The 57,671-nt window shown below is 40.6% G+C and carries 45 protein-coding genes (1 of these 45 running past the window's edge); 27 read left to right on the top strand and 18 right to left on the bottom strand.

Translation table 11 applies throughout. From position 1 onward, the window contains the following. Positions 1-91 carry the final stretch of a DMT family transporter gene (locus tag AN391_RS08535; protein WP_055015017.1) on the top strand. Its footprint begins 773 nt before the window's first position, so only the last 91 of its 864 coding nucleotides appear in the window; the start codon falls outside the window, past its left edge; the stop codon is at positions 89-91. Between the two features lie 6 nt (positions 92-97). Here the strand turns inward: AN391_RS08535 and AN391_RS08530 are convergent, their stop codons facing one another. The 7 genes from AN391_RS08530 to AN391_RS08500 all read right to left on the bottom strand — a co-directional run bounded on the left by AN391_RS08530 (position 98) and on the right by AN391_RS08500 (position 6,753). Next, complete coding sequence (locus AN391_RS08530) at positions 98-784, bottom strand: M15 family metallopeptidase (RefSeq protein WP_055015016.1); 687 nt, start codon at positions 782-784, stop codon at positions 98-100. Then, positions 784-1,914, bottom strand: coding sequence for a succinyl-diaminopimelate desuccinylase (gene dapE, locus AN391_RS08525; protein ID WP_055015015.1), 1,131 nt, complete (start codon positions 1,912-1,914; stop codon positions 784-786). The genes AN391_RS08530 and dapE overlap by 1 nt, the downstream gene beginning before the upstream one ends. Beyond that, on the bottom strand, positions 1,914-2,258 hold the full coding sequence (locus AN391_RS08520; RefSeq protein ID WP_055015014.1) for an ArsC family reductase: 345 nt from the start codon (positions 2,256-2,258) through the stop codon (positions 1,914-1,916). The genes dapE and AN391_RS08520 overlap by 1 nt, the downstream gene beginning before the upstream one ends. 4 nt (positions 2,259-2,262) lie before the next feature. Continuing rightward, a complete protein-coding gene (locus tag AN391_RS08515) occupies positions 2,263-2,760 on the bottom strand; it encodes a PTS glucose transporter subunit IIA (RefSeq protein WP_055015013.1) in 498 nt (165 codons plus the stop codon). Continuing rightward, positions 2,761-3,150, bottom strand: a complete 390-nt coding sequence (locus AN391_RS08510) for an ACT domain-containing protein (RefSeq protein ID WP_055015012.1) — start codon at positions 3,148-3,150, stop codon at positions 2,761-2,763. A 226-nt stretch (positions 3,151-3,376) separates the two neighbouring features. After that, entirely contained in the window at positions 3,377-5,536 is a 2,160-nt protein-coding gene (gene pta, locus AN391_RS08505) for a phosphate acetyltransferase (RefSeq protein ID WP_055015011.1), read from the bottom strand. A gap of 2 nt (positions 5,537-5,538) precedes the next feature. Next, the gene (locus AN391_RS08500) at positions 5,539-6,753 is read right to left on the bottom strand and encodes an acetate kinase (protein WP_055015071.1); all 1,215 of its coding nucleotides are present in this window, start codon (positions 6,751-6,753) and stop codon (positions 5,539-5,541) included. Between the two features lie 299 nt (positions 6,754-7,052). Here AN391_RS08500 and yfbV point away from each other — a divergent pair, with 299 nt between their 5' ends. Further along, positions 7,053-7,499 carry a terminus macrodomain insulation protein YfbV gene (gene yfbV / locus AN391_RS08495; RefSeq protein ID WP_055015010.1) on the top strand — a complete coding sequence of 149 codons (447 nt, stop codon included), beginning with the start codon at positions 7,053-7,055 and terminating at the stop codon, positions 7,497-7,499. Here yfbV and AN391_RS08490 read toward each other — a convergent pair. Genes AN391_RS08490 through xthA form a run of 3 tightly spaced genes read right to left on the bottom strand, consistent with a single transcriptional unit; the run spans position 7,483 to position 9,742 of the window. Continuing rightward, positions 7,483-8,286, bottom strand: coding sequence for a putative RNA methyltransferase (locus tag AN391_RS08490; RefSeq protein WP_055015009.1), 804 nt, complete (start codon positions 8,284-8,286; stop codon positions 7,483-7,485). The genes yfbV and AN391_RS08490 overlap by 17 nt on opposite strands. After that, entirely contained in the window at positions 8,283-8,930 is a 648-nt protein-coding gene (locus AN391_RS08485; RefSeq protein WP_055015008.1) for an energy-coupling factor ABC transporter permease, read from the bottom strand. The genes AN391_RS08490 and AN391_RS08485 overlap by 4 nt, the downstream gene beginning before the upstream one ends. Positions 8,931-8,935: 5 nt before the next feature. After that, complete coding sequence (xthA, locus tag AN391_RS08480; protein WP_055015007.1) at positions 8,936-9,742, bottom strand: exodeoxyribonuclease III; 807 nt, start codon at positions 9,740-9,742, stop codon at positions 8,936-8,938. A 241-nt stretch (positions 9,743-9,983) separates the two neighbouring features. On the opposite strand from xthA, the gene AN391_RS08475 reads away from it, so the two are divergent. From AN391_RS08475 to rluB, 4 genes are all read left to right on the top strand, one after another. After that, positions 9,984-10,415: a hypothetical protein gene (locus tag AN391_RS08475; protein WP_055015006.1), complete on the top strand. Its 432-nt coding sequence runs from the start codon at positions 9,984-9,986 to the stop codon at positions 10,413-10,415. Positions 10,416-10,636: 221 nt separating this feature from the next. Continuing rightward, the gene (locus AN391_RS08470) at positions 10,637-11,158 is read left to right on the top strand and encodes an EF-hand domain-containing protein (protein WP_055015005.1); all 522 of its coding nucleotides are present in this window, start codon (positions 10,637-10,639) and stop codon (positions 11,156-11,158) included. 152 nt (positions 11,159-11,310) lie between these two features. Further along, on the top strand, positions 11,311-11,901 hold the full coding sequence (gene scpB / locus AN391_RS08465; protein ID WP_055015004.1) for an SMC-Scp complex subunit ScpB: 591 nt from the start codon (positions 11,311-11,313) through the stop codon (positions 11,899-11,901). Next, a complete protein-coding gene (gene rluB / locus AN391_RS08460) occupies positions 11,898-12,767 on the top strand; it encodes a 23S rRNA pseudouridine(2605) synthase RluB (RefSeq protein ID WP_055015003.1) in 870 nt (289 codons plus the stop codon). Before scpB ends, rluB begins: the two co-directional genes overlap by 4 nt. Before the next feature lie 73 nt (positions 12,768-12,840). Here rluB and AN391_RS08455 read toward each other — a convergent pair whose 3' ends face one another. Next, positions 12,841-13,587, bottom strand: a complete 747-nt coding sequence (locus AN391_RS08455) for a YciK family oxidoreductase (protein WP_055015002.1) — start codon at positions 13,585-13,587, stop codon at positions 12,841-12,843. A gap of 227 nt (positions 13,588-13,814) precedes the next feature. On the opposite strand from AN391_RS08455, the gene AN391_RS08450 reads away from it, so the two are divergent. Both AN391_RS08450 and sohB read left to right on the top strand, forming a co-directional pair. Next, positions 13,815-16,244, top strand: a complete 2,430-nt coding sequence (locus tag AN391_RS08450; protein WP_055015001.1) for a VolA/Pla-1 family phospholipase — start codon at positions 13,815-13,817, stop codon at positions 16,242-16,244. Positions 16,245-16,344: 100 nt separating this feature from the next. Beyond that, the gene (gene sohB, locus AN391_RS08445; protein WP_055015000.1) at positions 16,345-17,361 is read left to right on the top strand and encodes a protease SohB; all 1,017 of its coding nucleotides are present in this window, start codon (positions 16,345-16,347) and stop codon (positions 17,359-17,361) included. Between the two features lie 60 nt (positions 17,362-17,421). Here the strand turns inward: sohB and AN391_RS08440 are convergent, their stop codons facing one another. Continuing rightward, entirely contained in the window at positions 17,422-18,753 is a 1,332-nt protein-coding gene (locus AN391_RS08440; protein ID WP_055014999.1) for a dicarboxylate/amino acid:cation symporter, read from the bottom strand. 189 nt (positions 18,754-18,942) lie between these two features. Here AN391_RS08440 and AN391_RS08435 point away from each other — a divergent pair, with 189 nt between their 5' ends. After that, positions 18,943-22,368 (top strand): hypothetical protein, encoded by a 3,426-nt coding sequence (locus AN391_RS08435; protein WP_055014998.1) that lies wholly within the window; start codon positions 18,943-18,945, stop codon positions 22,366-22,368. Between the two features lie 259 nt (positions 22,369-22,627). Beyond that, a complete protein-coding gene (gene topA, locus AN391_RS08430; protein WP_055014997.1) occupies positions 22,628-25,327 on the top strand; it encodes a type I DNA topoisomerase in 2,700 nt (899 codons plus the stop codon). 121 nt (positions 25,328-25,448) lie between these two features. On the opposite strand, the gene AN391_RS08425 is transcribed toward topA, so the two are convergent. Continuing rightward, entirely contained in the window at positions 25,449-25,691 is a 243-nt protein-coding gene (locus AN391_RS08425) for a hypothetical protein (RefSeq protein ID WP_055014996.1), read from the bottom strand. A 235-nt stretch (positions 25,692-25,926) separates the two neighbouring features. Between AN391_RS08425 and AN391_RS08420 the strand changes: the two genes are divergently transcribed. Next, positions 25,927-26,478, top strand: coding sequence for a TIGR00645 family protein (locus AN391_RS08420; protein WP_055014995.1), 552 nt, complete (start codon positions 25,927-25,929; stop codon positions 26,476-26,478). A 121-nt stretch (positions 26,479-26,599) separates the two neighbouring features. Here AN391_RS08420 and AN391_RS08415 read toward each other — a convergent pair whose 3' ends face one another. Beyond that, entirely contained in the window at positions 26,600-28,225 is a 1,626-nt protein-coding gene (locus tag AN391_RS08415; protein ID WP_055014994.1) for an alpha-glucosidase family protein, read from the bottom strand. Positions 28,226-28,879: 654 nt separating this feature from the next. Between AN391_RS08415 and AN391_RS08410 the strand changes: the two genes are divergently transcribed. The 6 genes from AN391_RS08410 (at position 28,880) to AN391_RS08385 (ending at position 40,996) form a co-directional block, all read left to right on the top strand. Next, positions 28,880-31,666: a TonB-dependent receptor gene (locus tag AN391_RS08410; protein WP_055015070.1), complete on the top strand. Its 2,787-nt coding sequence runs from the start codon at positions 28,880-28,882 to the stop codon at positions 31,664-31,666. 121 nt (positions 31,667-31,787) lie between these two features. After that, positions 31,788-33,281 (top strand): tryptophan halogenase family protein, encoded by a 1,494-nt coding sequence (locus AN391_RS08405; RefSeq protein ID WP_055014993.1) that lies wholly within the window; start codon positions 31,788-31,790, stop codon positions 33,279-33,281. Continuing rightward, positions 33,281-35,137 carry a glycoside hydrolase family 13 protein gene (locus tag AN391_RS08400; RefSeq protein WP_055014992.1) on the top strand — a complete coding sequence of 619 codons (1,857 nt, stop codon included), beginning with the start codon at positions 33,281-33,283 and terminating at the stop codon, positions 35,135-35,137. Before AN391_RS08405 ends, AN391_RS08400 begins: the two co-directional genes overlap by 1 nt. An 86-nt stretch (positions 35,138-35,223) precedes the next feature. Continuing rightward, the gene (locus AN391_RS08395; RefSeq protein WP_055014991.1) at positions 35,224-37,083 is read left to right on the top strand and encodes an alpha-amylase family glycosyl hydrolase; all 1,860 of its coding nucleotides are present in this window, start codon (positions 35,224-35,226) and stop codon (positions 37,081-37,083) included. Continuing rightward, on the top strand, positions 37,076-38,575 hold the full coding sequence (locus AN391_RS08390; RefSeq protein WP_055014990.1) for an MFS transporter: 1,500 nt from the start codon (positions 37,076-37,078) through the stop codon (positions 38,573-38,575). The genes AN391_RS08395 and AN391_RS08390 overlap by 8 nt, the downstream gene beginning before the upstream one ends. 9 nt (positions 38,576-38,584) lie before the next feature. After that, entirely contained in the window at positions 38,585-40,996 is a 2,412-nt protein-coding gene (locus tag AN391_RS08385) for a glycoside hydrolase family 15 protein (RefSeq protein WP_055014989.1), read from the top strand. Positions 40,997-41,101: 105 nt separating this feature from the next. Here AN391_RS08385 and AN391_RS08380 read toward each other — a convergent pair whose 3' ends face one another. Beyond that, positions 41,102-42,118 (bottom strand): LacI family DNA-binding transcriptional regulator, encoded by a 1,017-nt coding sequence (locus AN391_RS08380; RefSeq protein WP_055014988.1) that lies wholly within the window; start codon positions 42,116-42,118, stop codon positions 41,102-41,104. A 279-nt stretch (positions 42,119-42,397) separates the two neighbouring features. Between AN391_RS08380 and glk the strand changes: the two genes are divergently transcribed. The 5 genes from glk (at position 42,398) to gap (ending at position 48,286) form a co-directional block, all read left to right on the top strand. After that, entirely contained in the window at positions 42,398-43,390 is a 993-nt protein-coding gene (gene glk / locus AN391_RS08375) for a glucokinase (protein ID WP_055014987.1), read from the top strand. 36 nt (positions 43,391-43,426) lie between these two features. After that, a complete protein-coding gene (locus tag AN391_RS08370) occupies positions 43,427-44,440 on the top strand; it encodes a LacI family DNA-binding transcriptional regulator (RefSeq protein ID WP_055014986.1) in 1,014 nt (337 codons plus the stop codon). Positions 44,441-44,765: 325 nt separating this feature from the next. Beyond that, positions 44,766-46,616, top strand: coding sequence for a phosphogluconate dehydratase (gene edd, locus AN391_RS08365; RefSeq protein WP_055014985.1), 1,851 nt, complete (start codon positions 44,766-44,768; stop codon positions 46,614-46,616). A 34-nt stretch (positions 46,617-46,650) separates the two neighbouring features. After that, on the top strand, positions 46,651-47,271 hold the full coding sequence (gene eda / locus AN391_RS08360) for a bifunctional 4-hydroxy-2-oxoglutarate aldolase/2-dehydro-3-deoxy-phosphogluconate aldolase (RefSeq protein WP_055014984.1): 621 nt from the start codon (positions 46,651-46,653) through the stop codon (positions 47,269-47,271). A gap of 10 nt (positions 47,272-47,281) precedes the next feature. Continuing rightward, the gene (gap, locus tag AN391_RS08355; RefSeq protein WP_055014983.1) at positions 47,282-48,286 is read left to right on the top strand and encodes a type I glyceraldehyde-3-phosphate dehydrogenase; all 1,005 of its coding nucleotides are present in this window, start codon (positions 47,282-47,284) and stop codon (positions 48,284-48,286) included. Between the two features lie 69 nt (positions 48,287-48,355). Here gap and AN391_RS08350 read toward each other — a convergent pair whose 3' ends face one another. The 3 genes from AN391_RS08350 to AN391_RS08340 form a co-directional block, all read right to left on the bottom strand. Continuing rightward, a complete protein-coding gene (locus AN391_RS08350) occupies positions 48,356-49,651 on the bottom strand; it encodes a leucine-rich repeat domain-containing protein (protein ID WP_055014982.1) in 1,296 nt (431 codons plus the stop codon). Between the two features lie 73 nt (positions 49,652-49,724). Continuing rightward, positions 49,725-50,438 (bottom strand): YebC/PmpR family DNA-binding transcriptional regulator, encoded by a 714-nt coding sequence (locus AN391_RS08345; RefSeq protein WP_055014981.1) that lies wholly within the window; start codon positions 50,436-50,438, stop codon positions 49,725-49,727. A gap of 105 nt (positions 50,439-50,543) precedes the next feature. Beyond that, positions 50,544-52,334, bottom strand: a complete 1,791-nt coding sequence (locus AN391_RS08340) for an ABC transporter ATP-binding protein/permease (RefSeq protein WP_055014980.1) — start codon at positions 52,332-52,334, stop codon at positions 50,544-50,546. Between the two features lie 98 nt (positions 52,335-52,432). Here AN391_RS08340 and AN391_RS08335 point away from each other — a divergent pair, with 98 nt between their 5' ends. From AN391_RS08335 to AN391_RS08315, 5 genes are all read left to right on the top strand, one after another. After that, on the top strand, positions 52,433-52,894 hold the full coding sequence (locus AN391_RS08335) for a hypothetical protein (protein ID WP_055014979.1): 462 nt from the start codon (positions 52,433-52,435) through the stop codon (positions 52,892-52,894). A 109-nt stretch (positions 52,895-53,003) separates the two neighbouring features. Then, positions 53,004-54,842 carry a protein translocase subunit SecD gene (secD, locus tag AN391_RS08330; RefSeq protein ID WP_055014978.1) on the top strand — a complete coding sequence of 613 codons (1,839 nt, stop codon included), beginning with the start codon at positions 53,004-53,006 and terminating at the stop codon, positions 54,840-54,842. Beyond that, on the top strand, positions 54,835-55,767 hold the full coding sequence (gene secF / locus AN391_RS08325) for a protein translocase subunit SecF (RefSeq protein ID WP_055015069.1): 933 nt from the start codon (positions 54,835-54,837) through the stop codon (positions 55,765-55,767). The genes secD and secF overlap by 8 nt, the downstream gene beginning before the upstream one ends. Positions 55,768-55,881: 114 nt before the next feature. Next, the gene (locus AN391_RS08320; RefSeq protein WP_055014977.1) at positions 55,882-56,358 is read left to right on the top strand and encodes a GreA/GreB family elongation factor; all 477 of its coding nucleotides are present in this window, start codon (positions 55,882-55,884) and stop codon (positions 56,356-56,358) included. Positions 56,359-56,601: 243 nt separating this feature from the next. Beyond that, positions 56,602-57,432, top strand: a complete 831-nt coding sequence (locus AN391_RS08315; protein WP_152967893.1) for a DUF6236 family protein — start codon at positions 56,602-56,604, stop codon at positions 57,430-57,432. Positions 57,433-57,671: the final 239 nt, after the last annotated feature.

Genomic DNA, 57,671 nt, shown 5'->3' with positions numbered 1-57,671 from the left:
ATTTTTATCTGAGCAACTTACTTTTGAGTTTTTAATAGCAAGCTCGCTGATTTTAGGTGCTGTTTTGGTCTTTATTTTAAACAAAAAATAAGCCCTATTAAGGCGGGCTTACATTTGTTATGAAGCGTTTATAGAGTGCGGGCAAATTATTTAAAATAGCTGACTTACCCTCTAAATCGCTGTTGCTTATACATTCGTAAAGCATCGCTTCGCTCAATGCACTTACTAACGTTTGAGATTGCTTAATATGGCTAATATGCCAAAGCTCAGGTGCTACACCGCCTAAGTCCTGTTTGTAGGGGCGATAAAAACCATATTTTGCTAAGTTATTATCAAGCCACTGACTCAGTGGTGAAAAGGGTCCTTCATGTTGGTATTCATTAGGGGTAAGTTGCAGCTTATAGTCATCGTCAATTGCGGCGCTATCATACACATCAAGGTCAGTGCCTAAATGATGCCGACTAGCACCTGGCAAAGCAGAATAGAGCATAATAGCCGTGCACTTTTCCAGCTCATTTAGTTGGCTTAAATCAATTTCCTGCTGCTGTTTATTAAAGACAGGGCGTAGTCCTAAATACTTGTTATTCCAAATCATGGCCTGGCGATTGAAATCGCGAAAACTTGAGGCAATAGTCAGCTTAAAACCAGCATTTGTAGCTGCATTTTGCAGGGCTAAAAAGTCATCAATAATATCAGTATGTAACCGATGCGACTGAATCTCAGTGAGGTGTGTATCACTTTGTCCAGTGATACACATTGCTAATGTATTTGTATCGAGTGCCATTAGGTTAACAGTTGCTCTAAAATTTGCTCGTAAATATCGGCTAAGGCGATTAAATCATCGGTGCTTACACATTCATCTACTTTATGAATAGTGGCATTGCGCGGGCCTAGTTCAATCACTTTGGCGCCTGTTTGCGCTATAAAGCGCCCATCTGATGTACCCCCAGTGGTTTCGAGGTTGGTGGTTAACCCCGTGACAGATTTAATCGCATTTACGGTGGCATCAACTAACGGACCATGCTCTGTTATAAACGGCAAGCCGTTTACTATCCAGCTTAATTCGTAGTTTAAGGCATGCGTTTGTAAAATAGCATTAACCCGTTCTTGTAATTGCTGATGAGTTACTTCGGTACTAAATCTAAAATTAAATTGCACCTCAAGCTCGCCCGGTATGACATTACCGGCACCTGTACCACCATTTATATTTGATACTTGGAAGCTGGTTGCAGGGAAAAATTCATTGCCGTTGTCCCACACTGTCTGGCTAAGTTCAGTAATGGCGGGAGCAGCCAAATGAATTGGGTTTTGTGCTAAGTGTGGGTAAGCTACATGGCCTTGAACACCTTTTACTTTTAAAAAGCCAGTAAGGGAGCCTCGACGGCCATTCTTTACTACATCACCGAGTATATCTCGCGATGAAGGCTCACCCACTAAGCACATATCAATTTTTTCGCCGCGTGCTTCAAGTGTATCTATTACTTTGGTTGTGCCGTTGATAAAGGGGCCTTCTTCATCAGAGGTAATTAAAAATGAAATAGAGCCTTTATGATCTGGGTTTTTAGTTACAAAACGCTCAGTCGCAACAAGCATTGCCGCCAAAGAGCCCTTCATATCAGCTGCGCCTCGGCCATGTAGTAAACCATCTTTAATTAAGCCTGAGAAAGGCGGGTGCTGCCAGTTTGATGCGGGGCCGGTGGGGACTACATCGGTATGGCCTGCAAAGCAAAAATGCGGTGACTCACTTCCTTTTCGGGCCCAAGTGTTGAGCGTATCAGTAAAAAATAACGACTCAATATTAAAGCCTAGAGCTTTTAAACGCTCGTTCATCATTGGCTGGCAACCCGCGTCCTCAGGGGTGACCGATTCGCGCTGAATAAGCGCTTGGGCAAGTGCAATTACATCATTTGTCATTATTTAAATATCTCATCGTATTGCGCAGCTTTAAAGCCTAAGTGGTAGCTATTGTCATTAACAAGCACAGGGCGCTTGATCATAGCGGGCTGCTCTGTAAGTAATGTAATAGCAGTGTCTTTAGTTAGGTTTTGTTTTTGCTCATCAGAGAGCGCGCGATAGGTTGTACCGCGTTTATTAACTAATTGCTCCCAATCAATATGCTCTGCGAATTCGCTTACTAACTGCTCGTTTATGCCGTCTTTTCGATAATCATGAAAGGTAAAGTCTATGTTGTTGTCGCTAAGGTATTTTTTGGCTTTTTTAATGGTATCGCAATTGCTAATGCCGTAAAGAGTGATCATAGGTTTAATTCTTCTTAATAATAGTTAAAAGGGGGTCTACACCCGCATTTACTTGCGTGTGCGAATAATGAAACGTGCCTAAGTTATGGCCATTTAAAAGCACTAAGCTGGCCAGTAAGGGCGATTTAAGCTCCCGTAAGTCAAAGTAAGCTAAGCGCTGTCCTTTGCTTATTTTGCTGCCATTGAGCTGTGCAATATGTGTATGGGTTATAGGTTGCTGCGTGGGTAGTGACAAATTAATAAGCACCTTTAAGCCATTTTTTGCTTGGAGAATAAATTCACCCCCTGCATTTTTGACCTGAATTAAAGTGCCATCAAAGGGGGCTAAAATTTTATGGCTACTTAACTCAACCAATACGGTTGGCCCAAGGATTGAGAACCTAAAAAAAGGCTCAGGGTGTTGGTTTAAATCAATGACTTTGCCGCTAAAGGGGCTCGTGATTTTTAAAGCGCTGGCAGGGAGCTTATTTTGCGCTAAAAACGCGATAGAGGCCGCTCTCATTTATTGATCTACTACTAAATTGTAGCCATCGTTTTTAAGTGCAGTGATGGCTTGCTGCGCGGTGTGTTTTTTTACCAAAATATAATCTGTATCGTAGGTTGAGATAGAAAAAATAGAAATATTAGCCTTTGCAAGTACGCCTGATATATTGGCCATAATGCCTGTTAAAGAAAACCCTAACGGGCCAACGACTTCAAGTGCTTGCCAATCGGGCTCTGTGTCTAAACAGTCAATAGCGAAGTGACTAGGGCAAACAATAGAAAGTTCATCGTGGGTTTTTGAAATAAAAAATAGGGGTAACTTTAATAGCGCTACAGGAATGTCAGCATCCACTTCTAAACTATGAATTGACAACAGCGTGCTGTGTAATTGTAATGTTTGTTTTGACATTAATAACCTGCATACAGCGTATAGTGTCAGTTAATAGTATAGATTATTGGCTTTAAATTAAAGGTGTAACAGTTACTAAAATTAAGACTGTGTAGCTGTGGATAATAAGGATTTAAAACTTACCCACAATTTCTGTGGATAAGTATGGGAATTGGCAGGTATAAATAGCCTAACTAACTAATTAATAAGTAAATACTAGCTAGGCTATAAAAAGCACTAGTGTGATTTACGCGTTGTCGAGCGCTTCAACTTGTGCTGCTTGAATAGCCGTAAGTGCGATGGTGTACACTATATCATCGACTAGGGCGCCACGACTTAAATCATTCACGGGCTTTCGCATACCTTGTAGCATTGGCCCTATGCTGATCAAATCGGCACTACGCTGTACGGCTTTATAGGTGGTGTTACCGGTATTTAAATCGGGGAATATAAATACCGTAGCTTTACCGGCTACTGGACTATTTGGTGCCTTTTTAAGCGCAACATTTTCCATAATTGCAGCATCGTATTGTAGTGGTCCATCAATAATTAAATCTGGACGTTTTTGTTGAGCAATTTGCGTGGCTTCACGCACTTTTTCTACATCGGCGCCAGAGCCTGATGTACCTGTACTGTAGCTTATCATGGCAACACGTGGCTCTATGCCAAACGCGGCTGCAGAGTCGGCTGACTGAATAGCGATATCTGCTAATTGTTCCGCATTAGGGTCGGGGTTAATTGCACAGTCGCCGTATACCAGTACTTGGTCAGGAAGCAGCATAAAAAACACAGACGATACAAGTGATGACCCTGGTGCGGTTTTAATCAGCTGTAACGGTGGACGAATTGTATTGGCTGTTGTGTTAACCGCGCCAGATACTAAGCCATCAACTTTACCTTGCTCAAGCATCATAGTGCCAAGGACAACATTATCTTGTAATTGCTCTTGTGCTACAACTTCTGTTAAGCCTTTGCCTTTACGGATCTCGACCATAGGTGCAACGTAGTCGTTGATCACCGATTTTGGCTCAATAATACTTACATGCTCATTAAGCTCAATACCTTGTTGCTCGGCAATACGCATTATTTCATCGCGGTCGCCAAGTAATACGGTTTTTGCGATACCACGTTGTCCACAAATAGCGGCGGCTTTAATAGTACGTGGCTCATTTCCTTCAGGAAGTACCACTGTTTTAGCCGCTTTACGGGCTTTATCAGTCAGTAAATAACGAAACGCAGGCGGAGAGAGTTTACGTGTTTTGCCAACATTTTTTGCAAGCGTATCAAGCCAATCAGAATCGATATATTCTGCGTTGTGATCTTTTACTTTTTCAATACGTTGGTCATCATCGCTTGGTACTTCCATATTAAAATTATGTAGCAGTAATGAGGTACGCCAAGTATCGGCCTCTGTGGCTAATATAGGCAAGCCTGTTTGCATGGCTTGTTCACACAGCGCCATGATCCGCGGCTCTGGTTCAAAACCACCGGTAAGTAAAATTGCACCAATTTTAGTGCCGTTCATAGCCGATAAACACGCAGCGACAAGTATGTCGGAGCGATCGCCCGGGGTTACTAATAAAGCACCCGGTGTAAAGTGGTTTAAAATGTTTGATACGGTACGCGCACAAAACGTAATGCGACGCAGGCGACGGTGTAGCATGTCGCCTTCGTTAATAATGGTGGCTTTTAAATAGGCACTTAAGTCTTTAACGCGCGGCGCGACTAAATCAAAATCCCATGGGATGGCGCCTAACAGCATAAACGGGTTTTTTCTGAAAATAGGTAAAGATGCTAAACGGTTTAATTCGTTATCGAGCTCTTCTGCTTTGTATGAATCGACCAAGTCAGCGCGGGCGCGGCCTTCTTCATCAAGCGGGGCGTTCACTTTATTAAAAATACAGCCTAAAACGCGAGGGTGATCAATCCCACCATAATACCCAGCAGCAATTTCTAAACGGTCTTCAATTTGCGTAATGTTATAATTACCAGGTGTTAATACAAATACAATATCGGCACCGAGTGTTTGGGCTATTTCGCGGTTTACACGCCCTGCATAAGGTTGACGGCGAGTAGGCACCATACCTTCAATAATAGCGACTTCGTCATCATTAATTTTACTTTCAAAGCGCTCAACTATTTCTTCAAGTAAATCATCGCCTTTACCATCACCAATCATTTGCTCAGCATAGCTTAATGCAAAAGGGGTGGGCGGGGTAATTGATGAGCCTTGCATTATAATTTGAGTCGACTTTTCAGGGCCTGTTTCACCTGTGCGAGGCTGGGCTATTGGCTTGAAAAAGTTCACTTTTACGGTTTTTTGCTCAAGCGCACGCACTAACCCGACAGAAACAGATGTTAACCCAACACCAGTAGAAACCGGAATTAACATAATACGACGTGCCATAATTAAAGCTCCTTCACAATGTTAGCGGCATCAAGGGCAATCACCCATTCTTCATTAGTTGGCATTACAACGGCTTTCGTTGCTGCCTTTTCAGAGCTGATAATGCCTTCATTACCAAAGCGTGCATCTAAATTGGCTTGTTTATCGCAATCTAAGCCTAAAAACGCCAATTGTGCGATCACTTTTTCACGAATAATATCTGAGTTTTCCCCTATACCGCCGGTAAAAATAAGCGCATCTAATTGCTGTAATGGCACCATGTAGGCGGCAATCTGTTTCGCAAGGCGGTAGCAAAAAATATCAAGTGCAAGGGCGGCTTGTTCATGGCCTGCTAAAGCGGCTTCTTCAATGGTTCTGCAGTCGTTAGACAGTTCACTAATACCTAACAAACCACTTTCTTTATTAAGTAAGTTGTCGATTTGTTTTGCATCGTAATTAAGCTGTGTCGTTAAAAAGTTAAACAAACCTGGGTCGATATCACCACTGCGGGTGCCCATAACTAACCCAGCAAGCGGCGTTAAGCCCATGCTCGTATCTACACTCTTACCGCCTTTAATTGCACACACAGAACAACCATTACCTAAATGCGCACTAATAAAGTTACTTTTCTCAACAGGTTTATTGATTAATTTTGAGGTTTGTCCAGCTACATAATAGTGGCTTGTACCGTGCATACCGTAACGGCGAACACCGTGTTCTGTATAAAGTTTATAAGGAAGTGCATATAAGTAGGCCACTTTATCCATTGTTTGATGAAACGCAGTGTCAAAAACAGCAACCTGTGGCAAGCCAGCAAACGACGCTTGCGCTGATGAAATTCCCAGTAAGTTTGCATGACCATGTAAAGGGGCAAGGCTTGAAGCATCTGAAATACCTGCAATGACTTTTTCATCCACTAATGCAGATTGAGTAAAGTGCTCACCACCGTGAACAACACGATGGCCTACGGCAATTAAATGCTCATCTAAATGGTGATCTTTTATTAAGCTTACCAACGTATTAATTGCTTCGCCATGCGCTTGATTAGCAGCTAAGGTAATAACGGTTTTATTACCTTGGTATTTATATTTTATAGATGGATTTTCTGAACCTAGGCGTTCAGCTAAGCCCGAAATAATTTCATTTCCGTTATCAGCATCAATAATGGCAAATTTTAAACTCGAGCTACCACAGTTTAATACTAAAACGTGTTGTGACTTTGAGGGCGTAGTTGGCATAGAGGCAGTTTCCATAAACAATAAATTTGGTAAGTGTATATTAAGCTATAAACAATACACTTAAGATGAAAATTAAAGGTAAACTTAGCCACTATAAAGGTAATAAAAAAGCGACTAAAGTCTAATTTTTAAGGTGACTATTTTAACCCAGTTAGTAAATTTAGTTTAGTGTTTAGTTGCTTATATATACAAAAACAATAACTTTTAATGCTAAAGTGTGAAGCTGTTTATTTGTGTTACACTTATAATCAGTGGCAAGCTGGCGCTACGGGTTAAAAGTTTAGATGTGAGGAGTCATGATGCAAAAAAGTGTGATGTCACAGTTACAAGCGGGTAGAGAATATGCAAAAAAATGGCCTATGCGTAAAGAGTTAGCACCGTTGTTTAACGAATTTAAAGTGATTAAAGCTACTGAGCTTGCAATTACTGTTATGCCGATATTAGCTATGCTTACACTCTTTTTTCAGCTAAATTATTTAGGTCCTGATTTTTTACCGCAAGCGATTGCCAGTGCTTTGTTTTTCTTATCACTTCCTTTACAAGGTCTTTTTTGGCTAGGAAAGCGCTCTCAAACAGAGTTAGAACCAAGTATGCAAAAATGGTACAACGAGTTGTATTCTAAAATGGTTGCAAACGGATATCAGGCTCAATTAAGCGAAAACAAGCCCCGTTATATGGAGCTTGCTCACTTGCTAAAAGACATGTTTGATAAAATGGATAAAGCGTTTACTAAAGATCAGTTTTAGTAAATTGAGTTATGTAAAATGATAAGGTGACAGTATGCTCACCTTTTTCCTCTAGTGCGCTCCAGTGCTCTGGCCTAAACTTCCACGCAAACGGTGTCATCATTATTAAATTTTTAATATCTGAAAAATTAAGCGTAACCTGCTCTGTAATGAGCTTTTGATCAGCTTTTGTAAAGCCGCTCGGCGTGTCAATTTCTGTGTGTTGTGCTACATCTGCATATATATATTCTTTAAGCTCTTTCAAATGCCATGGCCCAGGGCTTGCAACTACTAATATGCCATTAGGCGCTGCTAAACGGGCCAGCTCTTGATCAAATAAAGGCGCAAAAACACTCAGCAATACGTCAGCAGTGCCTGATTTAAAGGGGGCTTGGCTAATGGATGCAACACTAAAATGACACTGCGAGTAGCGCTTTGCTGCATATTTTACGGCTGATTTAGAAATATCGACACCGTAAACCTGCGCCTCTACTTTATCGGCAATGGCATGAGTATAAAATCCTTCGCCACACCCAAGATCTATAAGTACTTTTGGTTTGCGCTCACTAATTATATTACTTAATGCGTTCTGTAAGAATGCATAAAAGCCGCGTTCTAAAAAAGCACGTCTAGCTTGTACCATTTCGAGTGAATCACCCGGTTGTTTAGAGTTTTTGTGCTGCACGGGTAGCAAATTTACATACCCTTCTTTTGCAAAGTCGAAGGTGTGATTATTGTCACATCGAAGTGATGAATTATGTTTTAAAAGTGCGTGGTTACATAAAGGGCAATGGTATTGCAGACTCATGAGTCTAAGTAATCCTTATCATAAAAAGTTTTAACCCAGTGTGGTCGATAAGTGATCAAAAGCGTAATGGCCATACCGTTAAGCATTGCCTCAGGAAACCAAATGATAGCACTTAGGTATACGTAATTATCCGCCAATTCTTGCCAATTATATTGCCCTATAAGTAAATAAAATAAAGCCCCTAAGCTTATTTTTAGGCATGCAATAAAGCCTGCTAACATAAAAGAGCACACAAAAATATAAACAAAAAAATGACGTGGTAAATACTGATAACTTATTATAAAGCCAAGGTAGCTTAATAATGTAGGAATAAATGCGCCAAACAGTATTTGCATGGGCAAAAGATTAAGATCAACGTTTGTAAAAGCCGCTAATAAAGCACTGGCAAGCAGGCTACTTAAAATAGTAAGGCGCCACCCTAATATAAGCGTTACTGCAGTCACACCTAAAATGTGTAAATCAAGACCACTTAAAATCCCCGCTTTAATTTGCCATAACATTGCAAATACTAATGCGCACGCCAATACCCCTATCTGCCGCGCTGGGGTAATATAAAGTACTTTATAGGTAGTTTTTTCTACACTTATAAAGGTAACAATGATTACAAGGGCCCAAAGTAGCCCTTGTATTTCAAGCGATAACATATCAATTAGTTAAAGGTTGACCAAATAGGCGCATGGTCAGAAGGCTTTTCTATACCGCGTAATTCGTAATCTATACCGGTATCAATACAGCGCTCGGCAAGAGCGTGGGTAGCAAGGACAACATCAATGCGAAGACCCCGATTGTCTAAAAATCCTTTAGAGCGATAATCAAACCATGAGTATTTGTCGTTTGTTTCAGGGTTTTGCTCTCTGAAGGTATCTTTAAAACCCCAATCTAATAATTTTGCAAGCCATTCGCGCTCTTCTGGTTGAAATGAGCACTTACCTGTTTTAAGCCAGCGTTTAGCATTCACTTCACCAATACCAATATCTAAGTCAGTGGGGGAAATATTGATATCGCCCATAACAATAACGTCTTCACCTGGCGTGTGGTTTGTATCTAGATGGGTCATTAAGTCTTTGTAAAACTGACGCTTATAAGGGAATTTTGTTTCATGATTTATATTATCGCCTTGCGGGAAATAACCATTCATTACCGTTAGGTCGCGGCCATTTTCTTGTTCAACTGTTACACTTATCATACGCTTTTGTGCTTCTTCGGTGTCGGTAGCAAACCCTTTTAAGACCGATTTAGGCTCATTTTTGCATAACATTGCCACACCGTAGTGTGCCTTTTGACCATGAAAATAAACGTGGTAACCCATTTTTTGTACGTCCTCAAGAGGGAACGCCTCATCATGAACTTTTATTTCTTGCAAACCAATAATGTCTGGCTGGTGTTTATCTATAATTGCTTGTAACTGGTGTAAGCGTGCTCGCAGACCATTGATATTGAAAGAAATAACCTTCATAAAATTTACCTTTAGTTAGACTCTGTTTTTATAACTAAATTGTATCAGTAAATAAGCCTACATAACATGATCGAAATGAGAAAATGGCTGCGCAAATGTTGATCAATTGGTGTGTAAAGTTTAAACATTGTAAATGCTTTATTAATTATTTAAATAAATAAAAAATTCAATTGATCTCGCGATTATTGAATATATAATGCGCAAAAATTACTTGTTTAGTCGTTCAAATAGGATCTCTCTCATGAAAACACAATTACTTTTAGCTACTGCTTTATTAGCCTCTGCGTCTGTATCAGCAAAAAGCAACACTTACTTTAGCCAAGATAATAAACTTGAATCTAAATTATGTGTATTAAGTGCAAATGAAGGCTTTAGCGCAGCGCGTAAAGAAGCAGCACAACACGGTGTATACTTATCGCGTTTTTCTAAAAGTGTTTTATGTAATGGCCAAGATATCCGCGACATTGCAAAAAAAGTAACGTCTAACCAAGCTGCTAAATCAAAAGTAGAAGTGTTTGCAAAAGATGCACAACAAGAAACACAGCTATGTATCACTGCGTTAAAGAAAGGTCTTACGCCTGTTCGCCAAAAAATTGGTAACTTAAACTCGTTAAAGTGTAACGGTCAAAAAGTTACTGAATTTGTAAAGCGTTATCAAAACGCAGCAATCTAATTGCGCAGCAACATGTAGATTAAAATAATGCCCAGTTTTTACTGGGTATTTTTTTGCAAAAATTACAAGGTAGGCAGCAATCATTGCAAAGCTAAGTAATTGATTAATGTATATAAAATGCACTAACCTTACGTAACTTATTGATTTTTTGTGACTTGTGCACTTTGGCACTGGACTTGTATTAGTTAAAGTGACATTTACTAACTACAAGGATACGTCTTATGAAAAAGTTAACACTCGCAACAACAATTTTAGCTTCATTAAGTTTAGCCGCATGTGCCTCTAACCAAGGCCTTGAAAAAATCGACAGCGATTTTGCAAGTCTAGATAACGACAGTGATGGCTATATTTCAAAAGTAGAAGCAGATGACGATAACATTTGGGGTCACTTTTCAAATATTGATACCAATATGGATAACGAAATCAGCCGTAAAGAATTTAACACTTACATGCAGTTAAACACCGGTAAGGTAGCAACAGACAGCGAAGTAAGTGAATCGGCTTTTAAAGCTAAAATTGCTAAATTTGATAAAATCGAAAATGATTTTAGAAGTCTAGATAACGATAGAAATGGTTATATCTCAGTAGAAGAAGCTGACGATGATGATATTTCAAACCATTTTGGTTACATGGATAACAATAACGATAAACGCATCAGCAAAGGTGAGTTTAAAGGTTATATTAGCAAATACGGTAAAGCCGTGGCTGAAGATGATGCACTTAAGCATTATAAAAACAGCTAATATTAGCTAAACATACTATATACAAGAGCCAGCATAAATTGCTGGCTTTTTTTATGCATTTAATTAGGTTTAAAAGCAGATATATTTTCCCCCTTTTGCGATGTTCTGTCATAATAGATAGCTACGTATTTTAAAGGGCAAAGCAGGTCAGTATGGCAGGTCGTCGAGTTAGTGATGAACAATTAATTGAGATCATTGAAGCGGCAATATTTGTCGCAGACAAACCTGTTAGCAAACGCCTCTTAAAAGATACAGTACTTGCTGATTTAGCTATTTCTATGTCACGAATTAACACTGCAATTGAGGCTATACATACTCACTACCAAACGCGTGGTATTAAGCTCGTTGAAGTAGGCAGTGGTTATCGCTTTCAAGCCTGTAGTAGTTTAAGCCCTTGGCTTAGTAATTTATGGCAAGAACGGGCACCTAAATATTCTCGTGCACTATTAGAGACTTTGTCGTTAATTGCTTACAGGCAGCCAATAACGCGGGGTGAAATAGAGCAAGTAAGAGGTGTAACAACCGGATCAGCAATTATTAAAACCCTCCTTGAGCGAGAGTGGGTTAAAGTAGTAGGGCATAAAGAAGTTCCTGGTAAGCCAGCGCTTTATGCTACAACAAAATTATTTTTAGATTATTTTTCTTTAACCGGTTTGGATGAGCTCCCTGCATTGCCTGCGCAACAGGAAAGTAAAATAAACCAGTTATTAAGTGATCCTTCTGTGAGAGAACCATCCGAATGAGTATTCAAGGTGAAAAGTTACAAAAAGTCCTAGCCCGTGCAGGGGTAGGCTCACGACGTGAAATGGAAAAATACATTGATGCAAACCGCGTCAGTGTTAATGGTAAAGTGGCTAAATTAGGTGACCGTGTTGAGGAAACAGACTTAATACGTGTTGATGGCCACACAGTTAAAATTGAAGAGAAAGCTGACCGCATTTGTCGTGTAATTATGTACAACAAGCCAGAAGGGGAGTTAAGTACACGTAAAGACCCGGAAGGACGTCGTACTGTTTTTGACCGTTTACCACGCATAGACGGTGAGCGTTGGATTGCTGTTGGGCGACTAGATATTAACACGGCTGGTTTAATGTTATTTACCAACGATGGTGAGTTAGCGAACCGCTTAATGCACCCAAGTTATGAAGTTGAACGTGAATATTCAGCCCGTGTATTTGGTGAAGTAACCAATGAAACCATTAAAAACCTAACACGTGGCGTAGAGCTTGAAGATGGTCCGGCTAAATTTTTAACGGTTAAATCACTGGGTGGTGAAGGCATTAACCGTTGGTACAATGTAACGCTAAACGAAGGGCGTAACCGCGAGGTTCGTCGTTTATGGCAATCGCAGGATGTAGAAGTGTCTCGCCTTATTCGTATTCGTTACGGAAAGTTAGAGCTTGATAAGCGCCTACCTCAAGGTGGCTGGGCTGAACTTGATTTAGAAACCGTAAATTATTTGCGTAAAACCGTTAAATTAGGCCGTGAAACACAAACTAAACTGTCAGTAATGCCTGAAAAACGCAAAGATAAGCGTGCTAAAATTAACCAAATTCGCAAAGCTGTTAAAAAACATAACCAGCGCGTTAAGCAAACTAAACGTAAGTAATATCGCTTTTAAAATAGATTACTAACAAAAAAGCCGCAGTTTTTGCGGCTTTTTTTATAATTAAAAATGCATTTTACCTTTTTGGTTGTGCATCGAGAGATTCACCGTTTACATCACTTGAGTCATCACTCATTAAATATAGATACGTTGGCATTAAATCTTCTGGGGTTGCAAGTTTATCGCGATCTTCCCCTGGATAGGCGGCAGCACGCATAGAAGTACGTGTAGCGCCAGGGTTGATACAATTAACGCGGATATTCGTTTTGCCTACTTCACAGGCCCACGTTTGCATCATACCTTCCACTGCAAACTTAGAAATTGCATAAGGGCCCCAAAATTCACGGCCTTTACGGCCTACGCTTGATGAGGTGAAAACGATAGAAGCATTATCTGATTTACGCAGTACAGGGAATAGTGCTTTAGTGATCATAGCTTGCGCTGTCACATTCACTTTCATGATGTTTTCAAACGTAGAAGAGCAAAAGTGCTCAAGTGGTCCAAGCGATCCTAAAATACCCGCATTATTGAGTAAGCCATCTAATTTACCAAATTGGCTTTCAATTGTGGCTGCTAAATCGCGGTAGTTTTGTTTTGTCGCGCCTTTTAAGTCCATTGGCACAATAGCAGGCTGAGGGTAACCAGCATTAACAATCTCATCGTAAACGCATTCGAGTTTATTTGTTGTTTTACCAAGTAAAATAACTGTGGCGCCATACTTTGCGTAGGTAATTGCTGCTACACGGCCAATACCATCGCCGGCACCTGTAATTAAAATTACTTTATTTTGAAGTGCATTTGGAGTTGCTTGATAAGTTTGCATATAAATACCAATTTATAAAATTTTTTTGATTTTAACATAGCAAATCGTCAAGTAATCGAATTTATTGAAAATTTAGGTGGCGGAATTATAAACTTTACGTTAAGTTTAACTGGTCTAATGTCTCATTAATAAACTGATTACATTGTTTTAACTTTACTACACTGATTAAACACACTTACTTTGAACGAACACACTATAAAAATAAAGATATGTGCGGAGCTAAAAATATGAAAAAAATGCTACTCTCACTCTCGGTTACAGCTGCCTTGGCAGGTTGTGGCGGCGGAGAAACATTAGAAGATGTTAAAAACGACACTGCAACCGTAATTCCAAATGCCACGGTGACTTTTGACCCTGCTAATGGGGTTCTATCTGTTCCTAACGATTTATTAATGAGCGGCACACAAGATGGCACAATTAATATTCCTGGGGAGTTAGATGACGATAATGTTTCAGTACTTCGTACTGCTTATGCAGACCCACAGCTAGCCCTAGGCGCGCTGGATGGCTGGTCATCACAGGTACCTTACAAAATTGATTTAACTTTCCCTACTGGCGTATCGCTAGATGAAACCTCTGCAGCATCGCCTGGTACAGTAAGAATTTTTGAAGTGGTAATGGGCGCAAGCTTAACCGATCCAGACTGTGCAACGGTTGCAGCTGGTACAGCGTGTAAACTGGTTGGCGAATTAACCTATGGCGTAGACTTTATTACCCAAGCCTCTGGCGACGCTGTGGCTGTTGTACCCTTAAAGCCATTCACACCGGGTAGTTCATACATAAATGTATTAACCACAGGTTTGAAAGATTCTCAAGGGCGCTCTATTCAACCATCTTCTACTTATGCTTTAGTCAGTGAAGAAGCCCCATTAATTACAGATGCACAGCTAGGTCTTCAAACCGCAGTAAATAGCTATGAAAATGTAGTAGTGAGCTCGGGTGACATCACTAAAGATGACATTATATTTTCTGCAGCAATGACCATTCAGTCAGCAGGCCCAGTGTTAGGTACAATTAAAAACCTACTTGCGGCTAGCTTACAAAATGACGCATTACCAACTCCAATGGTAAGTGTACCTGAACAAGCTATGGTTAATGTACAGCAAGTTTTTGCCAGTGCGGGTGTGAGCGTATCTGATGCGTTTTCTGGTGTTCAATATTTAAAAGGTAGCGTAATGTTACCTATGTACTTAGGCACACCCACCGGCACTGAAATAAGCGATTTAAACGATACATATTGGCAAGGTATGTGTGACAACGCGGTGGCTATTTTAGGTTACAAAGCGGCAGCGGGCGAAGCATTCCCTGCAGATCCAATTAGCGAAAACGACGCACTTTGTGCGGCTTTGAGTAACGGGCAATTACGTGATTTAGGTTTAGACTCTACGCGCCATTTAACTAAGTATAACTCAATACCAAAAGTACAAAGTATGGCGAATGTACCAGTGCAAATAACTAAACCAATTTTGCCAGTTATTAATTTTATTCGTGATTCACAGGGCCTTGACCCTATTGAAATGCCTGAAACGGGTTGGCCTGTTGTGATCATGCAACACGGTATAACAACAGATAAAGAAAGCATGTTGGCATTGACAGCGCAACTTTCAATTCAAGGTTTTGCTACCGCTGCGATTGACCATCCTCGCCATGGTGAGCGCGGTGTAGACGTGGATGCTGATGGCACAGATGACTTTAATGCTACAACGGGTTCAGTACTTAGTTACATGAACTTAAATTCATTGTTAGTTGCTCGTGATAGCTTACGTCAATCATCTGCCGATTTATTAGGCTTACGCTTAGGTTTAAACTTTATTAATGATGAAACAATTAATGCGCAAGATGTAACCTATGTAGGACATTCTTTAGGCTCTATTGTTGCACCTGCATTTATAGCGCAAGCTAATAGCCCGCTTGCAGATACAGTTGACCCGTTATTTAAGGTAAACACTGTAGCACTTGCAAGTGGCGGCGGCGGTATAGCAAGCTTTTTACTTGAGTCGGCTGCGTTTGGGCCATTTATTCAAGGCTCTGTGTTATCGCAAGCAGGTACAGCAGAATCTCAAGAGTTTAATGAATTTTTACAAGCGGATGCTATTTCAAACTGTGGTACATTATTACCCGATATGGAAGCATTTTTAACGTGTGGCTACCAAGCGTATGTAACCTCACTTACTACGGCTGGGGAAACTACAAAACTTGCTAACATTCAAGCGGTAATGACTGAATTTGCTTTTGCTGCGCAAACCGCACTTGATAGTGGTGACCCAACAAATTACGCAGCAGCGGTAAATGCATTAGGTACACCTGTGTACACTAATGTTGTTGTAGGCGATGGCGCAGATAACAAACCTGATCAGGTTATTCCGCCAGCGGCAACAAATAACCCAATTTCAGGAACGATTCCATTAGCAAACTTTATGGGGCTAGAAACAGTAAGTACTTCACAAGCACTCAGTGAAACGCCGGGTAGCTACTTAGTGAAATTTACAAAAGGTCACCATGGTTCAATTTTAACACCAGCGCAAGATGAAGCCCAAGCGGCAACTGTTGAAGGCAGTGCAGCCGCAAATGCTGAAATGCAGCTGCAAGTAGCGACTTATTTAGCCGCACGCGGGCGTATGTTATTAGTCAGTAATCCTGAGGTGGTGACCGATTAATCAGCAAATACCTTATTAACCTTGAAAAGCCACTGTTTAGTGGCTTTTTTTTGTTATAAAGCATGATAAATTAGCTTAAATTTATAAATGGAGAGACCAGTTGGAATTTTTATACGAATACGGTTTGTTTTTTGCAAAAACGGTTACCTTTGTTATTGCCATTGCAATTATTTTAACGCTTATTGTTGGCTCAGCAGTGAAACCTAAAGCTAAAAAAGGGGCAATAGAAATAGACGATTTATCTGAGCAGTTAGATGACTTAAAACACAGTTTTTTAGAAAGTACGTTAACTAAAAAAGAGCTAAAAGCGCATCATAAAGCGCAAAAAGCCGAATCTAAAAAAGCGGCAAGTGATGAGCCGAAGCCACGCCTATATGTTATTGATTTTATAGGTAGTATGGACGCTCATGAAGTTGAAAGCCTACGCGAAGAGGTGACCGCAATTATTGCTATTGCTGACCCAAAAAAAGATAAAGTATTAGTTCGCTTAGAGAGCGGGGGCGGTGTGGTGCACGGCTATGGTTTAGCTGCATCGCAATTACAGCGCTTTAAAACAGCAGGTATTAACCTTACGGTCTCTATCGATAAAGTTGCAGCGAGTGGCGGTTACATGATGGCCTGTGTAGCCGATGAAATATTAGCCGCTCCTTTTGCGATTGTTGGCTCTATTGGTGTAATTGCACAGATACCTAACTTTAATAAAATTTTAAAGAAAAACGATGTAGAGTTTGAGCAAATTACAGCAGGCGAATTTAAACGCACGTTAACTTTGTTCGGCGAAAACACAGATAAAGCCCGCGAAAAGTTTCGTGATGAGATAGAGCAAACACACGGTCTATTTAAAGAGTTTGTAAGCAGCCAACGCCCATCACTTAATATTGATAACGTGGCAACAGGTGAGCATTGGTTTGCAACTCAAGCAATTGAAAAAGGCTTAGTGGATGTAATTAAAACCAGTGATGATGCATTATTAGAGCAACAATCTGAGCGTCAAATATACAAAGTAAAATACAAAATTAAGAAAGGATTAAGTGATAAATTAGCGATAGGGCTGAGTAGTTCTATAAATAGAGCAGGGGTTAATTTAATGTCTCGCTTTAAAGCAATGAACCCATAAACCGTTATTAAAGATAATAAAAAACCCTTGCTATGCAAGGGTTTTTTTTAAGCTAAAATACTACTCCGTAGATTTGTGATAATCTTCTAGGTCTTTAGCTGCGTTCGGGTCGTTAAATATTGTTTCATCTAGTTGAGCTTCTGATTTTGCAACCACACATGTTACCATACAGTCACCTGTTATATTAACGGCTGTACGCGTCATATCGAGGAGTCTGTCAACACCAATAATAATTGCAATCCCCTCTACAGGTAAACCCACTTGATTAAGTACCATTGCAAGCATAATTAAACCCACACCAGGTACACCTGCGGTGCCCACCGAGGCAAGCGTTGCGGTTAGAATAACCATTAAATAGTCAGAAATCGTTAAATCAACAGCAAACACTTGTGCAATAAATACCGTTGCTACACCTTGCATAATGGCTGTGCCATCCATATTAATTGTAGCGCCGAGCGGGATTGTAAAAGATGCTACTGAGTTATTAGCACCGAGTTTTTTGGTTGCAGTTTCAAGTGTTATAGGCATCGTCGCGCTTGAACTTGAAGTACTAAAGCCAAATAAACACGCATGCTTCATTTTAGCTAAGAAAGTAAGTGGGTTGAGGCCCGTTAGTACTTTTAGAATAACGCTGTAATTAATGAATGCGTGAATTAATAACGCAGCCACTACCACAAGGAAGTATTTAGCTAAGCTGAGTATTAATCCCATTTCGATAGTCGTGAAAAGTTTAGCCATTAAAAAGAATACGCCGTAAGGCGCAATGTTCATCAGTAACGTGACAAGTTTTAAAATAACCGTGTTTAAATCTTCAAATACTGTGGCTACACGTTTACCAGCTTTACCGCTTAGGGCCATTGAAACACCAAATAAAAGTGCAAACACAATAACTTGTAGCATGTTGCCTTTTGCCATAGCTTCAAATGGATTAGTCGGGAACATATCGATAATAACGCGCGCCAGTGTAGGGGCTTCTTTGGCATTAAAGCTTGCATCTGATGGCAGTGCAATGCCTTGGCCAGGGTTAAATAACAACGCCAGCGAAATAGCGACAGTGATAGCCACCGCGGTTGTTACTAAATATAAGCCAATAGATTTACCACCTAAACGCCCTAATTTTTTAGGATCGCTCAAGCTACACGTACCGCACACGAGTGATACGAATACGAGCGGCACAACCAGCATTTTTAAACTGGCAATAAAAATTTGTCCGCCAACATGGAAAAGACCATCTACAAAAAAAGCTTTAATTGGCAAAGAGAATAACCCAAGAGGAATTAGATAATCGTCTTCACCAGCTAATATAGCCTGAAATAAAAAGCCTACTGCAATACCCAGTGCCATACCTATCATGATACGGGTAGTTAAACTCATTGAACGTATTTTAGACATATTCCCTAATCTATTTTTTCAAATTTGCCATAGACTACCAGCAAGGAAATATTTACTACAGAAAAAAATAACCTTTGCAGAATTTTTTACACAAAAAAGTGATAAAAAACTGTGATATTAGACTAAGTTATAGGTTAATATTAGGTAAACAATTATATGAATAATAAATAGCTAACTAGGGAGAGGGCGATGCCTTTATTACGATGGCTAAGTATCTTGTTTATAAGCTCATTGATAGCCGCTTGTGGTGGCGGTGGGTCGTTAGATAAAGATACATCCACTGGTGGAAGTGATGAAACAGAAGAGCTAAATTATGTAGTGTCTGTTCAAGGCTATAGTCAATCAACTACAGAGGAAGCGAATTCTGTTACAGCTGATGAACCGTTATCCATTTCGGCAATGCTCACTAATAGTGGTGCAGTTGTTGTTGGTGAAGTAGTCAATTTTAGTCTTAATGGTGACATCGGGTCGCTAGATCCAGTATCAGGCACGGTTTTGACCAACGCTGATGGTGTAGCATCAATTACTCTGACGGCTGGCGATACTGCAGGGGCTGGTATTATTACCGCCACCTATATTAATGGTGAAGATACTTACAGTGACTCCTTTGGTTTCACATCTGACGGCTCAGAGAGCGATGATTCCAGTGTGAATGGTACTATTGAGCTTGATGTTTCAATTTTAGATAGTACTGGTTCACCATTTACAGCTGACAACCCCGTTAGCAAAGATAATAAGGGTACGGTTACTGCTACCTTGTTAGAAGAAGATGAACCTTTACAAGGTCAGCTAATTTCTTTTACAACTAATTACACTGGTAAAATCACACCTGTGTTAGGCACTGCATTAACAGACGCGAGTGGTAAAGCTTCCGTAACGCTTAGTAGCGGTGATTCAAAAGGTGCAGGCCAAGTTATTGCCACGTATACTGATGAAAGCGGTAATAGCATCACTAAAGTTGCAGGCTTTATTTCAAATGGTGATGATGCTCCTGTGGAAAGTGCTGAAGCAGAACTTGATATCAAGTTATTACGAGGATGTGCAAGTGATTGGGATGCTAATCGCGACACAACCCCCCTAGAAAGTACATATCTAGGATCTGGTTGTAATGTTGCTAATCAATTCTCTTCTGATGAACTTATTGACGTTATGATTAAAGTCACAGATACAAGTTCAGGTGATGGCATTGATGGCATTATAGCTGAGTTATCTACAGACCTTGGTGCCTTGTTACCTGAATCAGGTAAAGCACTAACAGATAACTTTGGTTTTGCAATTTTAAAATTACAACCTGGGGCAAACAGTGGCGCTGGAGAAGTATCCGTTACTGCAAAGTCTGTTACTGCTTCAAAAGCATTTGAAATCGCTACAGCAGAATTAAGTGTTGAAATTTCAAATGGTTTATATAATAAATTAGATGATGCGGGCAATGTGATTGATAACGAATTTGTGCCGCTGGCAGCTGGAGCTACAACGGTTATTTCAGTAAGCATTTATGATTCAAACGGAGATTTTTTTGTAACTCCACTAGATGTTGAATTTACATCTGCGTGCGTTGAATCTGATCTTGCTGTAATGGATGATACTGCAACGAGTATTAGTGGTATTGCAACAGCGACATATCGAAGTAATGGCTGTAACACAACCCAAGGCGATACGATTACAGCGACAGTGCTTACTGGTGGTACACCAAAAGTCGTTACAGTTAATGTGCCTGTATCTGCTGCCGCAGTAAGCTCGATTGAATTTGTTGAAGCTTCAGAAAATGTAATTGCACTGAAAGGGACTGGTGGTGTTTCTCGTAAAGAAATCAGCCAACTTACATTCAAATTAACAGATGAAATAGGTAATACTGCAAAGCAAAAACGTTTAGATTTTCGTTTAAGCTCGACTAATGGTGGCATATCACTTTCTGAAGTTACAGATGCGAGTGGTTATTCGCATGCTAGTGTTTCAACAGATTCTGAAGGTTTAGCACGTATTCAAGTGAACTCTGGTTTTGTTCCTCAGGCTGTGCGTGTGCAAGCTTGCTACATCCCTGATGAGCTTATTCCAGCTGACCAAAATGACAACGTTACGTGCTGGAAAGAGCTCTATGATGAGTGTCTTCTTGATGATGCAGAGCGTGATGCCAATGTTTCATGCCCAACCGGAGAACTCTCACTAGTTTCATTAGATGAGCAAGTAATAACAGTATCCGATTTAGTTTCGATTAGCTCAGGTTTACCTGATAGCAATAGTTTCACTGCTGCACCAACTAACTTCAATATTGAAGCGTTAAATTATACGGGTGATATTGAAGAAGTTAATGTTTATTTAGCTGATCATTTTAACAATCCTGTTCCTGATGGTACTTCGGTATACTTAACAACTGAAGGGGGGGCTATTGGTACTATTGATGGCACAGAGTTTAATGCACAACTTGAGTGTAATACTGTCGACGGTCAGTGCGTCGCTCAATGGCGTTCACAAAACCCAAAACCATTCACAGATGCCAAGTGGGGCAATACAATTAGCAGTATTAACCCTAAAACTAATGAACTTAACTGTGATCTTTACTTTGGATCTGCAGCACCTTGTATGGCAGGTATTTTAAATGCTGCTTTCAATGAGGGTGGCGTCCCACTAGGCGGTCGTGCAACTGTGCTTGTTACCGCTAAAGGTCAAGAATCGTTCATTGACATTAACGGAAATGGGCGTTTTGATACCAACGAATATTATAGTGGTTATGATCTAACTGAGGCATTTATCGATCACAATGAGAATGGTGTTTATGATGGTTTAGCTGGTATTTATGACCCTGTTACAGCGACAGTGATAAAAGCCGCTGATAACTGTCAAGAAGGCGATAGTGATGATCCATGTAGCCCAGAGAATACAAATGGAGGGCACTTTGAAGAAAACTTGGATATTGATCTCAATGGCATGCACACGCTAGCTGATGGACAATACAATGGTTTAGTATGTAAAGCAGAAGCAACAACACCAACAGAAGATGACACATTTGAAACCCTTTGTACTAAAGAACTAGTTGACATTCGTGATTCGTTTGAAATCATTATGTCTGGCAGTACTGCTTATAGCCGATTTGTAGTAACGAAAAGTGAGTTACGTAATCGCTTTGCTGAAGCATTAGCGGAAACAGTTATAGATGATCCTACAGTATTTACTGATAATGCTATGCAACTCGCACAGGATATAGAAGAGTGTAATAATATCTACCGTCAGGCTGACACACGATCTGGCGCTATTATCTTGAGCTTAGAAGTAACTGATAACACAGATTACTGTGATGTAGGTTCTATCAACATCACTACAGCAGATTCAGGGAATCAGCTATCAGCATTAACCTTCGCTGTTTATTACTCTGATATATATAATAACCCAATGCCCGCAGGTACCAGCGTAGCTATATCTGCTGATAATGGTGAATACAGTGGTACAGATGGTTTTGATATTCGCAATTCAAATGCAACGTTTGCATTTGGTGAAGCTCTATCAATTAGCCGCGAAGCAGACGGAAATGATAAAACTGAGGGCTTTTTAACCGTTGAATTTACGACTGGTAAAGGCAACATTTCAACAGCTCAAATTGCTATAAGTGATGATGGCTGATTGCTAATGAGTAGTTTAAAATAAAAAATGCCAACCTTAAGGTTGGCTTTTTTATTTGTGTTCTATATATTCCACAGCAATTATTTGAAAAACACTGGTTTGTATAATTTAACTACAAAAATTGTTTGTTTATTCAGTAAATACTGAAAAGTTTGTATTAAAAGCTTGTAACAATAGGTGTTTGTAGATATACCTATAAATATTCGCGCCGTTTATGTCGGCAAAACACATTTAAATATTTGGTTAGAAATAGGCAACTATGGGCAAATCGCTAGTAATTGTAGAGTCACCTGCTAAGGCTAAAACAATTAATAAATACTTAGGTAAAGACTTCATCGTAAAGTCCAGTATTGGACATGTGCGTGATTTACCTACATCAGGTTCGAGTAAAGCTAAAGTACCGGCGACTAAAACGCCAGCTGAAGTTCGTAAAATGGAGCCTGAAGAAAAAGCAGCGTATAAACAGCAACGAGATTACAGAAACTTAGTTGCACGTATGGGGATTGATCCTGAAAAAGGATGGGAGCCGCATTACGAAATTTTGCCAGGTAAAGAAAAAGTAGTTCAAGAGTTAAAAAAGCTGGCCGAAAATGCAGACCAAGTCTATCTCGCAACGGATTTGGATAGAGAAGGGGAAGCAATTGCTTGGCACCTTCAAGAAATTATTGGTGGTGAGCCTGAAAAATACAAACGTGTTGTATTTAACGAAATTACAAAAAATGCGATTCAGCAAGCGTTTGAAACTCCTGGTGAGCTAAATACCGATATGGTATATGCCCAACAAACACGTCGTTTTTTAGACCGTGTAGTGGGCTTTATGGTATCGCCGTTATTATGGGCAAAAGTAGCACGTGGTCTTTCAGCAGGGCGTGTACAGTCGGTTGCGGTTCGTTTATTAGTAGAGCGCGAACGTGAAATTAAAGCGTTTATTCCAGAAGAGTTTTGGGATATACACGCCGATGTTAAAAATAGCGAGTCACAATTACGCTTAGAAGTCACTAAACAAGCAGGCAAGCCATTTAAGCCAGTTAATGAGGCTCAGGCTACTGCTGCAGTCAAAACGCTTGAGAGCGCCGAATATAAAGTAATAAATGTTGAAGAAAAACCAAGTAAAAGCCGCCCAAGCGCACCTTTTATCACTTCAACCATGCAACAAGCTGCTAGCACCCGTTTAGGGTATGGCGTTAAAAAGACCATGATGCTTGCACAGCGTTTATACGAAGGTGGTTACATCACGTATATGCGTACTGACTCAACTAATCTGTCTAAAGATGCGGTTGAAATGTGTCGTGATTATGTAACCCAAGAGTTTGGTGCCAAGTATTTACCAAAAGATCCAATCAGCTATAGCTCTAAAGGTAACGCGCAAGAAGCGCACGAAGCGATTCGTCCTTCAAGTGTGACTGTGCTTTCGGGCCATGTTGAAGGTGTCGATGCCGACGCTAAAAAGCTTTACGAGCTAATATGGCGTCAATTTGTAGCGTGCCAAATGGTACCTGCAGAATATGACCTTACAACGCTTACTGTGGCCGCTAGCGACTTCCAACTTAAAGCAAAAGGTCGAGTATTACGCTTTGATGGTTGGACTAAAGTACAGCCAGCAGTGCGTAAAAAGAATGAAGAAGATCAGTCTCTTCCTGCTGTTAAAGAAGGCGAAGTACTGAGCTTAATTGAGCTTGATCCTAAACAGCATTTTACTAAACCACCAGCGCGCTTTAGTGAAGCAAGTTTAGTAAAAGAGCTAGAAAAACGTGGTATTGGACGTCCATCTACGTACGCTTCAATTATTTCGACTATTCAAGACCGTGGTTATGTAAGAGTAGAAAACCGTCGCTTTTTTGCCGAAAAAATGGGTGAAATAGTTACCGACCGTTTAGTCGAAAACTTTACTGATTTAATGAACTTTGACTTTACTGCAAAAATGGAAGGGCGTTTAGATGACATCGCCGAAGGCGAGCGTGTATGGACCCAGGTGCTTGATAAGTTTTATGCTGATTTTTCTACGCAATTAAATATAGCCAAAGATGAGCCAGAGCAGGGCGGTATGCGCTTGAATCAAATGGTCGAAACCGACATTGATTGTCCTACATGTGCTAGAAAAATGGGTATTCGCACGGCATCTACAGGTGTATTTTTAGGGTGTACAGGTTATAACTTACCGCCTAAAGAGCGCTGTACAACCACAATGAACTTAGTTTCAGGGGATGAAGCGGTTGCTGCTGATGTTGAGGACATTGAAACAGAAACATTAATGCAAATGAAACGCTGCCCAATCTGTGAAACGGCTATGGACTCTTATCTAATAGACGAAACTCGTAAATTACATGTTTGTGGTAATAACCCTGCTTGTGAAGGGTATATAGTTGAGCAAGGTACCTTTAAAATTAAAGGGTACGATGGGCCTATTATCGAATGTGATAAATGTGGCTCAGACATGGAGCTTAAATCGGGCCGTTTTGGTAAGTATTTTGGTTGTAACAACGAAGAGTGTAAAAATACGCGTAAGTTGCTTAAAAACGGCGAAGCTGCGCCACCAAAAGAGGACCCTGTTCACATACCTGAACTTGAATGTGAAAAGTCAGAAGCTTATTTTGTTTTACGTGACGGGGCTGCGGGTATTTTCTTAGCGGCTAATACTTTTCCTAAATCACGCGAGACGCGCGCGCCTAAAGTGGCCGAGCTAAAGCGTTTTAGAGACCGTATTTCACCTAAGTTTTATTATTTAGCTGATGCACCAGAAAAAGATCCTGATGGTAATTTAGCGGTAGTACGTTATAGCCGTAAAAATAAAGCGCAATACGTGATGACTGAAGTCGACGGAAAAGCCACAGGCTGGACCGCACACTACGAAGCGGGTAAATGGGTAGAAGAAGCGAAGAAAAAAGCAGCACCTAAAAAGAAGGCTGCTACTAAAAAAGCGCCTGCAAAAAAGACAAAAGCTAAAAAAGAAGAAGAGTAACTCACCCGTTACTTGTTTTTTAGCCAGTAAAAAACCGGAACGCACAGCCTGTGTCGTTCCGGTTTTTTTATAAGTTCATATGCTTCGCAATGGCTTTGTTAGCCACATATATGCGCATAATTTAAATTTTTACAGATGATACTTTTTTATAACCTTCAGACTCCAGTTCATCATTTACACATTGAAGTACGTAACCTAAAAGGTCTTCATTCGCTACATCGTCATCTTTAGCCCAGTTTACACACATATCTGTGTATTCTTTAATTGTTTGTGCAGAAGCAGCAGGTGCATCGTCTGCGATGGCAACTGTTGCAGAAACAGAAAAAAGTGGCGCAACTATTAACGCTAGCAATGCTTTATTCATTTGTTGATTCCTAAATAAATAGTTTGACGATTTAAATACATTTTAAAGTGGTATTTAAACAGTGCCCAATGCAGAACAATTCTGTTGGTATAGTGATTTTTAAACGAAATTAAAATAAAAGATAACGAAAAATTTTTATCGTCAAGATGAGTAGATTACGCTTAAATAATTGTATAAGTAATTGTGCTTAAATAAATTATAAGCTAAGGTCGCTTTTTTATAAAAAGATACGTTAATGTCAGAACATCAAGTAAAAACAACTAATACGCCTCGCAAAATACACAAAGTAGAGCAGGGCTTAGAGTCGCTTATATTTAAAGGTCGCTGGTTATTAGCACCGTTTTTTGTAGGCTTACTATTTGCTGTTATATTGCTATTAATAAAGTTTTTTAAGCAACTTTATTTAATGGGTATTGCCACTTTTAGTGCAACAAACCAAGAGTTATTAGTGGGTATACTTACCCTCGTTGATACCGCTTTACTGGCTGGTTTATTACTTATTATAATTTTTAGTGGTTATGAGAACTTTGTTTCAAAGCTTAATATTGATGACCATGAAGATAGGCCATCGTGGATGGGGAAAGTTGGTTTTTCTGGCTTAAAAATGAAGTTAATTAGTGCAATTGTTGCCATATCTGCGGTTGAGCTTTTAAAGGTATTTATTAATTCAAATATTCACTCAAGTGATGAGTTATTTTGGAAGGTGATTATCCATGTTACCTTTGTGAGCTCTGGTGTATTATTTGCACTCACTGATTATTTAAATAGCAAAACACAATCACATTAAAAAAGTTAGTTTAATAATGCGCTAGCAGCTATTTAGTTTCATACCTACTAAAGCGTCCACAAGTGTTAGGCGCACAAAAAAGCCCGATAAATCGGGCTTTCAACTATCTGTTAGAGCTTTATTAATTTACAAAAGCGAAATAGCACGCAAAGCCGCTCATGTTTAACGTATTACCATCTAGTGTGGCATTACAATGAGACAATGAGTCATGCGCTTCAGTCACTGTTTTAGTCAGCTCAAATGTTTGATTGGTTTGTGCTAAATTAAACACACACAGCATAGTTTGCTCATTTAATGTTCTGTAAAAAGCGAGTACAGGCTCAGCAGTATCAATAAACTCAATGTCGCCCTCCAATAACACAGCATGCTGTTTACGCCATGTCATAAACTCACGGTAGGCATTAAGTATAGAGTCTGAATCTTTATCTTGAACAGATACAGCACGTTGAGTGTGCGCGTTATCTACCGGTAACCAAGGTTTGGTATTACTAAAACCTGCATGTTCTGAGTCATTGTCATCCCATGGCATGGGCGTTCTGCAGCCATCACGGCCTTTAAAGTTTGGCCAAAACGTAATGCCATAAGGGTCTTGTAGGTCTTCAAATGCAACAGAAGCTTCACCTAAGCCAAGCTCTTCACCTTGGTACATGCATACGCTACCACGCAACGACGCTAACAAAGCAGTCAACATTTTGCATTGTGCTGGGTTAATTTCACCATTTTGGCTCCAGCGGCTCGCTACGCGCTCTACATCGTGATTGCTAAACGCCCAACACGGCCAACCCTCAAGCATACGTTGCTCAAGTGTTTGTACGGTTTCTCTAATGTATTCGCTTGAGTAGTCATTAGTTAATAGCTCAAAACTGTAGCCCATGTGCAGCTTATCACCGCCTTGAGTATACTCTGCCATTGTTGCTAATGAATCTTCTGATGAGATTTCACCCAGTGACACAGTGCCTGGGTACTTATTAAGTAATGCACGTATGTCTTGCATAAACTCAATGTTTTCAGGCTGGGTGTTATTATAATAGTGGTACTGAAACGCATACGGGTTATCTTCACTAAAGCCACGGCCTTGGCGTTTATCTTTAGGCTTTGCTGGATTGTCACGTAATTGTGCATCGTGGTAGCAAAAGTTAATAGCGTCTAACCTAAAACCGTCCACACCTTTTTTAAGCCAAAACTCTACGTTTTCTAACACAGCTTTTCTTACATTAGGGTTATGAAAGTTTAAATCTGGCTGTTCGGTTAAAAAGTTATGTAAATAGTATTGACCACGACGAGGCTCCCATTGCCATGCACCGCCACCAAAAATAGAAAGCCAGTTATTAGGTGCTGTACCATCGTCTTTAGCATCCGCCCATACATACCAGTCTGCTTTATCATTGTTTTGGTTTTCGCGGCTGTCTAAAAACCACTGATGTTGGTCTGAAGTATGGCTTAACACTTGGTCAATAATAATTTTGATGTCGCGTTTGTGTGCTTGATCTATTAATTCGTCAAAGTCGTTTAAGTCACCAAAAATCGGGTCTATGTCGCGATAATCGCTAATATCATAGCCAAAATCTTTCATTGGGGATTTAAAAAAAGGAGAAATCCAAATAGCGTCAACGCCTAAGCTTTTAATGTAATCAATGCGATTAATTATCCCTTTAAGATCACCAATACCATCGTTATTGCTGTCTTGAAAGCTTCGCGGGTAAACCTGATAAATAACCGCACCTTTATACCACTGCTGTTGGGCCATGCTTTTCTCCGTCGTTCCACACAGTATTTATATTGTTATTAGTTCGATTGAAACAATCGCTAAACTTTCAAAAAGCATACGTGAAGGGGGCTACACTGTAAAAAGCCTGCATACGTATGCAGTTAATTTACTTAGTTAAAAGTACTTTTAAGAAGGTGTATTAAAGGTGCTGTGTTTTTATTACTAACTTTACCAATCATTCTTTTTACTTATAAATAAAACAGTGCGGGTCTATTTTGGTGCTTATTTTAAAAGGCTTGCACGGTATTGGTGAAAGCGGCGAATGGTCTTACCAATTTCATAAAAGGGAAATTATGAAGATAACTTATGTAAATATTAAAAAATGCTTTATTTAACGCTATTTACACCCTGTATTGAGAGTAATTTATAGTGCGAACAAATGTATTTTTATAAAACTCATTAACAATCATATTGCATCAAAATAATGGACTTAAAATCAGTGGGTTAGAGGTTTTATTGTGAATTAAGTGTTAATTTGTAACGTATTGCATAGTTTTGAATACGTATGCATAAAGTTGTTAATAAAATAATTCGAGCGTTAATATTGATGCTGACAACAAAATTAGCTCGCCTGTTTGACTATCACTCAAATAAAGAAGCGAGTATCACAATATGGGTAACGGGAAAAACATCATGTCTATGTTCAAACCAAGTATATTAACGTTGGCAATGGCAACTGCCGGATTAGCAAGCTTTGTCTCTGTAGCAGCGCAAGAAGATACAGTTAAAAATGATGACGTTGAGGTTATCGAAGTAAAAGGATTCCGTGGCAGTGTTGTTGAATCTATCAACACCAAACGCTTTTCTACACAGGTTGTAGAATCTATTTCTGCAGAAGATATAGGTAAACTACCTGACTCTTCAATTGCTGAGTCTATTGCACGCTTACCTGGTTTAACGGCGCAGCGCCTAGATGGTCGTGCAAGTAGAGTATCAATTCGTGGTTTTGGTGAAAACGAAAGTGGTACTACGTTTAACGGCCGCGAGCAAGTATCTATTGGCGATAACCGCGGCGTAGAGTTTGACCTTTACCCTTCAGAAATCATGAGCGGCGTTACTGTATATAAAACACCTAACGCAAGTATCGAAGCCGAAGGTATTGCCGGTGTTATTAACATGCAAACCGTGCGTCCTTTAAGTAAAGGCGAGCGTGTATTCCAAGTTAATGGCCAATACGAGCAAACCAGCTTTGATAAACTAAACCCAGACGGTAACGACGATGGTTACCGCGGTACTATTTCATACATTGATCAGTTTGCTGATGACACTATAGGTGTTGCATTTGCACTAAACACCATGAGCTCACCAAACCAAGAAAAACGTTGGAACTCGTGGGGTTACCCAGAGTTTACTGCTGATGATGGTAATACGTACTCAATTTTAGGTGGCGCAAAACCATTTGTGCGTTCATCAACACTTGAGCGTGATTCAGCCATGCTTGTATTAGAAGCGGCTCCAACAGACAAACTAAACATGACGTTTGATGCATTGTATGTTGATTTTACTGATGAAAAAATCTTACGTGGTATCGAAATTCCATTTGCATGGGGCCAAGGTTCGATTGACCCTGCAAGTGTATCTGTAGATGCAGAAAGCGGCTTTATTACCAGTGCGGTAACTAATGGACAGCGCGTGGTTGTTCGCAACGACTACGAAGAGCGTGAAGCAGAGCTAACCGCGTTTGGTTTTAATACTAAATACGATATTGACGATTCATGGTCAGTAGAATTTGATGCCAGTTATTCGCAAGTTGATCGCAAAATATGGAGCCTTGAAAGTTACTCAGGTACAGGACGCGGCGATTCTCGTGGTGTTGCAGATAACTTAGGTTACACCTTTAATGGTGGGAATACTGGCGCTACGTTTACTCATGACTTAGATTACAGTGATTACAGCCTAATACAATTAGGTGGCCCTTTATCATGGGGGGCAAGCTCTGCCTTAAACGATAAATATGGTTTAACGGGCACTGAGTATGAAAACCAAGCGCAAGACGGTTTCATTAATGCACCAACGATTGAAGATGAACTATCTACGTTAAAGCTAGCGGTATCAAAAGTATTAGAAAACGAATACTTCAGCTCTATTGAGTTTGGTATGTCTTATAAAGAACGCGAAAAAACAAAAGATTCGCAAGGTTTCTTTATGACGTTATCTGACTTTTCGCTTGATAATCCTGGCATGCTAACTGTGCCAGAGCAATATCGTATGGGGAGTGTTGACTTAGGCTTTATTGGCATGGGCGATATGATTGCCTACGATGTAAATGGTCTTGTTAATGGCGGCTACTACGACTTACTGGATGAAAGCTTAACGAATACGAGTCATTTAACTAAATCGTGGACAGTTAAAGAAGAAATCACCTCTGCTTTTGTACAAGCTAATATTAATGCCGAAGTAAACGGCTTAGCGTTAACGGGTAACATAGGTGTACGTTACGTTCATACCGACCAATCATCGCAAGGTAATGCATTTAGCACTGTAGATGGTATTGTTGTGGCATCACCTACCAATATTAGCCACGATTACTCTCACGTATTACCGAGTTTGAACTTATCACTTGCAATTGATGAGGAGCAAACAGTACGTTTTGGTGCCGCTAAAACAATTTCTCGTGCCCGTTTGGATGAAATGAATGCCTCTATCGACGCATCATACAATACAACACCTGATGAAAACGGTAACTTTTGGTCAGTATCCGGTGGTAATCCTAACTTAGAGCCAAAAGAGGCAACTGGTTACGATTTAACGTACGAAAACTACTTTAGTGATGAAGGTTACTTCTCTGCTGCATTTTTCTATAAAGACTTAACGCAGTGGATTTTTGACGGCACTTACGAAATTGATATGTCTGGCGTTGCTGACCCATCAACAGGCGAAATTCCTGCAACATCTGAGGGCACAGGTAGCGGTAAAGTCAATGGCGGTGGGGGTGATTTATACGGTTACGAGCTATCTCTCGCGCTTCCATTTAAAATATTCCACCCGTCACTTGAAGGTTTTGGTTTAATTGCAAGCCATACCGGTATTGAGTCTGATATTGAAGATCAAAACGGTAATGAGTACGAGCTGCCTGGTCTGTCTGACAAAATTCAAAGCTTGACGGTTTACTATGAAATGAATGGTATTCAACTGCGTACCAGCATGCGTAAACGTAGTGCCTTTAAAGGTGATGTATACGGGTTAGGTTTTGATACTCAACAAGTTGACATTCTGGGTGAGACTATTTGGGATGTGCAAGCAGGTTATGACTTCTCTGAAGCTGGTGTTGAAAGCCTTGAAGGGTTATCAATTCAGTTCCAAGTTCAAAACTTAACAGAAGAGCCGTTTACATCGCTTTCTGGCGATAACGCGCTGCAAGTTCGTGACTACCAAGATTACGGGCGTACTTACTTGTTAGGCTTTAGCTACAAGCTATAATAAAGGTTGTGTGTAGGAGCCCTTGTAATTTGTTTTACAAGGGCTTTTTTATAGCTACTTTATCTAATATTAATCCGCAATATTACCTAATCATTTTGTGGGGCTAAACGTGGACACTACTATGAAACCAATAAAACACGTCGTAATCGCTGGTGGGGGTACGGCAGGGTGGATAACAGCTGCTTTGCTTAATAAAGTGTTAGGTAAAGTGATTAAAATAACGCTTATAGAATCAAGCACTATTGGCACGATAGGCGTGGGTGAAGCGACCATTCCGCCTATTATTCAACTTAACAACGCACTGGGTATAAACGAGCAAGATTTTATAAACACTACACATGCATCTATAAAATTAGGAATTGAGTTCGAAAATTGGAAAAACACCTCTCATAGCTACATGCATGCTTTTGGCTCATTTGGAAAAGACTTCCCCTTTTGCGATTTTTACAATTTTTGGATAAAAGGAAAAATTACAGGCTCTGAAAACAGCCTATGGGATTTTTCATTAAATTACCAAGCAGCAAAAAAACATAAGTTTGCACCCTTAAATACCATTCCTAATACGCAATTACCCGGCTTGAGGTATGCCTATCACTTTGATGCCACTTTATATGCTGAGTTTTTAAAAAATCTCGCAGTGGCACGTGGTGTTGAGCATGTTGATGCCAAAATTGAGCAGGTTGAACAATGTCCGCTATCAGGGAATATAAAATCTTTAACCCTTGATAACTCACAGCAAATAAACGGTGACCTTTTTATAGATGCTACTGGCCAGCGCGCCTTACTCATAGAGCAAACACTAAACACAGGCTTTGTAGATTGGTCTCATTATTTACCGTGTGATAGCGCGGTGGCGGTGCAGTCAAAAGGTACAGACGAGCTAAAACCTTACACGCGTTCAATTGCACACAGCGCGGGCTGGCAGTGGCAAATACCTCTGCAAAGCAGAATCGGTAACGGCTTGGTGTACTGTAGCCGTTATTTATCTGACGATGCGGCAACGCAGTTATTATTAAATAATTTGCCAGCTGAACCGATTACAGCACCACGTGTTATAAAATTTAAAACAGGTCGGCGGTTAAAACAGTGGCACAAAAATGTGGTGTCGGTTGGTCTTGCCAGTGGTTTTTTAGAGCCGTTAGAGTCAACCAGTATTCATTTAATACAAAGCGCCGTGACCCGATTAATAAAGTTGTTTCCGCATAATGGGATTAGCGATGCGTTAGTTACTGAATTTAATAGGCAAAGCGTAACTGAAATAGAACACATTCGTGATTTTATAATTTTGCATTATAAGCTAACTGAGCGAGACGATTCTGCTTTTTGGCGACAATGCAAGCAAATGGACATACCTGACTCATTGGCCCACAAGCTCGAGTTATTTAAGGAAACTGGCAAAGTCGTGCGCGAGAACGACGAATTATTTGCCGAAGTTGCTTGGCAACAAGTATTTATAGGCCAAGGACTTATCCCTGAAGATTACAACAGTATTGTTGACTCACTCAGTAGTGAACAACTTAACGATTTATTTTCCACATTAAATACTTTGATCACTTCAACGGTAGAACAGCTACCTACTCATAAAGAATTTTTAGCAAAAATTAAAAAGGCCTGATGATGCAACTTTTAAATAAACTTTTACTTGTAAGTGCCTGTACTTTACCAACCATTAGCTACGCACTTGACGTTGAGCCCGCTAATTGGTGGGTTGGCATGAACAAAAATACCATAACCATCATGGTGCATGAGCAAAACATTGCAAACGAGCAAATTAAATTAGCTAAATACAACGGCGTTAAGTTAAATAAAATAACCCGTACAGATAATCCAAATTATGTATTTTTAAATATTACCATTACCGACGAAGCTAAAGCCGGAACACTTGAATTTAATAGCAGCGAAACAAGCAATAACTTTGAGTTTCCACTTCTTGAACGAGATAAAAACAGCGCACGGCGTCAAGGGTTTACATCAGCTGATACGCTTTATTTAATTAACCCTGATCGTTTTTCTAATGGTGACAAACAAAACGATACCGTCCCTAGCATGTTAGAAGCAGCAAACCCGAGCATAAAAGGGGGGCGCCACGGTGGTGATATTCAGGGCGTTATAAACGCACTACCGTATTTAAACGATTTAGGTGTTACACAGCTTTGGTTAACCCCAGTGCTTGAAAACAACATGCCTAACTATTCTTATCATGGTTATGCAATTACAGACTTTTATAAAGTTGACCCGCGTATGGGCTCAAACCAGTTATACAAAACGCTATCAGTAAAAGCAAAAGAGCAGGGGATAGGTCTGGTTATGGATATGGTCCTTAACCATTTTGGCTCTGAGCATACATGGGTTAAAGATAAACCCACTAAAGATTGGATTAACTTTAATGGTGAGTTTAATAAAGGCAAAAATGCCACCAGCCATGCACGCCAAACCATACAAGACCCACACGCCAGTGAATACGACAAACGCCAGTTTAACGATGGTTGGTTTGTAGAAACCATGCCTGATTTAAATCAGCGCCAACCACTGGTAAGTGAATACTTAATTCAAAATGCGATTTGGTGGATAGAATACGCCGATTTAAGCGGCATACGTGTCGATACCTATTCATATTCAGATAAAGCATTTTTGAGTGATTGGACAAAAGCCATAATGCAAGAGTACCCAGACTTTAATATTGTTGGCGAAGAGTGGACGTCTAACCCTGCTATTGCCTCTTACTGGCAACGTGGTAAGCATAATCAAGATGGCTATACATCAAGCTTACCAAGCGTGATGGACTTTTCGTTGCAAGAGTCGGTAATTCAAGCCCTAAATGAAGATGAGAGCTGGAACACGGGCTGGGTTAAAGTATATGAATCGTTAGCGAATGACTTTTTATACCCTGATACCAATAACATTATGGTATTTGCCGATAACCACGATATGAGCCGTGTTTACACTGAACTTGGCCAAGATGTAGCTAAAACTAAAATGGCAATGACCTTGTTTTTAACCACCCGTGGTATACCGCAAATGTATTACGGTACGGAAGTGCTATTAGATAACACCCCCAGTAAAGACCATGGTGATATTAGAATCGATTTCCCAGGTGGATTTGAAGGGCCAACACGTAATGCCTTTACCAAAGAGGGTTTAACAAAACAGCAAAAAGAGATGCATAACACCATTAGTACGCTGCTTAACTTCAGAAAAAATAGCTCAGCATTAGATAAAGGTAAACTCGTACATTTTACGCCTCAACAAGGGGTCTATAGTTATGCGCGTATTAGCGATGAGCAAACTGTGTTGGTATTTATGAATAAAAACACGCAAACGCTACAAAAAAATATTGGGTATATGCAAGAGGTGATGCCTAACAGCACAACAGCATTTAATTTATTTACTCAAAAAACACAAAAGCTTGGCAAAACCATTGAATTACCAGCGATGAGCGCAACGGTACTCGTTATAAATACGCCACAATAGTGACCTGAATACGTATGCAGCAACTGTATGGTTGCTGCAGTAATCTTTAGTATAAAGTTAATAACAATACTGACAAAAGACACGCAATGAAAAAATCCGTTTATGTATCCGCAGTACTGTGCAGCTTACTTGTTACAACTGGGTGTTCAGAAAATAACAAACCTGAACAACAGCAAACACCTGTACACACGCAAAATGAGCTTACCAAGCCGGTTGTATATCAAGTATTTACTCGGTTGTTTGGTAATACCGAAACAGCCAATGTGCCTTGGGGCACTAAAGAGCAAAACGGTGTAGGTAAATTTGTCGACTTTAACGACGCAGCGCTTAAAGGCATTAAAGAACTTGGTACCACGCATGTTTGGTATACTGGTGTGTTACACCATGCCCTAGTTGGCGATTATACCGAATACGGTATTTCACAAGATGACCCCGATGTAGTAAAAGGCCGCGCGGGTTCACCGTACGCGATTAAAGATTACTACGACGTTAACCCCGATTTAGCCGTTAACGTATCAAACCGCATGGATGAATTTACTGCACTTATAGAGCGTACACATAGTCACGGTATGAAAGTCATTATTGATATAGTGCCTAACCATGTTGCCCGAAATTATCAATCACTTGGAAAGCCTAAAGGCGTAGAGGATTTCGGCGCGCAAGACGACACCAGCAAAACGTACGATAAAAATAACAACTTTTATTATGTGCCGGGTCAGTCATTTCAAGTACCTACCTCTACAACCTACACCGCGCTAGGTGGAAAGGCTCACCCTCTTGCAGATGGCTTTTTTGATGAAACGCCTGCTAAATGGACAGGTAACGGTGCCCGTGCACCAAAACCCGATATTAACGACTGGTACGAAACAGTAAAAGTAAATTATGGTGTTAAGCCAGATGGTAGTTTCGATTTTGCTCAGCTGCCCAACGACTATAAAGACAAGGATTACCATGCCCATTATGCGTTTTGGCAAGATAAAGAGCTACCAGATAGCTGGTACAAATTTAGAGATATTGCGCTTTTTTGGCTAGACAAAGGGGTAGATGGCTTTAGGTTCGACATGGCCGAAATGGTACCGGTTGAATTTTGGAGCTTTTTAAATTCATCAATAAAAATGCAAAAAAGCGACGCCTTTTTATTGGCCGAAGTATATAACCCGTTAATGTACCGAGCGTATATTCAACAAGGTAAAATGGATTACCTTTACGATAAGGTCGGCTTTTACGATACCTTAAAAGCAATAATGCAACTAAAACAACCCGCCAATAGTATTTTTGAGGCGCATCAAAGTGTGCTCGACATAGAGCAGCACATGCTGCATTTTTTAGAAAATCACGACGAACAACGTATCGCCAGCCCAGACTTTGCCGGTAATGCCCAGTGGGGTAAACCTGCTTTAGTTGTCTCTAGTTTGATCAGCCGTTCGCCAACCCTCTTATATTTTGGTCAGGACGTGGGAGAGGATGGCTCTGAAAACGCAGGGTTTGGAACGCCGACACGTACCAGTATCTTTGATTACATTGGCGTACCAGCGCACCAAGCATGGATGAATAACGGAAAATTTGATGGGGCTAATTTAAGCGCCGATCAAGTCGCACTTCGTGATTACTACAAAGCGGTTATGTCACTTAATAAATTACCCGCTGTAGTGGGAGGAGAGATGTCACCTCTTAAACTTGAAGGCAGTGAGCGCGTTGTTGGTTTTACCCGCTCTTTAGGTCAGCAAAGTGTGTATGTGTTAAGTAACTTCAGCGAGCAGCCACAAACAATTACAGTTAATGTATCAAAGGCACAATTAGCTGCAATGAGTGAAAATACGCTATTAAATGATTTACTTGAGAATCACACCACCGAGCTTAAAGCTCATACGCAAGGCGCTACATTTAACCTCACACTTGATGCATTTAGCAGCGCAGTATTAATAAATAAGGCTAATAATGAATAATCAAAATAATAATACCGATAAGCCAAATTTAAGTTTTTGGCAGATATGGAACATGTGCTTTGGCTTTTTAGGCATACAGTTTGGTTTTGCCCTACAAAACGGCAATGTGAGCCGTATATTTCAAACATTAGGCGCACAAGTAGATGATATTCCCATTTTATGGGTTGCAGCACCGCTAACTGGGTTGATTGTACAGCCTATTATTGGTTACTGGAGCGATAAAACGTGGGGGCGCTTTGGTCGTCGCCGTCCATTCTTTTTTGTTGGGGCTGTGCTCACAACGCTTTCGTTGTTTATTATGCCGCACTCGCCAACACTTTGGATTGCCGCCGGTATGTTATGGATCATGGATGCGTCAATCAACGTAACCATGGAACCATTTAGAGCGCTTGTTGGTGATAATCTACCAGAAAAACAACGTGCGACAGGTTACGGTTTACAAAGCTTTTTTATTGGTATTGGTGCGGTGTTAGCCTCGGCGTTACCGTGGATGATGACCAACTGGTTTGAGGTAAGTAATACCGCGGCACCGGGGCAAATTCCTGAATCAGTTAAATACTCATTTTATTGGGGCGGGGTGGTGTTACTTGTCGCCGTGCTATGGACCGTGGCACGAACTAAAGAATACAGCCCGGAGCAATTAGCGGCTTTTGAAAAACAATGCGCTCAACCTACAACAAGCAACGTGGTTGATATTAACTTTAATAAGGGGGCCATTATTTTTTTGGTGCTGGGTTTAGCAACCCTTGCATTAGTAATGGGGCTATCCCTTGAAAAAGAGCTTTACCTACTTGCTGGTGGCTTACTTGCGTTCGGTATTGTGCAGTGGATTGCAGCAGCACTTAAAAGTGCCAATAAAACACAAGGTGGTTTTTACCAAGTAGTACAAGATGTATTTACCATGCCAGAGGCCATGAAACAGCTTGCTTGGGTGCAGTTTTTTAGCTGGTTTACTTTATTTGCCATGTGGATTTATACCACGGCGGCAGTTACAAGCTTTCATTATGGTAGTAGCGATGCAACCTCTCAAGCATTTAACGATGGTGCAGACTGGGTAGGCATTTTATTTGCCGCGTACAATGGTTTTGCCGCTATTGCCGCTATGTGTATTCCGTTTTTAGTTAAAAAAATGGGGTTAAAAGGCGCGCATTGTTTTAATTTATTACTGGGCGCATTAGGGCTTGCAAGCTTTATGCTTATTCAAGACCCTAAAATGTTACTTATTCCTATGATTGGTGTGGGCTTTGCTTGGGCGTCTATTTTATCGCTGCCTTACGCCATGTTAAGTAATGCTCTACCGAGTAACAAAATGGGCGTTTACATGGGTATTTTTAACTTTTTTATAGTTATACCTCAGTTACTTGCCGCCAGTATTTTAGGGCTTATTTTACGCCATGCATTTTCAAATCAGCCTATTTACGCATTATTAATTGGTGCAGCCTCGTTTGTTGTTGCCGGCATTGCTGTAATGCGCGTTAAAAATTCAAATTAAGGACACACAATGAGAAAATACAACCTTATCACCGCCTCACTTTTAACGTTAGGTTTAACGGCTTGTGGCGCTCAAAACACAAGCACGACTGATGAAACTACCGCTGCACAAGTTACATCGGCACCTGGTGCCCCAGGTGCAGAGCCGTTTTGGGCTTATGCAGGTAAAACAGGTATTGGTACATCTTTTGAACAATACCAAAACGGCCAATATACGGATGCAGCTGCAACGGGTGATGTATCTAAAGTATGGTTTTCAATTGCTAAAGGTATGATCACCGAAACCATGTTTGGGCTTATTCACCAAGCACAAATTAAAGACATGCAATTTGTTGTTACAGGTAAAGACTTTACCGTTAGTGAAGCTGATGAATTAGATGTCACCATAGATTATTTATATAAAGATGCACAAGGTCGCCCACTTTCGCTTGCTTATAAAGTAACAAGCACTGATAAACAAGGCCGCTTTAGCCTAGAAAAACACATATTTACCGACCCTGACGGGCAAACCCTGTTTGTACGTAGCATATTTAATACTGAGCTTGAAGGGCTAAAAGCGTATGTGTCTGTTAATCCGTACATTAACAACAACGGCTTAGGTGACTTTGCTAAAACAACAGATCACGGCCTCGTTGCATGGGAAGACGATAACTATTTATCACTTCAATCAGCAACCCCATTTAAAGCTAAAACAGTGGGCTTTACAGGTGAAAGCGATGGTATTAACGCGCTTAAAACAACGCAATCTATAAAAAACCAATACACAAATACTGGCGAATCTGCTGGTAACGTAAGTATGTTGGCAGAGCTTGGTGAAATAAGCGCAAATACCACCTTTGATTTGGCTCTAAGCTTTGGCAAAACGCAGCAGCAAAGTTTCAATGAAGGTAAAAAAAGCTTAGCAAAAGGGTATCAAACAGTACTTGAACACTATAACGGAAAAGGGGAAGCGCTGGGCTGGCAAGATTACTTACAAAGCTTAAAGCCGCTCAATAGCATGGTCGAGCAAACCGCCGATAACGGCAAGCTTTTATACACCAGTGCCATGGTATTAAAAGCACAAGAAGATAAAACACACGCAGGGGCATTAATTGCTTCTCTATCTAATCCATGGGGCGAAACGGTATCTGCTAAAGAGGGTTCTACAGGTTATAAAGCGGTGTGGGTGCGCGATTTTTATCAAGTAGCCATGGCATTTATGGCGCTTGGCGATACTGCCACAGCAAAAACAGCATTCGAATACCTTGAAAAAGTACAAGTAAACAGCAAAACGCCGGGCAATAAAGGCGATACAGGCTGGTTTTTACAAAAAACACATGTAGATGGTGAACTAGAATGGGTAGGCGTACAGCTTGACCAAACAGCTATGCCTATAATGCTTGCCTGGAAGTTACACAAGGCCAATGTACTTAGCGATGAAGAGCTAAAAAGTTGGTACGGCAAAATGTTAAAACCCGCGGCTGATTTTTTAGTGGATGGCGGGCTTGCTAAAATTTTGTGGAACGACACACAAATTACACCACCGGCAACACAGCAAGAGCGCTGGGAAGAGCAAGAAGGTTACTCCCCTTCAACAACTGCAGCAATAGTCGCTGGCCTTATTACCGCAAGCGATATTGCAACGCTTAGTGGCGATGATAAAAACGCAAAGCGCTACCTTGCTACGGCTAAAAAATACAGCAACGATATTGAATCGCACATGTTTACTACCGAAGGTAACTTAAAAGGCGAGAATAGCGATGGCGAATACTTTATTCGTATAGGCCAAGATACCGATGCAAACTCAAACACTAAAATTAACGCTAATAATGGCCGCGAAGGGTTTAATAAAAAGCAAATTTTAGATGGCGGTTTTTTAGAGCTAGTACGCTATGGCGTTCGCGATGCTAACGACGAAAGCATTGTTAAAACACTGCCAGAGTACGATGACGAAACGCTTGAAGATAACTTACAAGTTAGATACAGCTTTAGCTTTGACGATGGCAGCGGCACATTTGCAGGCTACCGCCGCTATGGTAACGACGGCTACGGTGAAGATGAAATAACAGGCACCAACTATGCAGAAGGTGGTAGCAACACACCAGGTCAACGCGGTCGTGTTTGGCCATTTTTCACCGGTGAGCGCGGGCATTACGAAATCGCAGCTGCGAATGCAAACAACGCTCTGAATGATGCTAAACAAGCACAGATTAAAAACAGCTATGTAAAAGGCTTAGAGCAATTTGCTAATAACGGCCTTATGTTACCCGAGCAAGTATGGGATGGCGTAGGCGTAAATAAAGCAGGTTACAAGCTAGGTGAGGGCACTAATTCAGCAACCCCACTGGCATGGACTCACGCTGAGTATATTAAATTAGTTCGTTCACTGAGCGACAAACAAGTTTGGGATCATTACCCTGTTGTTGAGAAAGCTTTACAATAAGGCTAGTCCAAAATTTAAAATTAAAGCCACGGTTAATAGCCGTGGCTTTTTTGTATTTAAGTGGGGTTAGTGTTTAGTAAGCACATGAAGTTGAGTTATAAACCCTTAACTAGACCCTCTGGCAATTAACACTGGCGGTAAAAGGGTGCTTTGCACTTCTTCTTCACGTATTAATTTAAGCAGGTTCTCTACTAGCATTTGCCCTGCAACAGTGGTGTCTTGCGCTATGGTGGTAAGCGGTGGGTTTATATAGCTTGCTATAGCTATGTTATCAAAACCGACCACGGCCACTTCGTTAGGAACATTAATATTGGCTTCTTTTAAAGCGCGAATTGCACCAATGGCTATTAAATCACTGGCGGCAAATAAGGCGTTAAATTTAATGTTATTTGCTATGAGTGAGCGCGTAGCGTGGTAACCTGACTCCTCAGTAGAAATAGCATTGGCCATTTTTCGCTCATTAATGGTTATACCACTAGTAAGTAGCTCATCTTTAAACCCCTGAAAGCGGGCAAAAAATTCTGGGCTGTGATCAGAAGCATCACCAATAAACGCACAATCAGTACGGTTATGGGCAATTAAATGGCCTGCAGCTAGTTTACCTCCGCCGTAGTTATCGCAACATACGGTTAAATCCGGGCGGTTATCGACGGTGGCCCCCCAGCATACAAATTTTGTGTTTTGCTCTAGTAAGGTTTTAAATTTGGGCTGAAAGTCTATGTAATCACCATAGCCGAGTAAAATTATGCCATCGGCTCTGTGGCTGTCTTCGTAATCAGCTTGCCAATCAGCGCTGGCTGATTGAAACGAGACTAATAAGTCATAACCTTCTTTTGCACACGCACGGGTGATACTGCCCAACATAGACAAAAAGAAAGGGTTTATTTGTGATTCATCTGATGTTGGGTCTTCAAACAATAATAGCGCAAGGGTACTACTTTGCTGAGTACGCAAGTTGCTGGCATTTTTATCCACTTTATAGTTAAGTTGCTTAGCTATGTCGTGAACGCGCTTGCGTGTTTCTGCATTAACAAGGGGACTATTTCGTAAAGCGCGAGATACCGTTGATTGTGAAACGCCAGCATAATGGGCTATGTCAAATGAGGTGGCTTTACCTTTCATTGTTACAACTTAAATAAATGCTAAATAATTGTGTCATTTTCGACTATTAGTGAATTATTTCAAGCTTTTTACGATTTATTATTGATCTAGTCATGACACCGGTGTCATAATGTCAATGTTTTATCATTTTGTTGTCAAAACGTATTAGCTGCTATTTTATATAGCAGCCTTTTTTACTGTGATAGCTACTTTGAGGTGATAGCTCAAAGTGTATAAATAACAACGCATGGTCGTTGTAAAATAACAAGCATAAGCCGCTTACACAAAAGAGATAATACCATGAGCCAAAATTCTTCTGCCCATTTTAGCCCCATCCTTGTTGCCGATATTGGGGGCACCAATGCGCGCTTTGCATTAATTACCGATTTTAACGAGCAATCAAACCAATTTGTTATTGAACATATTAACATATTTCCTAGTGCAAATTTTGGTTCTTTAGAAAGCGCGCTTGAGCAGTATTTAACAACTATTCCTCACGTAACACCTACTCGCGCCTGTTTGGCAGTTGCAGGACCTATAAAATCAGGTCAAGTGCATCTAACAAATTTAGGTTGGCACTTTAGTGTTAACGAGTTTAAAGCGCATTTTAATCTAACCCAATTAGAAGTAATTAATGACTTTGCTGCATTTGCTTATGCAGCGCCTTATTTAGATGCAACTCAAAACATTACTATTAAGCCTGGTCAAGCCGATGCAAATGCAAATATTGGTGTTATGGGCCCAGGTACAGGTTTTGGCGCAGCGTGTTTGGTGCGTACGGCGCAATCTTGCGCTGTATTGAGCTCTGAGGGCGGGCACATGTCGCTTGCGCCTGTTAATGAGCTAGATGCTTTATTAATTAATGAATTGCGCAAAGAACACCCACATGTTTCAATCGAAACGGTTTTTTCAGGCCCAGGTATTGCCCATTTATACAAAGCAATGGCTGCCGTGAAGGGGGTGACAGCTAAAAACTTAGATGCAGCACAAATTAGCAGCCTTGCAAACAGTGGCGAATGTGAAGTGTGTGATGCAACGCTTAATCAGTTTTGTGATTGGATAGGCAGTGTGGCAGGCGACTTAGCTGTGGTATATGGCGCATTAGGTGGCCTATTTATAGGTGGTGGTATTTTACCACGTATGCAGAGCAGATTATTAGAGAGCCGTTTTGTAGAGCGTTTTTCGCAAAAAGGCGTTATGTCGCAATATGCAGGGCAAATACCGGTAACCTTAGTAACCCAAGATAACATACCGCTTATTGGCGCGGGTGCGTGTTTATATAACAGCAAATAGTTTTTTGCTTAATGGTTGTATTTGGATAATGAACAAATGAAAAAAGTAACCATAAATAGTGTAGCAAGCCATGCGGGCGTTTCTAAAAAAACGGTATCGCGGGTGTTAAATAATGAGCCTAATGTGAGTGCGGCTACGCGCGAAAAAGTGCTTAAAGTATTTAAAGAGCTTGATTATACACCAAACCCCATAGCACGCGGACTGGCGCAAAATCGTAGTTTTATTATTGGTTGTTTGTACGATAACCCAAGTAAAAGTTATATAACACGCGTACAAACAGGCGCACTTGCTGCCTGTAAAGAGAATAACTATAACTTACTAATACACCCTTGCGAACTACGTGGCGACGATTTAATTAACGACATAGAGCAATTACTACAAACCTCGCGTTTAGATGGCGTAGTACTTACTCCGCCATTTGGTGATTTTGAAAAACTCGCTAATTTTTTAAAAGCTAAAAACATACCGTATGCACGAGTTGCATCGGCACTGCTTGAAGATGATTCAATTTCGGTGCGTAGCAACGATGAGCAGGGCGCCTATGAAATAACCGAGCACTTAATTTCACTTGGTCATAAATCAATTGCCTTTATTAAAGGCCACCCTGATCACAGTGCTACGCAGCAACGCTTTAATGGCTACAGACGTGCTTTGGCAAGCCACGGTATAAAATTTGATGAGCGCTTAGTTGAAGAGGGTAACTTTAGTTATCACTCAGGTGTAGACAGCGCACGCAGTATTTTAGATTTGTCACCAAGGCCTACGGCCGTATTTGCATCGAATGATTACATGGCGGCGGCGGTACTAAAACTTGCCACACAGCGCCAATTAAGAGTGCCAGATGATATCTCTATAGCTGGGTTTGATAACGCTCCTATAGCACGCCATATTTGGCCTGGCTTAACCACTATTGCACAACCTGTAGAAGAGATGACAAAACAAGCTGTAACGCAGCTTATATCGCATATCGCGCAGCCACAAGAGCAGCCTTATCAAGTTACCCTAGAATCCCGGTTAATAACGCGCGAGTCTACTGCCGCAATTAAATAAAATTTCACTTTGCTTTTCACAGTAACCCGAATTTGAGTGGCGCTTATTCGGTTTTTTTTTGGGCGGATTTTAGCAAATAAACTAAAATTAGCCTGTTCATTAATTGGTCACGTTAAAATTTTACACTAATTTTGTTACTCAGGGTTGACACCGGTGTCAATGCTATGCGTTAATACAGTGACACCGGTGTCAGGGTTGTTGTGAGAGGCTCCCTGGTAGCGTACCTTTGAACGGGTAAATCAAAGATGCTCAGTGCAGTTATTTACGTGGAGTCTGTAATTGCTACTGAGCCTTTTTCCTCTAACTAATAGAGATGAGCTAAATTATGTTGCACCCTCGCATTGAAGAAGTCACCCAACGCGTTATTGAACGCAGTAAACAAACCCGTCAAGATTATTTAGATCGTATTTCGCATGCAAAAAAACAAACAAGAGTTCGTGCTGGACTAGGTTGCGGAAACATCGCTCACGTAATGGCTGCGTGTAGCAGCGACGACAAAGCGCGCTTAAAGGCTGATGAGCAGCCAAATCTTGCTATTATCAACTCATATAACGATATGCTTTCGGCCCATGTGCCATACAAAGACTTTCCTGATTTAATTAAAGATATTGCCACTAAGTACGATGCCACTGCCCAAGTTGCAGGCGGCGTACCAGCAATGTGTGATGGTGTTACGCAAGGGCGTGACGGCATGGAATTGTCACTTTTTTCTCGTGATGTAATTGCTATGTCCACGGCGGTTTCATTATCGCATGACGTATTTGATGGCGTATTTTGTTTAGGCGTATGTGACAAAATTGTCCCTGGTTTATTAATTGGTGCCTTATCGTTTGGTCATTTACCAGTGTTCTTTTTACCTGCTGGCCCAATGCAATCTGGTATTCCTAATAAAGAAAAGGCCCGTATTCGCCAAAAATTTGCACAAGGCTTAGTTAGCCGTGATGTATTACTTGAGGCTGAAAGCGCGTCATACCATAGCGCTGGTACATGTACGTTTTACGGTACTGCTAACTCAAACCAAATGTTAATGGAAATAATGGGCTTACACCTTCCAGGTAGCTCGTTTATTAACCCTTACACTGAGCTTCGCGATGGTTTAACAGGTAACGCTGTAGAAACTATGCTTAAACAGCTTACAGGCGATAAAGAAAGCCCATGTTTAGCAGAGGTAATTAGCGAAAAAACCATCATTAATGGTTTAGTTGGCTTGTTATCTACAGGTGGCTCTACTAACCACGCTATCCACATTGTTGCTATCGCAAAAGCAGCAGGTGTACAAATAACGTGGAAAGACATGTCTGATTTATCAGAAGTTGTACCACTACTTACGCGTATTTACCCTAATGGCTCGGCTGATGTTAATCATTTTCAAGCTGCCGGCGGTATGGGTTTCTTAATGCGTGAACTAGCCGGTGCTGGTTATTTGCATACTGACGTTAAAACTATGCTTGGTGAAGGCTTAGCCCCTTACATGATGGAGCCGCGTTTAGATAAAGACGACAGCTTAATTATGAGCGATTCAACAGGGCCTTCAAAAGTTAAATGGGTAGATTGCCCAGAAAACTCACTTGATGAAGAAGTACTTCGTCCTGTTAGCAATCCGTTTAGTAAGCAAGGTGGCCTGCAACTTCTAACGGGTAACTTAGGCAAAGCCGTAATAAAAGTGTCTGCTGTCGCAACAGAGCATCAAGTAGTAACAGCTCCTGCTAAAGTGTTTAGCTCACAAGGCGAACTGCAAGAAGCTTACACCCGAGGCGAGTTAAACCAAGACTTTATAGCCGTGCTTAAAGAGCAGGGACCTAAAGCGAAAGGTATGCCAGAGCTTCATAAATTAACGCCAGTAATGGCAACCCTTCAAGACGAAGGCTTTAAAGTAGCTATAGTAACTGATGGCCGCATGTCAGGTGCATCAGGTAAAGTGCCAGCTGCTATTCACTTAGCGCCAGAAGCCGTTGAAGGGGGCATTATTGCAAAAATTCTAGAAGGCGATTTAGTAACCTTAGATGCGCCAAATGGAATCTTAAAAGTACACGTTAGCGACGAAGAGCTTGCTAAGCGTGAACTACAACTTAGTCAACCAAGTTTAACATTTGGTACCGGCCGAGAGTTATTTACTGGATTTAGAAATATTGTAAGCAGCGCCGATTTAGGTGCGAGTGCTTTTGGACTTGAATAATAATTGCCACACACTGGGTAATGAGGAACAAGTAATGAGTATTGAAAAAATCTTAGCGTCGGCACCTGTGGTGCCAGTGGTTGTAATCGAAAAATTAGAAGATGCAGCACCACTCGCTAGAGCGTTATACAACGGTGGCCTAAAAGCACTTGAAATTACGCTACGTACGCCTGTTGCAGTTGAAGCTGTGAAACTAATGAAAGCAGAAGTTCCAGAAGCTTACGTTGGTACAGGTACAGTGGTTGATAAAGCAAGCTTTGATGCGTCAGTAGAAGCAGGCGCTGATTTTATGGTAAGCCCAGGGGTAAGTGATGAATTATTAGCATTAGCTAAAAATTCAGATACGCCATTTTTACCAGGTGCAGCAACTGCAAGCGAAGTAATGCAGTTAGCAAGCCATGGCTTTAAGTATTTAAAGTTCTTCCCAGCTGAAGCTGCTGGCGGAACAGCCATGCTTAAGTCGATTGGTGGCCCATTACCACATATTACTTTTTGCCCAACCGGTGGCATTAGCCTAGCAACAGCCCCTAATTACTTAGCGCTTAACAACGTAATTTGTGTTGGTGGTACGTGGATGCTAGACAAGCAACTAATTGAAAACAAAGACTGGCAAGCCATTGAAGCGCTTGCTCGACAAGCAAGTGAAGTTAAATAGGAGTCTAAAAATGATTAATGTAGCAATTAATGGCTATGGCCGTATCGGTCGCAACGTATTACGTGCACTTTACGAGTCAGCACAAAACAGTGAGATTAAAATTGTAGCAATTAACGATTTAGCGCCGGCTAACGTAAATGCGCATCTAACACAATTTGACTCAGTGCATGGTCAATTTTCTCAAAAAGTAACACTTGAAGATAACACCATGTTAATTGGTGACGACGTAATTACTTTGACGCAAGAGCGTGACCCTGCAAACTTACCGTGGAAAGAGCTAAACGTAGATATCGTTTTAGAATGTACGGGTTTTTTCACTAAGCGTGAAGATGCCGCTAAACACATTACAGCAGGTGCTAAAAAAGTAATTGTATCAGCGCCTGGTAAAGACCTAGATGCAACAGTAGTGCACGGTGTTAACAGCGATGTAATTAACGCTGATAGTAACATTATTTCTAATGCATCTTGTACTACAAACTGTTTAGCGCCAATTGCAAAAGCAATTAACGACACAGTTGGTATTGAGCAAGGTAGCATGACTACAATCCATGCTTACACAAACGATCAAAACTTATCTGACGTTTATCACCCAGATCTTTACCGTGCACGTAGTGCAACTCAGTCTATGATCCCAACTAAAACAGGTGCTGCAGCAGCTGTTGGCTTAGTACTTCCTGAGCTTGCGGGTAAATTAGACGGTATGTCGGTACGTGTACCTACTATCAATGTTTCTTTAGTTGATTTTACGTTTATCACTAAGCGCGACACAACAGCTGAAGAAATCAACGAAGTAATGAAAGCCGCAGCAACAGGTTCAATGAAAGAAATTTTAGAGTACAACGAGCTTCCGCTTGTTTCTATTGATTTTAATCACAACCCTGCGTCGTCAATTTTTGATGCAACGCAAACTAAAGCTGATGGCAAACTAGTTAAAGTAATGGCTTGGTACGACAACGAGTGGGGTTTCTCAAACCGCATGTTAGACCAAGTTAAAGCATTAGGTCAGTACTTATAATTGACCGTGTAAAAGTTTAGCTTTATCCAACCAAGCCTGCATTATGCAGGCTTTTTTAGTTTTATTGATTTATAGCCGTTCGTTTAATAAAGCGCTTAGTGCTTTAAAACTAGGGCGCGAGGCAATAGCAGTGTTTATAGCACGCGCTGCTATATCGGACATTTTAACGAACAGTTCGGTTTGCTTATCTGCTTCGCTAACCGTACTTAGTAAGTCGTCAATTAAGCAACCAAAAGCACGTACTTCTATAAGCTCTATGCATTTTTGTTCTTGATGGGTAAGCATGGCTAAATTAGTAGCCGCACCAAAATCGCCAAATAAAACATCATATTGCTCATTTATCATGGTGTTGTGTGCGTAAATATCGCCATGGCTTACGTGATTATCATGCAGGTGAGCAAGCGTATTAGCCATCTGTTTTGCTATTTTAAAAACGGCTTTAATAGGGTAATTACAATCATCATTGAATGTATCGCGGGTGCAGGTTTGTAAGCTCGGCGGTAAACCTAAATTTGTATAACTGGTACCTATTAGCTCCATCACTAAGCCAAGCTGCGTGCTTTGCTCTATGTAACTTAATACGTTAATTAAATTTTTATGATTCCCCGCCTGTAAGCAGCAGTTTACTTCATCAAGTGGGTAACCATCGCTTGTAATTGCTCCTTTAAAAAGTTTTACCGCCACATTGTTATTTTCTGCTTTTGCTAGGTGTATAACGCCCGATGCACCTTGGCCTATTACTTTTTTAAGCTGAAAACTTTCAAGCGGGGTATTTTTTAAAGTACTTTTTGTTAAGCACTGCGCTTTATTAAATTCGTTACCTGCAAATGCAAGCCAAGCAAGTTTTGGTAATTCTAGTAGCCAATTATCAATTTTTGCTAAGTTATTAGCAGAGAGCCTTACAAGCTCTAAATTAGTACAATTAGCCATACTTGTTGGTAAATGTGTTAACTCATTGCCAGCTAGCGCAAGCTTTTTAAGCTGTGTGTAATTGCCAAAGTCACCTGGCAAGGCGCTCAATTTGTTATCGGTCAATATTAACCATTCAATAGTTTTAGGTAAGCTGTTAAGAGCAAACTCTGTTATTTGATTGCCTTTAAATGCAACCATAATTAAAGCAGGGCACTTAGCGAGTACTTCAGGTATATGTTTAAACTGGTTAAACGATAAAAACACCCGCTTTAAACGGTGCAAGCAGGCAAATTCCGCAGGTAAATCTGATAACTTGTTATTTGATAAATCGAGTACTTCGAGGGTGTCTGCAAGCGTAAAAATTTCTGAGGGGAGCTCTGTTAATTCTTCAACGAGTTGTACGCGTGTAACGCCATTTAACTTACCCGCTTTAAGCTCTGCAAGGGTATTCATAAAATTTAATAAGCCTTTTAAAATAAAAAAGCCAACATTGCTGTTGGCTTAAAATAAATGCGTTCAGTAAAGTTTAAAATTGCGCGTTATGGTAAACGTTCTGTACATCGTCACAATCTTCAAGCATGGCTAAAAAGCGCTCCATTACTTCTACGTCTTCACCTTCAATAGGGGCCTCTACTTGAGGTACAAACGAAATTAAGTCTACGTCAAAATCTGTAATACCCATTTCTTCAAGTGCTGTACGTGTGTTGTTGTATTCGGTATGGGGGGCAAAAACCGCCACTTTACCGTTTTCTACTTCTACATCGGTTACATCAACATCGGCCATCATAAGGGCTTCTAGTACAGCTTCATCATCGTCGCCGTCAAAGACAAAAATAGCGAGGTGATCAAATAAATGTGATACCGAATTTTGTGCGCCTATTTTAGCGTTTGCTTTGGTAAAACAAATGCGCACATCAGCAAATGTACGTTTATTGTTGTCAGTTAAACAGTCAACAATAATCATACAGTTACCAGGGCCGTAACCCTCATAACGTGTGGCCGCGTAATCTTCACCGCCACCGCCTTTTGCTTTTTCTATTGCGCGTTCAATAACGTGTGCAGGTACTTGGTCTTTTTTAGCGCGTTCAATTAAACGACGCAGTGCAAGGTTGCCGTCTGTATCTACGCCACCGTTTTTAGCACAAATGTATATTTCTTTACCGTACTTAGAATAAACTTTAGTTTTAGCACCCGCAGTTTTAGCCATTGAATCTTTTTTGTTTTGGTAAGCTCTTCCCATCTGCGTTTCGCCTTAATATATGTAAATTATTGAATAAAATTTCAAGGCCGTATTCTAAAGGTAAAGCGGCAGTATCGCCAGTAAATGGCTGTAATTAACCAAAGTTCAAGTTAATTTATCTTCCTGCTGTTGTAATTGCCACATTTGAGCGTATTGACCTTTTTTTGCTAAAAGTGCTGCATGTGTGCCTTGCTCAACTAGTTCACCGTTGTTAAATACCAGTATGTTATCGGCATCAACAATAGTAGAAAGCCTATGAGCGATCACCATGCTAGTATGGTTTTGAGTAACAGCACGCATTGCGTTCAATATAGCTTGCTCAGCATGCGAGTCGAGCGCTGAGGTTGCTTCATCAAATATTAAAATAGGGGAGCGTTTTAAAATAGCGCGTGCAATGGCAATACGTTGCTTTTCGCCGCCAGATACTTTTAAACCGCGCTCGCCAACCAGTGTTTTATCGCCTTCGGCTAATGTTGAAATAAAGTCTTTTAAATGGGCCATTTCTATTGCTTTATCTATTTCAGCATCGCTCGCTGAGGGTCTGCCATAGGCGATGTTTTCTCGTATGCTGGTATTAAATAGCACAGTGTCTTGTGGCACTATAGCAATAGCACTGCGCAGGCTATCGAGGGTGACGGAGTCTATTGCTTGGTTATCTATAGTAATAGTGCCTAAGCTCACATCGTAAAAGCGATAAAGTAATCGTGCTAATGAGCTTTTACCTGCACCACTTGCACCTACAACGGCGACTTTACTCCCTGCTTTTATTTTAAAGCTAATGTTTTTTAAAATTGGACGATTGGCACTGTAAATAAAGCTTACATTATTAAACGCTATGTCGCCGCGAGTAACGATGAGGTTTTGGGCATGGGGTCGCTCAGTGACTTGTGGCTTTTTATTGAGTAGGCCCAGCATATTTTCTAAATCGGTAAGCGCGCGTCTTATTTCTCGATATACAAACCCTAAAAAATTAAGCGGTAAAAATAATTGGATCATGTAGGCATTTATCATTACAAGTTCACCAATTGTTAAAGCGCCAGTTACTACATCTTTGGCGCCTAACCACATTAGCGCTGTAATAGCGCTGGCAATAATCAACGCTTGGCCAGAATTAAGCGCAAGCAATGACATTCTATTTTTTAAACGAGCGGTTTCCCACTTTGCTAAAAAGGAGTCGTATGTTTTTGCCTCAAATTCTTCGTTATTAAAATATTTTACGGTTTCAAAATTAAGAAGGCTGTCTATGGCGCGGGTATTACTTAAATTATCGGCGGCGTTTGCCTCGCGTATAAATCGGTTTCGCCACTGCGTAACTGTTACGGTAAAAGTGATATAAATAGCAACCGCTAATAAAGTAATTAACGCAAACCACACAGAAAATAGCGACCCAAAAATAATAGCAACGGTGAGTATTTCAAAAAGGGTGGGTACAATATTAAACATTAAAAAACGCATTAAAAAGCTTAGCCCACTAGTACCGCGCTCTATATCACGGCTTATTCCGCCTGTTTGTCTGTCTAGGTGAAAGGCAAGCTCTAAAGAATGTAAATGTTTAAATACCTTTAAGCCAATGTCACGCATAGCGTGCTCTGTTACACGAGAGAACACTGCATCGCGTACTTCACCTAAAAAAACGCTGGCAAACCTAAGCCCACCATACATTAGCAGTAGTAGCGCCGGGATAACTAAAACGGGATTAATTGATTTATCTACCGAATCGATAATCTCTTTTAATGCCCAAGGCATTAAAAGTGTCGCGCCTTTAGCACCTATAAGCGCTAAAAGTGCAATAAATACTCGCCCTTTAAATTTAGTAATGTAAGGCCACAGTGTTTTAATGCTTTGCTTTAAGGTCATGGCATCGGCGCGTTTTTCTGTACTGTGCTTGGAGCGCATTAAGGGTCTCAGTTATATTAAATACTTAATTAATTAGCATTGTATTTTAAATACTTGCCCATATATACTACGCATCCCTTATTTAGTTTGAAGTAACCATGTTTAACATCCGTGTGTTTATAACTGCTTTTTTGCTGTTTTGTGCGCTTTTTAGTGTGCAAAGTAGTGCGCAGTGCGCCACACATCAATTAAACACGGCAACCAGCTCATTGAGTATGCTTGCTGATAGTGTTGATTTAGCTAAAACGCTGCCTATATCAAAATCGGTAAAGGGAAATGAGCACAAAAGAACACACCAAACAGGGTTTGACGCGCATCAACCAAGGTTGACGGCTAGTAATTCTTCGCTATTTTTACATGCCGCTCAAAGTGAACCAGAATACGATGTTGTTTTTGAGTTTTTTGCGCAGCGCCTTGTTAGACAAATATTCATACGCCCTCAAGCTGTAAATGCTATTCAGCCTTGGTATACGCTTGTGTACCATAGTAAAAAGTCTCGGTTAAGTGGCTGGAAAGATGCCAACTTACTCTATAGAGCCGTCACTACTTACCACGCTTAATTTTTCTTATTTAATTTTTATTAGGTTTTAACGTTTTACGTTTAAGCCTTGCGATTAATTGTGCTTTAAAAAGCACATTGCCAGTAATTTACTGGCAATAAGGAAAATTATGTTTAGTGTAAAAAAAGATCAAAAGCCATTTATGGCTAAATTTAAATTGAGCTATATAGCCATGCTTATTGTGCTGATTTTATTAGCTATTAGCGCATTACCCAACTTATACCCTAACAAATCGTGGTTGCATGTAAGCAATACACCACATAGTGATACTCAAGCTGTGCCAAGTACTAACGCGTTAGTTACTTTTTTAAATAACCAAGGCTTTGACGTTGAGCAAGGGCTTGATAAGCAATCAACTATCAATATTTTATTAAACGAGCCAACTAAAAGCGCCCAAGCGCAAGCGGCTATAAAGGCGCAGTTCCCAAATACGCAAGTTAAAATTGTAGAACATGCAACAAGCCCACTTTGGCTGCAAGAATTTGGTTTATCACCAATAAAGCTTGGCCTTGATTTAAATGGCGGTGTGCTATTTGTACTCGACGTAGATTTAGACAAAGCCGTTGATGAGCAATTAGTGAGTGCATATCAACAAGCTAAATCAATCATTATAAAGCAAAAAGCGCACGGCCTTAAAGTTCTGAAAACGGATCATGGCTTTGAAATTAGCGTGTTGCCAAATGCGGTGCAAAAACTTAACCCCGTGATTGAAGAGCTACAAAGTCGCTTTGCTAATTTAGCGGTTACAACCGCTAATAACGGCAATGTTAAAAACGCAATATTTAGCTATTCAGAGCAAGGGCGCAGCAGCTTTGATAAAGAAGTAATGAGCCAAACACTCACCACACTTCGCTCACGCATAGAAGAGTTAGGCATTACCGAAGCCGTCACTCAGCGCCAAGGTAAACAACGTATACGTATTGAGCTGCCTGGCGTGCAAGACCCAACAGAGGCTAAGCGCATCATAGGTGCAACTGCATCACTTGGGTTTTACCAGTTAAAAGAAGCGGGTGGTAAAACATTTAACATGCAGTCGGGTAGTACCATAAACCTTGACCCTGTGCCAATTTTTACCGGTGATCACATTAATAATGCAAACATAGGGCGCGACGATTGGGGTAAGCCACTGGTACAACTTAGCCTAGATGGGCAAGGTGGCGATGCTATGTCGGCGTTTTCAAAAGCCAATATTGGTAAGCCTATGGCGACTGTTTACTCTGAGTACTCTCAAAACGCGAAAGGCGAAACCGTTAAAAAAAGTGAAGTTATAAATGTAGCCAATATTGCCCAGCATTTAAGTTCACGTTTTAGCATTACTAATATGAAAAGCCAGCAAGCCGCGGCCGATTTAGCCCTATTATTGCGAGCAGGTTCACTTACCGCGCCTGTAACAATAGTGCATGAGCAAACAATTGGGCCAAGCCTTGGCAGCGAAAACATTAGTAATGGTTTAGCCGCATTAATGCTGGGCATGGGTATTACACTTGCCTTTATGGCAATGTGGTATCGCCGCTTAGGGCTTATTGCAAACGTAGCGCTGTTATTAAATTTAACATCGCTAGTTGGCCTAATGTCGTTATTACCAGGGGTTGTGTTAACCCTGCCGGGTATTGCTGGGCTTGTGCTTACTATTGGCATGGCGGTAGATACCAACGTTATTATATTTGAGCGAATTAAAGAAGAGCGCAGAAAAGGCCGCTCTGCTTATCAAGCTATTCAAGAAGGTTACAAGCAAGCCGCTAACACTATATTTGATGCCAATATAACCACTATGATCACCGCGCTTATTTTATACGGAATAGGTTACGGCCCAGTTAAAGGCTTTGCCATAACATTGGCACTTGGTTTAATAACCTCTGTATTTACTGGCGTGTACGTATCAAAAGTACTCAGCCAAACGTTATATTTAAAATTGGCTAAAAAAGCAGGAGTAAATGCACATGCTTAACACTTTTTTAAAGGGCGAGGCAGGGTCGCGCCTGCGTTTTTTTGGCATGCTTTTGAGCGCCATACTTGTGCTGCTATCGGTATTTACGCTTAGTCAAAAAGGGCTTAATTTTGGACTCGACTTTACCGGTGGCTACCTAACGGAATTTACCACCAGCCAAGGTGTTGAGCTAAAAGAGCTTCAATCGTTTATTACTAAAAATCACAACGGCGAGTTTGAGCTAACCGCGCAAGGCAATAGCCATTTTCAACTACGCGAAGCGCCTAGCGATTCAACAGCAAATAGTAATGATTGGCAAACTGCCATTACTCAAAACGCAGATATAAACGCTGAGGTATTATCGTCAGCGTATATCGGCTCACAAGTGGGTGATGAGCTGTTTGAGCAAGGTTGCTTGGCACTATTTTCAGCTATGGTTGCAGTCATGCTTTATTTAGCGGTGCGGTTTGAATGGCGTTTAGCTGTTGGCTCAGTAGTTGCGTTAGTGCATGATTTACTACTCGTACTGGGGCTATTTTCGCTATTTCAACTTGAGTTCAATTTAACCGTACTTGCCAGCTTACTCGCCATTATAGGTTATTCACTAAACGACTCAATAATAGTCGGTGATAGAGTACGCGAGCTCTTACGTGTTAAATCTAATAATGCACTTAGCCCTGCAAGTATTATAAATAGCGCGATAAAAAGTACTTTAACGCGTACGCTTATTACATCGGGCACCACGCTTGCTACAGTTGCAAGTGTTTGGCTTCTCGCTGGTGCGCCATTACAAGGCTTTGCTATTGCGCTATTTACTGGCATTGTAGTAGGTACGTTCTCATCTATTTGCATTGCCGCTACCTTGCCTGAGCTTTTAGGGTTAAGCGCTGAAAACTACGAAGAAAAACTCGATGTAAAAACCCAAGCATTAATGGATATGCCATAAATGCGGGTTTACATAACTGAGTAAATTTATTGGCGCTTAAAATAATGGTTTTAAGCGCCTTATAACGTTAAAATTAAACGTATAGTTTACAGCATTGGTTATTAGCGCTCCCTCATGAACAAAACCCACGTAATTGAACACCTTAAATTTGCACTTGAAGCACAATTAAACAGCGCTAAACAAGCTGCCAAAGCCGCGCACGACGCCGCAACTCACGAAGAAAGCGTGGCAGAAACGCAATATGATACCCTCGGGCTCGAAGCCGCTTATTTAGCACAAGGCCAAGCCGAGCGCGTAAACGATTGCTACAAAAGCATTAAACAGTTTGAAGCCATTTTTAAAGAGCCTACTCACAAGAAAGTGATTATAAGCTCCCTCGTTTGCTTAGAAGATGAAAGCGCCTTACAAAAATGGTTTTATTTAGGCCCAGCCGCAGGCGGTTTAACGGTTGAAGTAAAAGGGCAAACTATTCAAGTTGTTACACCCGAAGCCCCACTGGGAAAACAACTTATAGGCAAGCAGCTTGATGATGAAATAAGCCTAACCATTGCAGGCAAAAACCATGAATATGATGTGGTAGAAATTTTATAAATATTGGTTTTATAGGTAGGTCGGATAAGCGAAGCGCCATCCGATAAAGCTAATTTATTCATCACATTATTAAAAGTCGTTTTGGTGTATTTTACCAACAGAGACTCTCTAACAAACGTAATCATTTGTTTACATTAGAGTTGTTTGGTGGAATTATTGAGCTATGTAATATGCGCCGTTTTGGGGTTATAACCCCCAAACTGGTGTTTAATAAGCTGTTAGCACTCTAAATATGAGGTTTGTATGAATAAAAAAGGAATAGTAGTCTCTCCACCTTTCAAGCCTATTTATACGGGAGGAATTAGTTTTGGAGGAGCTCCCGATCCAATAGAGTTGCGTAAGTACCTTACGTATTGGGATGAAATTGATTACCCATCAAATATGCTAATTCATATTTCCTCACCTGAAATTGATTATCTAGAACAAGCAGGCAAACTGAAACGTACTCATGTTCATTTTCAAGGAACAGTACATTCGGGCAAAGGTGAGTTCTTCATTCAGGCTCAAGAAGCCGCATTTAGGAAAAACCAAGATGAAGAGCCGGGTTGTTGGACGATCGCACAACTAACTGATATTCCTTTTTACACTCAACAGAGTTCAAGTGTTGGTGTTGAGGTTGAGCTTTATGACATGTTGCCTGTTCCAAGTGCGGATACACCTCTAGCAGATATTTTGGAGTTTAAAGAAAAAAGGCAAGATGAACTTACTGCATTCCGTTGCTATATGGATGAGGTAAATGAAAATATATTGAGTTCAAGAGATGTACCGCGCGCAAGAAATGCCCAAATGGCACGTGTTGAGTTAGCATTAAAAGATATTGAAAAAACTTTAAGTGAGTCTGGTGTAAAACGAATTACAACTCATTTAAAAAATGTAATTAATGCTGATTTTTCAGGTATTGCTGGTGCGGGTTTAGGAAGCGCAGGTGTTTCCGCGTTTATTGGAATGTCTCCTTTAATTGCAGGTGTCGCTGGCGCAGGTTTAGTATTTGGCGTAAAAAGTTTAATAATGCCATCAAATCAATGTCCTACTGATTTAAGTTACATTAATAGTATCAGAAAAAATTTTCGATAGACGAGTGCTTGCAAGACAATTCAACAAGGACTAAAAACAGCGGGCTACCTCGCTTCGCTCGCATTTTAGCCCACAATTTTTAGCCTGTTAATATGGGCGTTAGCTACTTTAGATAAAAAGTAAAGGGGTCAAATCTTGACTTCAGACATCAAAGTAAAGGGGTCAAATCTTGACTTCAGACATCAAGCGCTTTTTAAAGAAATAGTAAACGACTCGAGTAAATAGAGCCTGCTTTTTTC

Source organism: Pseudoalteromonas sp. P1-13-1a (assembly GCF_001401875.1).
Classification (GTDB): domain Bacteria; phylum Pseudomonadota; class Gammaproteobacteria; order Enterobacterales; family Alteromonadaceae; genus Pseudoalteromonas.
Note: the sequence above shows the minus strand (reverse complement) of the source record. Positions and strands in the feature narration are given on the sequence as shown.

Coding starts and splice junctions, on each gene's coding strand:
- AN391_RS08530 (WP_055015016.1), bottom strand. CDS start 784: ATGGCACTCGATACAAATACATTAGCAATGTGTATCACTGGACAAAGT.
- dapE (WP_055015015.1), bottom strand. CDS start 1,914: ATGACAAATGATGTAATTGCACTTGCCCAAGCGCTTATTCAGCGCGAA.
- AN391_RS08520 (WP_055015014.1), bottom strand. CDS start 2,258: ATGATCACTCTTTACGGCATTAGCAATTGCGATACCATTAAAAAAGCC.
- AN391_RS08515 (WP_055015013.1), bottom strand. CDS start 2,760: ATGAGAGCGGCCTCTATCGCGTTTTTAGCGCAAAATAAGCTCCCTGCC.
- AN391_RS08510 (WP_055015012.1), bottom strand. CDS start 3,150: ATGTCAAAACAAACATTACAATTACACAGCACGCTGTTGTCAATTCAT.
- pta (WP_055015011.1), bottom strand. CDS start 5,536: ATGGCACGTCGTATTATGTTAATTCCGGTTTCTACTGGTGTTGGGTTA.
- AN391_RS08500 (WP_055015071.1), bottom strand. CDS start 6,753: ATGCCAACTACGCCCTCAAAGTCACAACACGTTTTAGTATTAAACTGT.
- yfbV (WP_055015010.1), top strand. CDS start 7,053: ATGCAAAAAAGTGTGATGTCACAGTTACAAGCGGGTAGAGAATATGCA.
- AN391_RS08490 (WP_055015009.1), bottom strand. CDS start 8,286: ATGAGTCTGCAATACCATTGCCCTTTATGTAACCACGCACTTTTAAAA.
- AN391_RS08485 (WP_055015008.1), bottom strand. CDS start 8,930: ATGTTATCGCTTGAAATACAAGGGCTACTTTGGGCCCTTGTAATCATT.
- xthA (WP_055015007.1), bottom strand. CDS start 9,742: ATGAAGGTTATTTCTTTCAATATCAATGGTCTGCGAGCACGCTTACAC.
- AN391_RS08475 (WP_055015006.1), top strand. CDS start 9,984: ATGAAAACACAATTACTTTTAGCTACTGCTTTATTAGCCTCTGCGTCT.
- AN391_RS08470 (WP_055015005.1), top strand. CDS start 10,637: ATGAAAAAGTTAACACTCGCAACAACAATTTTAGCTTCATTAAGTTTA.
- scpB (WP_055015004.1), top strand. CDS start 11,311: ATGGCAGGTCGTCGAGTTAGTGATGAACAATTAATTGAGATCATTGAA.
- rluB (WP_055015003.1), top strand. CDS start 11,898: ATGAGTATTCAAGGTGAAAAGTTACAAAAAGTCCTAGCCCGTGCAGGG.
- AN391_RS08455 (WP_055015002.1), bottom strand. CDS start 13,587: ATGCAAACTTATCAAGCAACTCCAAATGCACTTCAAAATAAAGTAATT.
- AN391_RS08450 (WP_055015001.1), top strand. CDS start 13,815: ATGAAAAAAATGCTACTCTCACTCTCGGTTACAGCTGCCTTGGCAGGT.
- AN391_RS08440 (WP_055014999.1), bottom strand. CDS start 18,753: ATGTCTAAAATACGTTCAATGAGTTTAACTACCCGTATCATGATAGGT.
- AN391_RS08435 (WP_055014998.1), top strand. CDS start 18,943: ATGCCTTTATTACGATGGCTAAGTATCTTGTTTATAAGCTCATTGATA.
- topA (WP_055014997.1), top strand. CDS start 22,628: ATGGGCAAATCGCTAGTAATTGTAGAGTCACCTGCTAAGGCTAAAACA.
- AN391_RS08425 (WP_055014996.1), bottom strand. CDS start 25,691: ATGAATAAAGCATTGCTAGCGTTAATAGTTGCGCCACTTTTTTCTGTT.
- AN391_RS08420 (WP_055014995.1), top strand. CDS start 25,927: ATGTCAGAACATCAAGTAAAAACAACTAATACGCCTCGCAAAATACAC.
- AN391_RS08415 (WP_055014994.1), bottom strand. CDS start 28,225: ATGGCCCAACAGCAGTGGTATAAAGGTGCGGTTATTTATCAGGTTTAC.
- AN391_RS08410 (WP_055015070.1), top strand. CDS start 28,880: ATGTCTATGTTCAAACCAAGTATATTAACGTTGGCAATGGCAACTGCC.
- AN391_RS08405 (WP_055014993.1), top strand. CDS start 31,788: ATGAAACCAATAAAACACGTCGTAATCGCTGGTGGGGGTACGGCAGGG.
- AN391_RS08400 (WP_055014992.1), top strand. CDS start 33,281: ATGATGCAACTTTTAAATAAACTTTTACTTGTAAGTGCCTGTACTTTA.
- AN391_RS08395 (WP_055014991.1), top strand. CDS start 35,224: ATGAAAAAATCCGTTTATGTATCCGCAGTACTGTGCAGCTTACTTGTT.
- AN391_RS08390 (WP_055014990.1), top strand. CDS start 37,076: ATGAATAATCAAAATAATAATACCGATAAGCCAAATTTAAGTTTTTGG.
- AN391_RS08385 (WP_055014989.1), top strand. CDS start 38,585: ATGAGAAAATACAACCTTATCACCGCCTCACTTTTAACGTTAGGTTTA.
- AN391_RS08380 (WP_055014988.1), bottom strand. CDS start 42,118: ATGAAAGGTAAAGCCACCTCATTTGACATAGCCCATTATGCTGGCGTT.
- glk (WP_055014987.1), top strand. CDS start 42,398: ATGAGCCAAAATTCTTCTGCCCATTTTAGCCCCATCCTTGTTGCCGAT.
- AN391_RS08370 (WP_055014986.1), top strand. CDS start 43,427: ATGAAAAAAGTAACCATAAATAGTGTAGCAAGCCATGCGGGCGTTTCT.
- edd (WP_055014985.1), top strand. CDS start 44,766: ATGTTGCACCCTCGCATTGAAGAAGTCACCCAACGCGTTATTGAACGC.
- eda (WP_055014984.1), top strand. CDS start 46,651: ATGAGTATTGAAAAAATCTTAGCGTCGGCACCTGTGGTGCCAGTGGTT.
- gap (WP_055014983.1), top strand. CDS start 47,282: ATGATTAATGTAGCAATTAATGGCTATGGCCGTATCGGTCGCAACGTA.
- AN391_RS08350 (WP_055014982.1), bottom strand. CDS start 49,651: ATGAATACCCTTGCAGAGCTTAAAGCGGGTAAGTTAAATGGCGTTACA.
- AN391_RS08345 (WP_055014981.1), bottom strand. CDS start 50,438: ATGGGAAGAGCTTACCAAAACAAAAAAGATTCAATGGCTAAAACTGCG.
- AN391_RS08340 (WP_055014980.1), bottom strand. CDS start 52,334: ATGCGCTCCAAGCACAGTACAGAAAAACGCGCCGATGCCATGACCTTA.
- AN391_RS08335 (WP_055014979.1), top strand. CDS start 52,433: ATGTTTAACATCCGTGTGTTTATAACTGCTTTTTTGCTGTTTTGTGCG.
- secD (WP_055014978.1), top strand. CDS start 53,004: ATGTTTAGTGTAAAAAAAGATCAAAAGCCATTTATGGCTAAATTTAAA.
- secF (WP_055015069.1), top strand. CDS start 54,835: ATGCTTAACACTTTTTTAAAGGGCGAGGCAGGGTCGCGCCTGCGTTTT.
- AN391_RS08320 (WP_055014977.1), top strand. CDS start 55,882: ATGAACAAAACCCACGTAATTGAACACCTTAAATTTGCACTTGAAGCA.
- AN391_RS08315 (WP_152967893.1), top strand. CDS start 56,602: ATGAATAAAAAAGGAATAGTAGTCTCTCCACCTTTCAAGCCTATTTAT.